Genomic DNA, 55,742 nt, shown 5'->3' on the forward strand with positions numbered 1-55,742 from the left:
GTAGTTTTTTCTTGGCCTGCGAACACATTTTTACTGGTTTTCCACCGCTTGGGCCTGAGCGACTATCCAATGCACAAGAATGTCCAACGGAGCATCTGAACGTGTTCGAGCTTGAGTATTGGCAACGCAAGGCCGCTTCCCTGCGGTTTCCCGACCAGGCCGTGATCGACGGCCAGCGCCGCGCGGCGCAATCGGGACAGACTTTCGCCGCGATCAACCCCGCCACCGGGCAATGCCTGGCCAACGTTGCCGCCTGCGGCGAGGAAGACGTGGACGCGGCGGTGCGCAATGCGCGGCAGGTCTTCGAGGCGGGCACCTGGGCTGCGCGTTCGCCGACCGAACGCAAGCAAGTGCTGTTGCGCCTGGCCGACTTGATCCTCGAAAACCGTGAAGAACTGGCGCTGCTCGACTCGCTGAACATGGGCAAGCCCGTCGCGGACGCCTACAACATCGATGTGCCGGGCGCCGCCGGGGTCTTTCGCTGGTACGCCGAGAGCCTCGACAAGCTCTACGACCAGGTCGCACCGAGTGCGCAGAACGTGCTGGCGACCATTACTCGAGAAGCCCTCGGCGTGGTGGCTGCCGTGGTGCCGTGGAATTTTCCGCTGGACATGGCCGCGTGGAAACTCGCCCCAGCCCTGGCCGCGGGTAACTCGGTGATCCTCAAACCGGCCGAGCAGTCGCCGTTTTCCGCTTTGCGCCTGGCTGAGCTGGCACTTGAGGCCGGCGTGCCGGCAGGTGTGTTGAACGTGTTGCCGGGCCTCGGCGAACAAACCGGCAAGGCCCTCGGCCTGCACCCGGACGTCGATTGCCTGGTGTTCACCGGCTCCACCGAAGTCGGCAAATATTTCATGCAGTACTCGGCCCGGTCGAACCTCAAGCAGGTGTGGCTGGAATGCGGCGGCAAGAGCGCCAACCTGGTGTTCGCCGATTGCCAGGACCTGGATCTGGCGGCGCAGAAAGCCGCATTCGGAATCTTCTTCAATCAGGGCGAAGTGTGCTCGGCCAACTCGCGGTTGCTGGTGCAGCGCTCGATCCATGACGAGTTCGTCGAACGTCTCAAGGCTCAGGCCGAGCGCTGGTTGCCGGGCGATCCGCTGGACCCGTCGAGCGCCGCCGGGGCCATCGTCGACAACCGTCAGACCGCGCGCATCATGAAGTTCATCCAGCAAGCCGAGCAGCAAGGCGCGACAAAAGTCTGTGGTGGTCGACAGTCGATCTTCAATGGCTCGGACAACTTCATCCAGCCGACGATTTTCACCGGCGTGACCCCGGACATGCCGCTGTTTCGCGATGAGGTCTTCGGCCCGGTGCTGGCCGTCACGGCGTTCGACGACGAGGCCCATGCCTTGCAATTGGCCAACGACAGCGTCTACGGTCTGGCGGCCTCGTTGTGGACCGACGACCTCAATCGCGCCCACCGTGTGGCGCGACAATTGCGGGCCGGTACGGTGTCGGTCAACAGCGTCGATGCGCTGGACGTGACCGTGCCTTTCGGTGGCGGCAAGCAGTCGGGTTTCGGCCGCGACCTGTCCCTGCACTCATTCGATAAATACACCCAGTTGAAGACCACCTGGTTTCAATTGCGCTGATAACAAAACGGAGAAACGGCGATGACCACACCACGTGAAACCCGCGACTACCAGGCCGCCGACGCTGCGCACCACATCCATGCGTTCGTCGATCAGAAAGCCCTCAACGACGAGGGGCCACGGGTGATGGTCCGTGGCGAGCGCCTGCACCTGTGGGACAACGATGGCCGGCGTTACCTCGACGGCATGTCCGGGTTGTGGTGCACCAACCTCGGCTACGGTCGCAAGGACCTGGCGGCCGCCGCGAGCCAGCAATTGGAACAGTTGCCGTACTACAACATGTTTTTCCACACCACCCACCCGCAGGTGATCGAACTGTCCGAGCTGCTGTTCAGCCTGCTGCCGGGGCACTACAGCCACGCGATCTACACCAACTCCGGCTCCGAAGCCAACGAGGTGTTGATCCGCACGGTACGTCGTTACTGGCAGGTGCTCGGCAGGCCCGAGAAGAAAATCATGATCGGCCGCTGGAACGGTTACCACGGTTCGACCCTGGCCGCGACGGCGCTCGGCGGCATGAAATTCATGCACGAAATGGGCGGCATGATTCCCGACATCGAACACATCGACGAGCCGTACTTCTTCGCTCACGAAGGCAACCTGACGCCAGCCGAATTCGGCCTGCGTGCAGCGCAACAGCTGGAAGCGAAAATTCTCGAACTGGGTGCGGACAAGGTTGCAGGTTTCATCGCCGAACCGTTCCAGGGCGCCGGCGGCATGATCTTCCCACCAGAAAGCTACTGGCCGGAAATCCAGCGCATCTGCCGCAAGTACGATGTACTGCTGTGCGCCGATGAAGTGATCGGTGGCTTTGGTCGAACCGGCGAATGGTTCGCCCATGAGTACTTCGGTTTCGAACCGGACACCCTGTCCATCGCCAAGGGCCTGACCTCGGGCTACATCCCCATGGGCGGCTTGATCCTGTCGAAAAAAATGGCCTCGGTGCTGGTGGAGCAGGGCGGTGTGTTTGCCCACGGCCTGACCTACTCCGGACACCCGGTGGCGGCGGCGGTGGCGATTGCCAACCTCAAGGCGCTGCGCGACGAAGGCGTGGTGACGCGGGTCAAGGATGATATCGGCCCGTACCTGCAACAGTGCCTGCGCGAAGTGTTCGGCAAGCACCCGCTGGTGGGTGATATCCAGGGCACCGGCATGGTCGCGGCGCTGCAACTGGCCGAAGACAAAACCAGTCGCAAGCGCTTTGCCAACGAGAACGACATTGCCTGGCGCTGCCGCACGATTGGTTTCGAGGAGGGCGTGATCATTCGTTCTACCCTTGGCCGGATGATCATGGCACCGGCGTTGATCGCCAGTCGAGAGGAGATTGACGAACTGATCGCCAAGACCTTGAAGGCGGTGGATCGTACGGCGCAGGAATACGGTCGGATCTGATTTTGCCGGAAGGTCCTGCGGACCTTGTTCGCGAGCAGGCTCGCTCCCACATTGGATATGTGCCGATCTCGGTAACGAGGTCGGCATAAACCCCCTGTGGGAGCGAGCCTGCTCGCGAATGCCATTGACCATTCAACACATTTTTCATGCCTTGCACTGACCTTGTGCATCCTTGCCATTGCCGCCTTTTAGCAGTGCGCGCTAACCAGTTTTTTCATCGTTCGCATCCACATATTTCCTCATTTTCCTAATCCCGCCCTTGGGCCAACATCGATTTCGCCAGCCCGCCGAATGCTGCCCGCCGAAGGGTCCTCGAGAGACCACAGGCTGCAGCCGATTCAGGGCTCGCCGTACTGCCCATGACAAAACTAAATCAACAGCTTTGGGAGTGCTCCATGATCAAGTCCTTGCTTACACGCGTTGCCCATCCACTGGCGGTCACCGCCATCGCCGCGACGGTCGCCACCAGCGCCCAGGCCGGCACCTTGTCCATCGGTCATACCACCTGGGTCGGCTACGGCACTCTGTACCTGGCCCAGGACCTTGGCTACTTCAAGGAAAACGGTTTGGCCGTCGAATTACCGGTGGTCGAAGAAGCGGCGATGTACATGGCCGCACAAGCTTCCGGCGAGTTGTCCGGCTCGGCGTCGACCATCGACGAGGTGCTCAAGTACCGTCCGCAATTCTGCTTCAAGGCCGTGGCCGCGTTGGACGATAGCCATGGTGGCGACGGCGTGCTGGTCGGCAAGGACGTCAAGAGCCTGCAAGAGCTCAAGGGCCAGGCCGTGGCGGTGAACGAAGGCTCGACCTCGCAGTTCTGGCTGTCGTATCTGCTGAGAAAGAACGGCATGAAAATGAGCGACATCACCGTGCAGAACATGACCGCTGATGACGCTGCTACCGCGTTCATCGCCGGTCGCGTACCGGCCGCCGTGACCTGGGAGCCGCACCTGTCGATGGTTCGCGACAAGAAGCAGGGCAAGGTGCTGATCGACAGCAGCAGCACACCGGGGGTGATCGTCGACGTGGTCGCACTGAACTGCACCGTCATCGAAAAACAGCCGGAAGACGTCAAGGCCCTGGTGGCCGGTTTGTACAAAGCCGTGCAGTACACCAAGGACCATCCACAGGAAGCCTACAAGATCATGGCCAAGGGTGTAGGCGGCTATCTGGCCGATCCCAAGGAGCTCGAAGCGGCCGCCCAGGGCGTGCGCTTCTACGATCAGGCCATGAGCGAAAAACTGCTGGGCGCGCCGGGCAAGCCGGGTGATAGCGCGCCGCTGATCAAGCTGGCCAACGAGACCGCCAGTGAGCTGCAAGGCAAGCCCTACAACGTCAGCAACGACGACCTTATCGACAACCGTTTCGTCACCCCGCTCTAGGAGGCTGCATGTTCAAGCGCAATTCATGGCTGAGCCGCTGCATCACGCCCAAGACCGGTTTGCCGGTCTCGGTGATCTGGAGCGCGAGCGGGTTGGCCTGGCTGTTGTTGGTCGGCCTGTGGGCCGGCCTGTCCTATGGCGGCCTGGTACCGGGCATGTTCCTGCCCACGCCGGGCGCGGTGGTCGAGGCCGCCGTGCGCCTGGGTCGGGACGGCACCCTCGGCCAGCATGTGTGGGCCAGCGTCGAAGTGGTGATGGTCGGTTTCATCGTGTCGTCCCTGGTGGCCGTGCCGCTGGGACTGTTGATGGGCAGCTTCCGCATCGTCCAGGCGTTCCTGGAGCCAATGGTCAACTTCATCCGCTATTTGCCGGTGACCTCGTTCGTACCCTTGTTCATCCTGTGGATCGGCATCGGTCTGGAGCAGCGGGTATCGGTGATCATCTTCGGCGTGTTTTTCCAGCAACTGGTGATGATCGCGGACGTGTCCAAAGGCATCTCCAAGGACCTGATCAACGCTTCCTATACCCTTGGTTCGAACCGCCGTGACGCGGTGTTGCATGTGATCGCCCCGGCGTCGCTGCCAGGCGTACTCGACACCCTGCGCGTGACCATGGGCTGGGCCTGGACTTACCTGGTGGTGGCTGAACTGGTCGCCGCTTCCAGTGGCCTGGGTTACCTCAGCCTCAAGGCCATGCGCGGCTTTCAGGTGGATGTGATTTTCCTCGCCATCGCGATCATCGGCCTGCTGGGCCTGGTCACCGATCAACTGTTCCGATTCCTACGCCTGAGGATTACCGCATGGGCTCAGTAACCGCTGCCACTCATCGTTTTGTCGCCCCTCAGACTGCCCCGGTGAACGCGCCGCGGCTGCAAGTGGACAAGGTCAGCCTGCGTTACAAGAAGCCCGATGGCGGTACCTTTACCGCGTTACAGGAGGTGTCGTTCGAGGTGCCTGACCAGCAGTTCGCCGTGCTGGTGGGGCCTTCGGGTTGCGGCAAGTCGAGCCTGTTGTACCTCACCGCCGGCCTGGCCGAACCGACGTCAGGGGAGATTTACGTCGGCGGCAAACAGGTGGAAGGCCCCGGTGCGGATCGCGGCATGGTGTTCCAGAGCTACACGCTGTTCCCCTGGCTGACCGTGCGGCAGAACGTCGAGTTTGGCCTCAAGCGGCGGGGCATGCCGGCGGCGCAGCGCAAGGACATCGTCGATTACTACGTCAACGAAGTGGGCCTGAGCAGCTTTGCCGACAACTACGCCAAGCAGTTGTCGGGTGGCATGATGCAACGTGTGGCCATTGCCCGCGCGCTGGCCAATGATCCACAGATCCTGTTGATGGACGAACCCTTCGGCGCCCTCGACAGCCAGACGCGCCTGCAAATGCAGCAGTTGTTGCTGCGGGTCTGGGGCAACAGCAAGAAGACCGTATTGTTCGTGACCCACGACATCGACGAAGCGATTCTGCTCGGCGACCGGGTCTATGTCATGGGCGCCAGGCCTGGGCGGATCAAGCAGATCCTCGATGTGCCAATCGAGCGCCCGCGCAACCTGGACATGGTCATGGAGCGCTCATTCATCGAGATGAAACGCGAGATCTTCGGGCTGCTGCATGATGATCTGGAAGAGGTGCATTAAGCGGGGCCTCTACAGGTTTATGTATCAGGGCGCAGCCGGCAACAGAAACCGGGCAATCACCGGCAGGTGATCGGAGATGCGCAACGTATCATCCTGCCGCACCATCGCCTCGACCCGTTTGATCCGCGGGCTGTAGAACAGGTAGTCAACGGTCCGGTCCGGGCCGTTCAGCCCGGGATCGTTCGGGTAGTGGGTCAGCCAGCGTTCGCGGTCGATACCACCAGCTTCGTTGTTGGTCGGGATCATCGGGTATTTGTCCCACAGGATGTGCAACGGGCTGTCGGCGGAGTAGGGCGTGCGTTGCACGTCGGGCAAGCGTCGATACTGGCCTAGCGGCAACAGGTTGAAATCTCCGCCGATCAACCACGGCGTGCCACGGCTTTCGAATTTATCGAGGGCCATGGCCACCGCGTTCACTTGGCTTTGCATGTCATCGTCGGCCTGGATGGCGCGACTCAAGTGGGTATTGAGCACCGCTATCTGTCCGCCATCGCTCAATGGCAAATAGCTCACCAGCAAGGCGTCTCTGGGGTTGAATTGGCGACTGACCGGATTGCCCGAAGCGACGGGCAGTTGCCAGCGTTCGGCATGTTCGATCTGGTAACGGCTCAGGGTTGCCAGTTGCCGGCCGACGCTGCCGAAGATGTGCGGGTTCGGTACGAAGTCGGCCTTCCAGTCGAAGGCGCTGGTGCCACAGGGATACAAGTCGGCGAGCCGTTCCTGCAGCAGTTTGAACTGGTGCTGGTAATCGCTGGCCTTGGCGCCGTCGTCCAGCTCCTGCAACAGCACGATGTCCGGTTGCTCGTCGCGAATCACCCGCGCCACTTCGTCGAGGCTGAAGGCCATGTCATCGGCAGTGGGGCGTTCGTCGACACCGGCGGCCAGGTCATTCCAGAACACGTAACGCTTGCCGGCCAGGTACTGGACGTTCCAGGTCATCACCTTCAGCGCCTGTCCGGGGACCAGGGTGGGGGCCTGGTCACTGCAACTGACGGATAAGACTTCTTTGTCGTCGGGGCGCCAGGTCAGGCTGTAGATCATCACGGCGATCAGGCCGATCGCGATCAGCAGGCCCAGCAAGGTGTGGCGCAGTAGGCGGGTCATGGCTCGGCTTATCAGCGTTACAAAATTGTTCCCGAGCATACCCGAGAGCGATGGTTGCGCCCAAGGTCAGAGCAAGTTGTCATTTCTCTCGGGTAGCGGGTTGATCAGCATGAACAAGCGGAACAGCACCACGCTGGTAAACAGCTGCAGGAAACTGTGCGCGCTGTCGATCAGCAGCGAGATCACCGGGTTTTGCGGTTCCGGATACACCGCCAGGGTCGCGCCCTTGAGCAGCCACAGCGGCCCCATCACACACAGAATGCACAGCAGGATGCGCAGGAAGTGACCTTTGGTCATGCGCAGGCTTTCCTTCATGGCTGCCAGCGGCGCCAGGCCGCGCAACACCAGCAGGTATTCGCCAAACGCCAGGGTCACCATCAGGTATATGCCTGGCAGGAAGTACAGCGACAGGCCCAGCAGAATCAGCACGGTATTGAGCGCGGTCAGCAGGGCGAAACGCGGCCACAGGCTCGCCGCCATCGCCAGCAGGTCGCGGTTGCGTGGCGACTCGCCCCGGCTGCGGGCGTCAAGAAACAGAATCAGCGCGGCGGTGTACAGCGGGTACACCAGCAGGCCGACAATCACGCTGATGCCGGGGAAACTGTCCGGCTCCGTGGAGTGGTCGACCACTTGTTGCAACAATGCCTCAAGCATTACCAGCGGCAGGCACAGCTGCACGATCTGGCCCAGATTGCGCTTGAAGAAATACAGCGAGTCACGCAGGACGTCTAACGGATTCATCAGTGGGTATCGCAGGTTGGAAGCAGTGGCTCACTTTAACCGATCAAGCGCCGGGGAACACAAACGTAAACGTTCGGTAAAGGCTATTGAAACATTATGTTTCAGCATCCATTAAGGTCGAGTCCCTTATCCTCAGTGGAAATGGGCAACGATTTCCCCCGGCAATCTATGAGGTCGCCATGAACAGCGAAGAACAAACCCTGATCGATGGACTGTTTTCCCGGCTGCAACAGGCCGAAACGGACTCAGCCCCGCGCGACGCCTTGGCCGAGGCGCGGATCAAGGAACACCTGGCGCGCCAGCCGGCGGCAGGTTATTTCATGACCCAGGCCATTCTGGTGCAGGAGGCGGCGATCAAGAGCCTCGATGAACAGAACCAGCAACTGTCCCGGCAAGTCCAGCAGTTGCAGGCCGAACTGCAACAGGCCAAGGCTCAGGCAAACCCGGCTCCTGCACCGACCAGCGGTGGCTTTTTGTCGAGTATCTTTGGCGGCGCTTCCCGAGATCCACAACCGCCATCCACCCAGAGCGCACCGCCTTCGAGCGGCGGCTGGCGTGAGCCGGGGCGCTCGTCGTTCGGTGCGCAAGCGCCACAGCAGAACTTCGGTACCCCGCAGCAGAGCTTTCCACAGCAGGGCTATGCACCGCAGCAGGCTCCGGCAGCGGCCGGCAGCAGTTTCCTCGGTGGCGCGCTGAAAACCGCCGCCGGCGTGGCAGGTGGCGTGATGCTGGCTCAAGGCATCAGCAGCCTGTTCCATCACAATCAGCAACCGGAAGTTGTCGAAGTCATCAAGGAAGAGCCGGCCCAGGTCAACGATCAAGGCAGCAATGGCTGGGGCGATGACCAGCGTTTTGCCGGTAACGACTCCTACAGCAACGATCAGGGCGGGTTCAGCGACGCTGACTACAGCGATGACTCGTTCTTCGGCGGCGACGACGATTCCTTCGTCTGACAGGCCATTCGTCCGGAGCGCAGCCGCGCTCCGGGCCGATTATTCGCGGAACGATCCTCCGGGCTGGCATACTGGGCGCCTTTTCGGGCCTGGGGCCTGATTCAGCCTTGAGGAAAACCGGTGAAAAAAATCGCAGTGTTCGCCGACGTCCAAAACCTCTATTACACCGTGCGTCAGGCTTATGGTTGCCACTTCAACTACGCCGCGCTATGGGCTGACATCAGTAAACAGGGCGAGATCGTCGAAGCCTATGCCTATGCCATCGATCGTGGCGACAGCAAACAGCAACAGTTCCAGCAGATCCTGCGCAACCTCGGTTTTACCGTGAAGCTCAAGCCATACATCCAGCGCAGCGATGGTTCGGCCAAGGGTGACTGGGACGTGGGCATCACCCTCGACATCATGGACGCCGCCGACCATGTCGATGAAATCGTCCTGGCCTCCGGTGATGGCGATTTCGACATGCTGCTCGAGCGCGTCATCAGCAAGCACGGCGTGCAGGCTGTGGCCTACGGCGTGCCGGGGCTCACGGCCAACTCGCTGATCCGCGCCGCCAGCCGCTACGTGCCGATCGAAGGCGCGTTGCTGCTCAAGTATTGATTTTTACGGAGTTCAACCAGGTTTGGAACGCATCGCAGTCATCGACTTTGAAACCACCGGGATCTCCCCGAGCAGCAGTTGCCGGGCCACGGAAATCGCCGTGGTGATTCTTGAACAGGGGCGCATCGTCGAGCGTTACCAGAGCCTGATGAACGCCGGTGTGCGCGTCCCTGCCTTCATCGAACAACTCACCGGCATCAGCAACGCCATGCTGCGCACCGCCCCGTCGGCGGAGCAGGTGATGAACGAGGTCAATGAATTCGTCGGTACCACGCCACTGCTGGCGCACAACGCCGCATTCGACCAGAAGTTCTGGGACTTCGAGCTGGGGCGAATCAAACGCACCCGTTTGCAGAACTTTGCCTGCTCGTTGCTCCTGGCCCGACGCCTGATGCCCGCCGCGCCGAACCACAAGCTCGGCACCCTCACCACGTTCGCCAACTTGCCCAACACCGGCAAGGCCCACCGGGCCATGGCCGATGCCGAGATGGCGGCCAACCTGACGGCGCACCTGATTGAAGAGTTGCGACAAAAGCACGGTTTGCGCGAGCTGTCCCACGACCTGCTGTGCAAATTGCAGAAAGTGCCGGCGGCGAAGGTGGGCGAGCATCTCAAACGCTATCGCTGACCCCGAAAACACCACAATTCCCCTGTAGGAGCGAGCAAGCTCGCGATGGTCGCCAACGATAACGCGGGAAACCTGACCCCCCGTGTTGTTCTCGGGTTCATCGTCGGAGCGCCGCCCGGAGCATGCCGCAAGCGGGCACCCGCTCCTACAGAAAGCTATTTGCCATTCCCTTCAATGTGCCCCAACGGCACCCGCTTCTCTATTGCACTCGACAACACAATCGACGTCTTGCTGAACCCGAACGTGGCAATCCGGTTGATCAGCTCTTCCAGCTCCGGCATCGAACCCACGGCGGCTTGCATGATCACGCAGGGATCGCCGGTCACCCGATGGCATTCGGTCAATTGCGGGATTTTGATCAGGTCGTCGTAGGCTTTCTGGTTGCCGTGCTGGTTCAGGCGCAGTTCGATCACGCACTGGATGGGCAAGCCGAGCTTGGCCATGTCGACCTTTGCCTGATAGCCGGTGATCACCCCGCTGGCTTCGAGCTTGGCCACGCGTTCGGCCACCGCCGGGGCGGACAGGTTGACCTTGCGCGCCAGGTCCGCGTAGGACGCGCGACCGTTTTCCAGCAGGGCGCTGAGCAGCATGCGGTCGTATTTGTCCATGGGGCGACTCCTGAAAATGACTGACTTTCGAAAACACGGTTTATCGCAAGAATCTCCGTGTTTTGAAAAGTGTACCGGTGCGATAAACAGGTTTTGTAACTTATTTTCTGTCGTTGGCCTTTCTAGAATAGCCGTTCACTTGTCTTGCCTGCGAGCTGCTCCCCATGTCTGGCCTCCGTCGTTTTCCCTTACCGTTGATCGCAGCCTTTTTCGCGTTGTACGTGATTTGGGGCTCGACCTACCTGGTGATCCGCATCGGCGTGGAGTCTTGGCCGCCGCTGCTGCTCGCCGGCATCCGCTTCGTCATTGCCGGGACCATGATGTACGCCTTCCTGCGCTGGCGCGGGGCGCCAGCGCCGACCTGGGCGCAATGGAAAGCCGCCGGGGTCATCGGCGTGTTGCTGCTCGCCTGTGGTAATGGCGCGGTCAGCGTCGCCGAACACACGGGGGTGGCTTCCGGTGTCGCCGCCTTGGCGGTGGCGACTGTGCCGCTGTTTACCTTGCTCTGTGGATATTTCTGGGGGGCGCGTAATACCCGTCTCGAATGGGCCGGGATTGTTCTCGGGCTGATCGGCATTGCCATGCTCAACCTTGGCTCCAACCTGCAATCGAGCCCATTGGGCGCGGCACTGCTGGTGTTCGCGGCGGCGACCTGGGCTTTCGGCTCGGTGTGGAGTAAACACCTGCCGTTGCCTCAGGGGGCAATGGCCAGTGCCGTGGAAATGCTGGTGGGTGGTGTGGTGCTGCTGATTGCCAGTGTGGTGAGCGGTGAACATCTGGAAAAGATACCGCCGATCGAGGGCTGGGCGGCTTTGGCATATCTGACCGTGTTCGGCTCGATCATCGCCTTCAACGCCTACATGTACTTGTTGAAGCATGTGCGCCCGGCCGCGGCCACCAGTTATGCCTACGTCAACCCGGCGGTGGCGGTGTTGCTGGGGATCGTTTTCGTGGGTGAAACCATTGGTCTCGAAGAAGCGCTGGCGATGGCTGTGATCATCAGTGCCGTGGTGCTGATTGGCCTGCCGCAATGGCGTCGCACGCCAGAGCGGCCGGTGGTGGCGAAGGGAGTAGCGACAGAATCCCGTGTGAATTAGGGTAAACTGCGCGCCATTGCACTCTTGTTTCGCACAACCGCGCTGAATTTTCCTACGGTACTCCCATGACTTTCGCCACCCTTGGCCTGATCGAACCCTTGCTGCGCTCCCTTGAGAAGCTCGGCTACCAGACTCCGACGCCGGTTCAGGCGCAAGCCATTCCGGCGGTGCTGGCCGGTCGCGACCTGATGGCCGCCGCCCAGACCGGCACCGGCAAGACCGCCGGTTTCGCTTTGCCGCTGTTGCAACTGCTGGCCATGGAAGGGCCGAAAGTCGCCGCCAACTCGGTGCGTGCGCTGATCCTGGTGCCGACCCGCGAGCTGGCCGAGCAGGTTCACGAAGCCGTGCGCCAGTACGCCGAAAACCTGCCATTGCGCACTTACGCGGTGTACGGCGGCGTCAGCATCAACCCGCAAATGATGAAGCTGCGCAGTGGCGTCGACTTGCTGGTAGCGACGCCGGGCCGCTTGCTCGACCTGTTCCGCCAGAACGCACTGAAGTTCAACCAGTTGCAAACCCTGGTGCTGGACGAAGCCGACCGCATGCTCGACCTGGGCTTTTCCGAAGAACTGGCGAACATTTACCGCGCGCTGCCGAAAAAACGTCAGACGCTGCTGTTCTCCGCGACCTTCTCCGATGACATCCGCCTGCTGGCCGGACAGATGCTCAACGACCCGCTGAGCATCGAAGTCAGCCCGCGCAACGTCGCTGCCAACACCGTCAAGCAGTGGATCGTGACGGTGGACAAGAAGCGCAAGCCGGAACTGTTCGTGCACCTGATGCGCAAGGGCAAGTGGAAGCAGGTGCTGGTATTCGCCAAGACCCGCAACGGTGTGGACGCATTGGTGGAAAAACTCCAGGGCCTGGGCGTCAATGCCGACGGTATCCATGGCGACAAACCCCAGGCGACTCGTCAGCGTGCACTGGACCGCTTCAAGGCGAGTGAAGTGCAGATTCTGGTCGCCACAGACGTGGCGGCCCGTGGCCTGGACATCGAAGACCTGCCGTTGGTGGTCAACTTCGACTTGCCGATCGTCGCCGAGGACTACATCCATCGTATCGGTCGTACCGGTCGCGCAGGTTCGACGGGCGAGGCGATTTCCCTGGTTTGCGCCGATGAAGTGAATCTGCTGTCGGCGATCGAAATGCTGACTCGTCAGACCCTGAAGCGGCAGAACGAGCCGGACTTCGAACCGGAGCACCGGGTGCCGGAGACCGATGCCAGTGGTCAGGTGATCAAGAAGCCGAAAAAACCGAAGAAGCCCAAGGCTTCCGGTGGTGGCGGCGGTAAACGCAATCTGGGTAAGTGGGTGGACAGCGGAGAGGTTGCACCGGCGGAGCCTTCGATCAAGCCGGTGCGCAAGGTGCCGGTGTTCAATACTGGGCCGCGTAAGCGCAAGCCTTAGTACTTGCGGCGTCTGTCAGGCCGCCTTCGCGAGCAGGCTCGCTCCCACACTGGGGTTGTGTCGTGCACAAATCCCCTGTGGGAGCGAGCCTGCTCGCGAAGAGAGCGCCGCGGTCTTCAACCCTTGCGCCGCAACCACTCCACCATCCCCAACCCCGCCGCCCGCCCACTGGCAAAACACGCGGTCAGCAGATAGCCACCGGTCGGCGCCTCCCAATCGAGCATTTCTCCGGCGCAAAACACGCCGGGCATTTGCTTGAGCATCAAGCGCTCATCCATTGCTTCGAACAGCACACCGCCAGCGCTGCTGATGGCCTCATCCAGTGGACGGGTTTTCACCAGTGTCAGTGGCAATGCCTTGATCGCGTGGGCCAGCAAGGCCATGTCGGTAAAGCAGTCGGCGCTGGTCAGTTCCCGCAATAGCGCCGCTTTTACTCCATCGATACCCAACTGGCTGTGCAGGTGCTTGGCCATGGAGCGTGATCCCCGGGGCTTGCTCAACGCCGCCTGAACTTTATCCACAGGCCGGCCGGGCAGCAGGTCCAGATGAATCGTTGCCGAACCGTGCTGGTTGATGGCTTCACGGATGGGCGCTGACAGGGCATAGATCAGACTGCCTTCGATCCCGGTGGCGGTGATCACACATTCGCCGAGTCGCGGAATGTCGTCGTTAAGGCCGATGGCGATGTTTTTCAGCGGCGTGCCAGAGAACTTGCTGACCATCAACTCGCTCCAGGCCTGCACCTCGAAGCCGCAATTACTCGGCTGCAACGGCGCCAGTCCTACGCCGTGTTGTTCCATGGGCTGCATCCACGCGCCGTCCGAGCCCAGGCGCGACCAACTGCCGCCGCCAAGGGCGAGCAGGGTGGCGTCGGCTTGAACGATCTTTTCCCCTTCCGGGCTGTCGATGCGCAAACCGCCGCGCTCGTCCCAGCCGAGCCAGCGATGGCGGGTGTGGATAACTACGCCGCTGTCACGCAGGCGCTTGAGCCAGGCGCGTAGCAGCGGCGCGGCTTTCATGTCGGTGGGGAACACCCGGCCGGAACTGCCGACGAAGGTGTCGATGCCCAGTTCGTGAATCCATTGGCACAGCGCTTCGGCGCCGAAGCCGCGCAGCAGCGGGGCGATCTGCGGGGCGCGCTCGGCGTAGCGCGAGAGAAACGCCGGGTAGGCTTCGGAGTGGGTGATGTTCATTCCGCCTACGCCGGCCAGGAGGAATTTTCGTCCGACCGACGGCATGCCGTCGTACAGGTCGACCTTGAACCCAGCCTGGCTCAACACTTCGGCCGCCATCAGACCGGCAGGGCCGCCGCCGATGATGGCGACGTGAGGGGAGAGGGCTGGCGAAGAATGAGTCATGGAATGCGCTGCGGTCTGGCGGGATAGGCCGGGCATTCTACCAGCCCCGCCCCCTGTAGGAGCGGGTGCCCGCTTGCGGCATGCTCGCGATAGCGGTCTGTCTGGTCCACACATGCTGAATGTACGGCCGTCATCGCGAGCCTGCTCGCTCCTACAGGGTCAGGAAGTGTTTTTTTGGCTGGTTAAAAAATAACCACAACTCTGTAGCCTATACGCGGCATGGTCTGTAGTCCCTTTCACTCAGGTTATCCACAGGCAACTCCACAGGCATTGTGGGTAAAGCATCCACAGCTCAGTGACAACCTGATGACTGCCAGACGCGCTGCGCACTGTGATGGAGGATGCCGTGACGGCGGGCCAGGGCCTGGCGGTCCTTGCTGTAGCCGCCGCCGATTACCCCGACCAGTGGAATGTCGCGGCCCAGGCAATGGCGCATCACGCTTTCATCGCGGGCGGCGACGCCTTCGTCTGTCAGCTTCAGATAACCCAGGGCGTCATCCTTATGCACATCGACCCCGGCGTCATACAGCACCAGGTCCGGTTGGTAGAGCGGTAGCAGGTAGTTGAGGGCATCGTCCACCACCTTCAGGTATTCGGCATCGCCCATGCCGTTTGGCAGCGGGATGTCCCAGTCGCTTTCGGCCTTGCGTGCGGGAAAATTCTTTTCACAGTGCAGGGAAACGGTCACTGCTTCCGGGGTGTTGTGCAGAATTCGAGCAGTCCCGTCGCCCTGATGCACGTCGCAATCGAAGATCAGCACCCGGTTCACCCGGCCGCTTTCCAGCAGGTAATGGCTGATCACCGCCAGGTCATTGAAGATGCAGAATCCGGCCGGATAGTCGTAGTGCGCATGGTGGGTACCGCCAGCCAGGTGACAGGCCAGGCCATGCTCCAGCGCCTGCTCGGCCGCGAGCAACGAGCCACCGACCGCCCGTACCGTACGTCGGGCCAGGGCTTCGCTCCAGGGCAGGCCGAGGCGGCGCTGGTCTTCGCGGGACAATTCGCCACTCATGTAGCGTTCGATATACGAAGGGTCATGGGCGAGGGCGAGAATGTCCGCGGGGCACAACTGCGGACGCAGCAAATCGGCGTCGCGGGTCAGGCCGCTGTCCACCAGGTGGTCACGCAACAGGCGGAACTTGTCCATCGGGAAGCGGTGATCCGCCGGAAAATCGGGACTGTAGTCTTCGTGATAGATCAGGGGCAGGGGCATGACTGATTTAACTGGAAAGCAAACGGGAATGAGAGACGGATCCTACCAGCGTTGTAGACTGACGACATCGGAATGAAGGGGCGGAGCACGATGGAGCCAATACTGGAGCTGGAAAGTGCACGACTGCTGTTGCGGCAATGGCGCGATGAAGACTTGCCGGGCTTTGCCGCGATGTGTGCCGATCCGCAGGTGATGCGCTACTTCCCGGCACCGTTGAGCCGGCTGGAAAGCGCATCATTGATCGGCCGAATCCGTGGTCATTTCGCCGAGCATGGTTATGGTCTCTGGGCCTTGCAGCGAAAAGACTCTGGCCAGTTCATCGGCTTCACCGGGCTTGGCGTGGTCGGATTCGATGCGCCTTTCACCCCCGCCACGGAAATCGGCTGGCGCCTGGCCCGCGAGCACTGGGGCCTCGGCTATGCCAGTGAAGCGGCGTGGACCGCTCTGCGCTGCGGGTTCGACCGCTTGCCGCTGAAAGAGGTCGTGGCTTTCACGGCGCAAACCAACCTGCCGTCAGAGAAAGTCATGCAGGCCATCGGCATGCACCATGATCCGGCGGATGACTTCGATCACCCGCGACTCGAAGCCGAACATCCGTTGCGTCGGCATGTCCTGTATCGCATCAGCCGCGAACAATGGCTGAAAACCGTGCATGGATAAGCTGGCACGGACGTTTACAATGGCCCCATGATGGCCCTGGCGTGAATCTGAATCGACCGTCGCAGCCAAGGCTGCACGGCAATGTGTTGTGTGAGGAGAGTCTGAATGAGCCAAGTGTTGGATGATCTGGTCGACCTGCTGACCCTGGAACCGATCGAAGAAAACCTGTTCCGTGGCCGCAGCCAGGACCTGGGCTTTCGTCAGCTGTTCGGTGGTCAGGTGCTCGGCCAGTCGCTGTCGGCGGCCAGTCAGACGGTTGAAGAGGCGCGTCATGTGCATTCCATGCACGGCTATTTCCTGCGTCCGGGCGATGCCGGGTTGCCGGTGGTGTATCAGGTTGACCGGGTACGTGACGGTGGCAGTTTCAGCACGCGCCGGGTCACCGCGATCCAGAAGGGTCACCCGATCTTCACGTGCAGTGCCTCGTTCCAGTACGACGAGGAGGGCTTTGAGCATCAGAGCGAAATGCCAGTAGTGGTCGGCCCGGAAAATCTGCCCTCGGAGCTGGAAATTACCCAGCAGCGCGCGCACCTGATTCCCGAGAAAATGCGCGAAAAGCTGCTGTGCCCGAAGCCGATCGAATTCCGTCCGATCACCGAGAAAGATCCCTACAATCCGCTGCCGTCCGACCCGGTCAAGTACGTCTGGTTCCGCGCCGACGGTGCCCTGGCTGACTCGCCGGCACTGCACAAGTATCTGTTGGCCTATGCCTCGGACTTCGGCCTGCTGGTCACCTCGATGCAGCCCCACGGCAAATCGGTCTGGCACAAGGACATGCAGGTCGCGAGCCTCGATCACGCCCTGTGGTTCCACCAGAATCTGCGTGCCGATGACTGGCTGCTCTACGCGATGGACAGTCCGTGGGCCGGCAACTCGCGCGGGTTCTCCCGGGGCAGCGTATTCAACCGGGCCGGGCAACTGGTGGCTTCGGTCACCCAGGAAGGCTTGATCCGTCACCGCAAGGATTGGGCGTGAGCCTGGCCGAGGTGCGTCACTGGGTGTTCGACATGGACGGCACCCTGACGGTGGCCGTGCATGACTTCGCGGCGATTCGCGTGGCGTTGGCGATCCCTGCCGAACACGACATCCTGACTCATCTTGCCGCACTGCCGGCCGATGAAGCCGCTGCCAAACATGCGTGGTTGCTGGAGCATGAGCGGGATCTGGCGCTCGGTTCGAAACCGGCGCCAGGCGCGGTGGAACTGGTACGCGAGCTGGCCGGGCGCGGTTATCGCCTGGGCATTCTGACGCGCAATGCCCGGGAGCTGGCGCATGTCACGCTGGAGGCCATTGGCCTGGCCGACTGCTTTGCATTGGAGGATGTATTGGGCCGCGATGACGCACCGCCCAAACCGCATCCGGGTGGATTGCTGAAACTGGCCGAGGCGTGGAAGGTGCCGGCGAGCGAGATGGTGATGGTTGGCGACTACCGTTTCGATCTCGATTGCGGGCGGGCAGCGGGGGCACGCACGGTGCTGGTGAATCTGCCGGATAATCCCTGGCCGGAATTGACCGATTGGCATGCGGTGGATTGTGTCCAGCTGCGGCAGATGCTTTTGGCTTGAAGAATTGGCTGTCTGATCTGACGAAGGCGTCAGATCAAGCACTGCAAATCTTACTGACCAAACAACGCCTTCTGCCCCTCCGGCGATGTAAACATCCCGTCGCCGTTATGCCCGACCCCGGGTACTTCAACCAGTTGCTGATTCAAGCCTTGGGGTTGCAGTCGTTTCAGATAAGCAAAGTAAAAACGCCCACGGGCCAATCGATACGGTCCCTGCGCCCTGGCCTCACAGCTCATGTCCAGCGCCGGATGGTTCGGGTCGATGTCCTGCTGTCCCAGTAGATAAACGATTTCACGCTTGAGGTAACTTTCCTGCAACTGCGCGGCGGTTTGCCCTTCGGCGTAGGCCGGTAAATCCGCCAGTCCGTACTTCCAGCGATTGAAATCCGGGCATCCGGCGTGGCTGAACGCCACGGGCCGGCGCTCATCGAAATAGGCATAGGAGGACGAGTTGGCGATCACGTAGCGCACCTGTATGCCAGCCGCATCGAGGCCTGACTGTGCGTGACCGAGCAGGGCATAGCGCTGAACCATCTGTGCGCCGCCGGAGTGCCCGGCGATGACGATCTGCCTCACCTGCGGAAACTGCTGGCGGTCACCCAGGCGGGCGATGATTTCGTCTAGCGCGGCGTAGGAACTCAGCCGAAACGGTGCTGTGGATTCGCCGCCGGTCATCCATTCATTGCCTTGCCAGCGTAAAACCGTGTCGGCCACCGGATGCTCCGCAACATCGGTTTCATTGAGAAACTGCGGGGCAATCACCAGTGTCGTCGCGCTCTGTCCGGCCAGTTCGGCGGCGTGTTCGCCGCTTTGCAGATAAGTTTGCGCATTGCGCAGGCGCCCATGGATGAGGATCAGTACCCGTTCGATTTTTTCCGGGGCGGGGCTGATGCCCACCGCTATTTCACCTGATTTCAACAGCAAGCGCCCGGAACTGAGCTCCTTGACCCCGTGTTCGGCGGCCTGGGACGTTGCGCAAGTAAACAGAACAACCAACAACCACTTCTTCATTTACAGATTTTTCGTCGCAAAGGTATCGCACTGGCTTACCTGGCCCTGGGCGAAACCGGTTTTGAACCAGCGCACCCGTTGCGCCGACGTACCGTGGGTGAAGGAGTCCGGGACCACGCGGCCCTGACCCTGTTGCTGCAAACGATCGTCGCCGATGGCGTTCGCGGCATTCAGTGCTTCTTCGATGTCGCCCGGTTCCAGCCAGTTCAGGCGCTTCTGCGCATTGTTGGCCCAGACGCCGGCCAGGCAATCGGCTTGCAGTTCCTGACGCACCAGCAAGCCGCCGTCGCCTTCCATCTGCCGGCCTTGTTGGCGCGCGGCCTGAATTTTCGCGGAAACCCCGAGCAGGGTCTGCACATGGTGTCCGACTTCGTGAGCGATCACGTAGGCCTGGGCGAAGTCGCCTGCGGCGGAAAAACGCTGGGCCATTTCCTGGAAGAACGCCATGTCCAGGTAGACCTTCTGGTCTGCCGGGCAATAGAACGGGCCGGTCGCCGAGGTGGCCAGGCCGCAGGCCGAATTCACACGGTTGCTGAACAGCACCAGGGTCGGGTCTTTGTATTGGCGGCCGGCCTGCTGGAAAATCGCGCCCCAGGTGTCTTCTGTGTCGCCGAGTATCGAGCGCACGAACTCTGCGCTCTCATCATTGGCCGGTGGTGCCCTGCGACTCTGGTTGGTCGCGGGCGCCGATTGCTGGCCCATTTGTCCGGCCAACTGCCCGAGGATTTGCAGTGGATCCTGCCCGGTGATCCAGCCGATGCCGACGATCAAAAGGATCGCCGTCAGGCTCAGGCCCTTGCCACCACCGAAGCGCATGCCACCACCGCCGACATCGTCACCACGGGCATCGACCACGTTGTCGCTGCGTCGGCCTTTCTTCCATAGCATGTGGGAACCCTCTGGTTGTCCGTGCGATGAGTGTTGCCGCCAAGTGGGAACGGCGCCAGTCCGGTCGTCAGACAGCCTTTAGCGGCAACGGTTCTATCCGTGCGGCCACATTGGCTGGCGGAACCATTGACGGTCGCAGTCACGGGTTTTTGGCGGCGAAGGTGTCGCATGCCTTCAACAGACCTGTATCGAATCCGGTCTTGAACCAGTCCACACGCTGCCTTGAGGTGCCGTGGCTGAATGTTTCGGGGCGAACAGGGACATTTCGGGAACGTTGCAAGTGGTCGTCACCGAACACCGCAGCGGCATTCAGGGCCGCTTCGATATCTCCGGGCTCCAGCCAATTCAGTCGCCTTTGCGCATGGTGCGCCCAGACTCCGGCCAGGCAATCGGCCTGCAGTTCCGCGCGCACTTCCAGGCCGCCATCACCGCTGACCGGTTGTTGATCGAGCAAGGCTTTCTCGAAGGGGGCGGACAGTCCCAGTGCAAGTTGCACGTGATGGCCGATCTCGTGAGCGATGATGTAGGCCCGCGCGAAGTCACCGATCACTGAGTGCTGTTCGATCTTTTTGAAGAATTCCAGATCGAGGTAGACCTGACGGTTGCTCGGGCAAAAGAACGGGCCACTGCCGGAGCCGGCGTAACCACATGCCGAGACCACGCCATCGTTGAACAGCGTCAGTACAGGTGGCGGGTAGTGCCGCCCCGTTTCGGCAAAAAGTTGTTTCCAGGTGTCTTCGGTATCGCCGAGCACAGACTGAACGAACTTCAGTTGCAGGTCTTCGGCGGACTCAATCGATTGGACGCTGGCGGGTGGGGGCGGGGTGTTGGTCGGAACTTCCGGTTTCGTACCCAGGGTTGAGTAAAGTCCTGCGCCTGCCAGCGCAACGGCAGCCAGTCCGGCACCCAGTGTTTTCCCTGTAGTGGTGCGGGCAACCTTGCCCTTGCGCGTGTCGTTTACGTTGTCGCTGCGTCTTGCCCTGTTCCATAACATGGTTGAAGCCTCTCATAGATGATGGGGCGTTAATCGCCGGGTCTATGAATAACCCCACTGGGAATGGTGCGCAGGAGAAATGTGTAAGGGGTGGTGAGGCCACCTGCGTCATGACCGATGTGCTGCATGGTCGATCTCCTTTTCATAAGCAGTCACACCTGCGATATGGCGCGCGGCGATGTAGCCGAAGGTCAGCGCCGGGCCAAGATTGATGCCGCCAGCGGGGTAGTGGCCGCCCATGATGCTGGCCATGTCGCCCCCCGCCGCGTACAGGCCTGCGATGGGTTGCGCCGCACCGTCCAGGACCTGGGCATGTTGGTTGACCTTGAGCCCGGCGAAGGTGCCGAAGCAGCCCGGCTGGACTTTCACGGCATAGAAGGGACCTTGTTCGATTGGCGCGACGCATGGGTTGGGTCGTTGCAGCGCGTCACCCTGCTTGCGGTTGTAGGGTGTGGAGCCTCGACCGAACTGTGGATCCTCGCCGTTGCGCGCGTGGTGGTTGTAGTTCGATAGGGTGGTGCGCAAGCCAACCGGGTCGATGCCGCAGGCTGCCGCCAATTCTTCAAGGGTATTGCCGGTTTTCAGATAGCCGCTGCGGATGAAGGATGACAGCGGCACCGGAAACGGCCGAGAGATGCCCAGGCCATATCGACGCTGAAAGCCATGGGTGCAGATCAGCCACGACGCGACTTCTTCACCCGGCGGAGCGGCGGCGACCATGGCCGTGACGTAGTCGTAGTAGCCGTTGGCTTCATTGACGAAGCGCTGACCGTTGCTCAGCACACCGATGATGCCTGGTTTGCCACGCTCGATGATGTGCGGGAAGTGTCCCGTGCTGCCGTCGCTGTGCGTCACCTGTGATACCGGCGCCCAGGCGACGGCGGACGCCATGTCGGTATTCACTCGGGCACCGGCGCTTTCGCCCAGGCGCAGACCGTCGCCGCAAACGCCGAGGGGCGGCAAGGCCAGATGCTCATGTCCGGTCGGAGTGCGAGGAAACAGTGCCTTGCGGCGTTCGACGTCATTGGCGAAACCACCCGCCGCGAGCACTACGGCCTTGCGTGCATGGATGCGCACCGAGCCTTTGGCTGTGTTGACCACGGCACCTCGTACTTGATCGTTCTCGCGCAGCAAGCGGGTCACAGGGGCCGATTCCCAGAGCAGCACGCCGAGGTCGTCGGCGGATTTTGCCAGGCGCGCCACCAGGGCCACGCCGTTGACCAGTTGCATTGCCCGGCCATGCACGGCGAGGTCGAACAAGTGACGACTGAAACGCCGCGTAACGTGCCAGGCCGCCGACAGCGAGCGGGTCAGGTTGAGGAATGCCGTGAGATCCGCCCCCGCCATGATCGGCATGCCCATGAACGAAGTTTCCCGCATGGTTTTGCGCAGACGCTTGAGTAGCTTGCCGACTTTTCGTGCGTCGTAAGGGGCGGCAATCACCGAGCGTCCACCGGTGCCTGCCCCGGGAGTGTCGCCATGAATGTCGGCAATGGCGTTGCCGTCGGCGAACTGCAGCGAGGTGTACTGTTCGAAGAACGACACCATCCGCGGGCCGGCCTCCAGGAAAGCGTCGATCATCGCCGGGTCAAAGCGTTCGCCCAGTTCGTGTTTCAAGTAAGTGCGCGGCAGTTCAACGTCTTCGACGATGCCCGCGCGCCGGGCCAACGGGTTGCACGGCACCCAGGCCCAGCCACCGGACCAGGCCGTGGCACCGCCGAGCACCGGGTCCTTTTCCACCACTATGACTTTCAATCCATGCCACGCGGCGGTCACGGCTGCCGACAGTCCCGCCGCACCGGAGCCAACGATCAGTACATCGCAGTCGATGTCGGGAAGAAAGTGCGCTTGGGCAGGCATTGTTTGAACTCCGGTCTTTTATTAATTTGGAATCAAGTTCCAAAAAATATAAGAGTCAAGTGAGGCCGAACAAGTCTTGGCAGTGGAAAGCGGGCGGTTATCGAACGCCCGGTTCCAGATTTCGCATTCGCCTTCTAGAATCGAGCAAATTTTGCGTGGAAGCGACCATGGCCGGCAGTCAGATCGAACGTGTTTTCAGTGTGCTCGAAAGCCTCACCAGCGATCCCCGTGGCCTGCCGATGCAGACACTGGCGGAGCAGCTGGATATCCCCAAGAGCGCGACCCATCGCCTGCTGGCCGAGCTGATCCGCCTCGGTTACGTGCGGCAGAATCCGGAGAATTTGCGCTATCACCTCTCGACCAAACTGGTGGCGATGGGCTTTCGCTACCTGTCGAGCAGCGGTGCCGATATCGTGCAGCCGGTGCTTGACCGCCTGGCTCAGGAAACCGGCGAGTTGGTACGCCTGGGCGTGATCGACGGCGAGCGTCAAACCTGGATCGCCAAGTCCCAGGGCGCGCGCTCCGGTCTGCGATACGACCCGGACATGGGTCGTGATGCGCCCTTGTTTTATACCGCCTCTGGGCATGCATGGCTGGCAAGCATAAGTGATGCCGAAGCCCTGTCGCTGGTGGAGCGCCAGGGGGTACAGGTGCCGGAACATGTGGGGCCGAACGCGCCGCGCTCGAACATCGAATTGCTCGAACGCCTGCGTCTGGCGCGGGAACAGGGTTACGCCTGGGTCGAGGAAAGTTCGGCGGTCGGCACTTCGGCCATTGCGGCGGTTGTGCGCCATCCTGCCGATGGGCGGGTGATCGGCGTACTCAGCATCGCCGGGCCGAGCGCGCGGATGCCAGGGACGAGGTTGCATGAGCTGGCGCCGTTGTTGTTGGCGTTTACCGAGGAGTTGTCGGCGGCGAGTCTGGCGTCGGAGTTGTTCAGCTAAGGCCGTCGAATTCCCTTGTGGGAGCGGGCAGTAGTTAACTTGCAAAGCTGTGCGCTGTTCGAACACTTTCAGGATGGGTTTGTGTAAGAATCTGGAACCAGGTTCTAAATTATTGGAATTCATCGCTCCAATAACATTCACAAGAGGACCGCATCTTGAATTCGCCCCTTCGCATCGCATTGATCGGTGCTGGCAATATGGGCCAGCAGCATGCCGCTGAAACCGGGCGTGCCTGCGCGCCATCCTTGATCGAGGATTGAGCATGAGCGAGCGTATCTTCTCCCTGGCCAGCCTGACCGTGCTGGAGTTGTCGCCGCCCGATATGGTCGAGGTCGCCGCGCGGGCCGGTTACAGTCATGTCGGCTTGCGTCTGGTACCGGCAACCCCTGAGGAGCACCATTTTGCCCTGGTAGCCGACCGCGAATTGCGGCGCCAGACCCTGGCGCGTTTGCGCGATACCGGTATTGGTGTGCTGGACGTCGAAATCCTGCGGCTCAAACCGGAAACCGTCGTCGCCGATTTCGAGAAAATCCTGGCGGTGGGTGCCGAGTTCGGCGCCAGTGAATTGCTGGTAGCCGGTAACGATCCTGACGAACAGCGGCTGACGGAGCGTTTTGCCGAGCTCTGTGACCTGGCGGCGGCCTTTGGGCTGCACCCGCATCTGGAGTTCATGTCCTGGACCGATGCGTGCAACCTTCAACAAGCCGCGCGTATCGTGGAGAACGCCGGGCGTGAAAACGGCGCCGTGCTGGTGGACGCCTTCCACTTCGATCGTTCGGGATCGCGCCTGGAAGATCTGGCCAAGGTTGCTCCTTCACGGTTACGGTATGCACAGTTGTGTGACGTCGCAGGACCACGGCCAACCGATATGGCCGAAATCTTGCGTCAGGCGCGTAACGAACGGCGTTTTCCCGGTGATGGTGATTGTGATCTGCCGGGACTGTTGCGCGGTTTGCCGGCTGACATTCCGTTGAGCCTGGAGATTCCCACCGTGCAGTTGCTGGAGCAGGGCGTGAGTGGATTGGATCGGGCGCAGATGGCTTTGAATAAAACCATGGCGTTGTTGGCGCGGTTGTAATCGGCGCTATGCACCTATCACCTGTAGGAGCGAGCATGCTCGCGATGGACGTGAGGGCGCCGTGTTTATCGAGGCAGCCATCATCATCGTTGACGACCATCGCGAGCGTGCTCGCTCCTACAGGCGAAGTTTTTGACTTCAAGTAAGGAAATCCAATGACCGTCAGCACCCCGCTTTCCGGCGTCAATCAGCCCTTCAAAGGGATTCTGCTGATCGTTGTCGCAACCTTCCTGTTTTCCACCCACGACGCTTTTTCCAAATACCTCTCCGGTTTCTATCCCATTGTCATGGTGGTCTGGGCGCGCTACGTGGTTCACACCTTGCTGATGGCCGGGATTTTCCTGCCGCAATCCGGGCTGGGGGTGCTGCGTACCAAACGGCCGTTGCTGCAGGTAATCCGGGCGTTGTGCCTGCTGGGCACCAGTCTGTTTTTCACCACGGGGTTGATGTACATCCCGTTGGCCGAGGCCACGTCGGTCAACTTCCTCGCGCCGGTTCTGGTCACCGCGCTGTCGGTGCCGCTGCTTGGCGAGCGCGTGACAAGGGGGCAATGGCTGGCGGTGATTTGCGGTTTTGTCGGGGTGCTGATCATTGTTCACCCAGGCGGTGATCTGTTTACTCCGGCGGTGTTGCTGCCATTCTGCTCGGCACTGTTTTTCTGCTTCTATCAACTGCTGACGCGCAAGCTCAGTGAGGTCGACAGCCCGACCACCAGCAACTTCTTCGCAGGCTTGTGCAATACGCTGGTGATGAGTGCGCTGGTGCCGTTCTTCTGGCAGACGCCGAATCTGCTGCATGGCTCGATGATGCTGGCGCTGGGGGCCTGCGGGATGACGGCTCACCTGTTCCTGACCCAGGCCTTCCGCCTCGCGGCACCGGCGCTGCTGGCACCGTTCAGCTATTGCCAGATTATCTTCGCCGGCCTGCTGGGTTGGCTGCTGTTTTCCCACACGCCGACACTGACCACCGTGGTCGGTATCGTCGTGATCTGTTGCAGCGGGTTGGCGGCAGCCTGGCAGCAAAGCCGTCGCTAGAAGCCCAAACAGAAACGACCTGTAGGAGCGAGCATGCTCGCGATAGTCGTTAACGATGACGCGGGTTGTCTGGATACCCGCGTCGCGCTCGGGTTTTTCGCGAGCATGCCGCAAGCGGGCACCCGCTCCTACAGGAGGTAATGCACCGAACTTCAGTCGGTGACAGTCGGAATCTTGCGCGGTGCCATGAAGTACATCCAGGTCAGCGCGATGAAGTACATCGCCGGAATCAGGGTGAACAGCACGGTGTAGTTGTTGTTGGTGACGGTCAGGATATGGCCGACCAACTGGGTCATGAACATCCCGCCAATCGCCGCGCACATGCCACCGAAGCCGAACACCGTACTCATCATGTGCTTGGGCGTGTAGTCCATTACCAGGCTCCAGATGTTCGCGGTCCAGGCCTGATGCGCGCCGATGGCCAGGGAAATGGCGAACACCGCGATCCACAGGTTGCTGGAACCGGCCGCCATGATCACGCCGATGATGCAGCAGGCGAACAGGAACATGGACAGCAGTCGCGCCTTGATCGGGTTGACTCCGCGACCGATCAGGAACGAGGAGAGGATGCCGCCGCCAACGCTGCCGAAGTCGGCCGTCATGTAGATGATGATCAGCGGGATACCCATCTGGGTGACGTTGATGCCCAGGTTGTATTGCTGGTTGAGGAACGGCGGCAGCCAGTACAGGTAGAACCAGAACACCGGCGCGGTCATCGAGTAGGCGAGGGCGAAGGCCCAGGTGCCGCGCATGCGCAGGATCTTCGAGAAGGGCACACGGGTTTGTTCCGGTTCGACTTCGTTCTGGATGTAGTCCAGTTCCGACTGTTTGACGCTTGGGTGGTCTTCCGGGTTGAAGTACTTCAGGCCCCAGAACAGCAGCCAGATCCCGCCCAGCGCCGACATGCACAGGAACGCGGCCTGCCAGCCCCAGGCGTGCAGGATCAGTGGCAGCAGCATCGGGGTGAACATCGCACCGACGTTGGTACCGGCGTTAAAGATACCGGTGGCTACCGCGCGCTCGCCGGCCGGAAACCACAGGCGCGTGGTTTTCACGCAAGCCGGGTAGTTGGCGGCTTCGGTCAGGCCGAGGATAAAGCGGCAGACCATGAAACCCGCCGCCGAAGTGGCCAGGCCATGGGCGCCGGTCGCCAGGCTCCAGAGCAGGACCGCGCAAAAGAACACACGTTTGACGCCGACTCGGTCGATCAACCGGCCCTGCAATACGAAACCGATGGCGTAGCCGACCTGGAACCAGAAGTTGATGTTGGCGTAGTCCATCGCCGTCCAGCTCATCTCCTTGGCCAGGATGGGTTGCATCACACCCAGGGCGGCGCGGTCGATGTAGTTGAGGGTGGTGGCAAAAAACACCAGCGCCAGCATGCCCCAACGGGTTTTGCCGACTGCCATGGCGCCGCGAATCTTGTCGCCGATGCCGCCAGCGGTAGCGTTCATGGCCGGAGCCATGCGTGAGCTTTGGGAAGGAATCATGTGTGCCATCCGTTCAATGACTGACAAGCGGGGCTCGTCGTGATTTCAAGGGCGCGTGATCAATCGGTCTGTCGCGGCATGTGCGAAAGGGCTGATCGGCTGTGTTCGTCGGCTGACGGGTTATTCAGCGAGCGGCACGGTTGTGCCAGCGGTGCGCGAGGTTCGGATGGACGCCAGGCCAGGCGTCATGACGGTGGAGCGAGCGAGCAGGGCGTTGAATGAGCGCATGAGCGTATACCCGTTTTTTGAAATTTTTATGTGGTGTTCTGGGTCTTCTTGACCGGGGCCGACGATTTCAAGACCGGTCCCGGTGTGGTGTTGATGTTGCGCAGTGAACAAAAAATCGTCAATTCGCCAACGGCCATTTTGTTCGATAATCGCACAGAAAACTAACTGGATAGTACACTTTAAATTGCTCAATGCATCGTCCGGCTCAATAATCCGCTCATTCTTTTAAAAGCGGCGCAAATTCCCTGTAGCCGAAGCCTCCACGGGAGCCGAAACATGCAGCGTTCCATTGCCACCGTATCCTTGAGCGGTACCCTGCCGGAAAAACTCGAAGCCATTGCCGCCGCCGGTTTCGACGGCGTCGAGATTTTCGAGAACGACCTTCTCTACTACGACGGCAGCCCACGGGAAATTAAACAGATGTGCGCCGATCTCGGGATCGCCATCACCCTGTTTCAACCGTTCCGTGACTTCGAAGGCTGTCGGCGTGATCGCCTTTCACGCAACCTGGAGCGCGCCGAGCGCAAGTTCGACCTGATGCAGGAGCTGGGTACTGACCTGGTGCTGGTGTGCAGCAACGCCTCGGCCGAGTCCATCGGTGATGAACGGATTCTGGTCGACGATCTGCGGCTGCTGGCTGAGCACGCCGGGGCACGCGGCCTGCGCATCGGTTATGAAGCGTTGGCCTGGGGCCGGCATGTGAACACGTATCAACAGGTATGGAACATCGTGCGTCAGGCCGATCACCCAAGCCTGGGCGTGCTGCTGGACAGCTTTCACACCTTGTCGCTCAAGGGCGACCCGAGCGCTATCGCCGAGATTCCCGGGGACAAGATCTTCTTCGTGCAAATGGCCGACGCGCCGATCCTGGCCATGGACGTGCTGGAGTGGAGCCGGCATTTTCGCTGCTTCCCTGGGCAGGGTGAATTCGATTTGCCCGGGTTCCTCGCGCCGATCATCAAGAGTGGCTACACCGGGCCATTGTCGCTGGAAATCTTCAACGACGGCTTCCGCGCCGCGCCGCCACGGGCCAACGCCGCCGACGGTTTGCGCTCGTTGTTGTACCTGGAAGAGAAAACCCGCGAGCGTCTGGCCCAGGAAACCAAGTCTGCGGCCAACCCCGAGATTCTGTTCGAAACGCCCAAGGCCAGCGAGTACAACGGCATCGAGTTTCTCGAATTCGCCGTCGACGAGAGCCTCGGCGCCAAGCTCTCCCACTGGCTGGAGCGGCTGGGCTTCGTCAAGGCCGGGCAGCATCGCTCCAAGAGCGTCAGCCTGCTGCGCCAGGGTGACATCAACCTGATCCTCAATTCAGAGCCTTACTCCTTCGGCCACAGCTTTTTCGAAGCCCACGGCCCTTCATTGTGCGCCACCGCCGTGCGGGTCAAGGACAGCGCGAGTGCCTTGGCCCGTGCCGTGGCCTACAAGGGCCAGCCCTATCGCGGATTGGTCGGCCCCAATGAGCTGGAACTGGCGGCGGTGCGTGCGCCGGATGGCAGCCTGATCTATCTGGTGGACCAGCACGCCGATGTCTATGGCACTGACTTCAATCTGTACCCGCAGGCACCGGTCAGCGACGGCCTCAAGCGTATCGACCACATGGCCATGGCGCTGCCGGCCGACAGCCTCGACAGCTGGGTGCTGTTCTATAAGAGCCTGCTGGATTTCGAGGCGGACGATGAAGTCGTGCTGCCGGATCCTTATGGTTTGGTGAAGAGCCGCGCCTTGCGCAGCCGCGACAGTTCGATCCGCCTGCCGCTGAACATTTCCGAGAATCGCAACACGGCGATCTCACATGCGCTGTCGAGTTATCGCGGCTCCGGTGTGCATCACATCGCGTTTGATTGCGATGACATCTTTGCCCAGGTCCGCCGTGCAAAAGAGGCGGGCGTGCCGCTGCTGGATATCCCGCTCAACTACTACGACGACCTGGCGGCGCGGTTCGACTTCAACGACGAGTTCCTCAGCGAACTGGCCTACTACAACGTGTTGTACGACCGCGACGCCCAGGGCGGTGAGCTGTTCCATGTGTATACCGAACCGTTCGAGGGGCGATTTTTCTTCGAGATCATCCAGCGTAAAAACGGCTATGCCGGCTACGGCGCGGCCAACGTCGCGGTGCGCCTGGCCGCCATGGCCAAATCCCGCAGTGGCGCATTGCGTCAGGCGAAGTTGTAGGAAATTCGTAAACGCGGGATTAAACGTGGGCCGCGCGGGTTCCCTCACCGTGTCGCGCGGCCCATAATCGCCAGCCTGTGCAGTGATGGCCGTGAGCCCGCAATGACAATGACCCCAGAACTCCCCGCAGCCTCCGTAGAACCCAGTGCCGAGCCGCGCAAGAGTCGCAAGAACAATCCGGAAAAGACCCGCGAGAACATCCTGCAGGAGGCGATTGTCGAATTCGTCCAGCAGGGGCTTTCCGGTGCTCGTGTCGATGCCATCGCCGAGCGCATCCACACCTCCAAGCGCATGATCTATTACTACTTCGGCAGTAAGGAACAGCTCTACGTCGAGGTGCTGGAAAAACTCTACGGCGATATCCGCAATACCGAAAATCGTCTGCACCTGGCAGAGCTGGCGCCGGTTGACGCCATTCGGCGGCTGGTGGAGTTCACCTTCGATCACCATGATCGCAACGTCGATTTCGTACGCATCGTCAGCATCGAGAACATTCACAACGCCGAGTACGTGAAGCGCTCCGATGCGATCAAGGCGATGAACAACACCATCCTCGATTCACTGGGCGAGATTCTGCGCCGCGGCGCCGAGCAGGGGCTGTTCCGTAGCGGGCTTGATCCGCTGGATGTGCATCTGTTGATCAGTTCGTTCTGCTTCTATCGCGTCTCGAACCGCCACACGTTTGGTGAGATTTTTCAGATCGACCTGCCGGACGAACGCATCAAGCAGCGTCATCGCGAGATGATTTGCGATTCGGTCCTGCGCTACCTGCAGGTTTGACCTGTGGCGAGGGGGCTTGCCCCCGTTGGGCTGCGAAGCAGACCTGGTGGTATTTGCGACTGCTACGCAGTCGAACGGGGGCAAGCCCCCTCGCCACATTTTTCCGCGAAGCTTTTCAGTCATTCATGCTCTGGAAATGCTCAAGCATCCGCCGGGCATCCGGCACCATGCCGCTGAACAATTCGAACGCCTTCACCGCCTGAAACACCGCCATGTTGCCGCCGTCCAGTGTCCGGCAACCGAGGGCGCGGGCGTTACGCAGCAATTCGGTTTCCAGCGGGAAGTAAACGATCTCCGCCACCCACAATTCGGCCCGCAGCAACTCGACCGGCACCGGCATGCCCGGCAGCTTTTTCATGCCCATCGGTGTGGTGTTCACCAGGCCGTCAGCCTGGACCATGGCGCTGGGCAGGTCATACCCGGCCACCGCGCGGCCGGCATCGAAATGCTGATTGAGGTTGTCGGCCAGGTCCTGGGCGCGGCGGATGTCTACATCGAAAATGCTCAACTGTTGTACGCCTTCGCTCAACAACGCGTGGGCCACCGCTGCACCTGCGCCGCCGGCGCCCATTTGTACGACACGTTCAACGGCAACGTCCTTCAAGCCTCGGCGAAAACCCTCGGCAAAGCCCAGGCAATCGGTGTTGTGGCCGATGCGCTTGCCATCCTTGAGCACCACCGTGTTGACCGCGCCGATACCGCGGGCCTCCGGTGAGAGTTCGTCGAGCAACGGGATGATCGCCTGCTTGCATGGAAACGTGATGTTCAGCCCGGTGAAGTTCATGCGTTCGGCAGCCATCAACAGGTCGGGCAGGGCGTTGCTGTCCAGTTTCAACTGATCAAGATCAATCAGGCGATACAGGTAACGTAATCCCTGGGCATCGCCTTCGTGCTCGTGCAGCGCCGGCGTGCGGGAAGCCTGGATGCCGGCGCCGATCAGCCCGGCCAGTACCACGTGGTTCTGAGTCACGGCGATCACCCCTTCAAACGTTGGCTGAAGTGTTCCAGTGCCAGACGATAGCCATGACTGCCGAAACCGGCCATCACCGCGGTCGCGATGGCGGAAACGAACGAATGGTGGCGGAAGGGCTCGCGGGCGTGGACGTTGGACAGGTGGACTTCGATCACCGGCAGTTCGCTGGCGACCAGGGCATCGCGAATGGCGACGGAGGTATGGGTCCACGCGGCGGGGTTGATCACGATCCCTGCACAGCGGCCGCGGGCGGCGTGAATCCAGTCGAGCAGTTCGCCTTCATGGTTGGTCTGGCGAAACTCCACGGCCAGGCCGAACTCTTCGGCGGCACGTGCGCACAGGGCCGAAATGTCAGCCAGGGTTTCGTGGCCGTAAGTCGCGGGTTCACGGGTGCCGAGCAGGTTCAGGTTCGGGCCGTTGAGCACCAGAACGATAGGGGGCATTGGAATCTCTCCACTTATTGTTTTTGGAATCGGCCGAGGTTTTCGGCCTGTGGAGATAAATTGTACTAACTGGTTAATTCGGTCAATTGAAGTACCGGCACACTGGCGGTTTGTGGGCGGTGATCGGACACTTTCGCTGTTCAGCGCGGTAAATGCTCCACCAGAAAGTCGATGAACGCCCGCAGGCGCAACGGCACGTGGCGACTTTGCGGGTATAGCAGCGTGAAGGGTCGCGAGCGCCCGCCATAGGGCTTGAGCACTTCCACCAGCGTGCCTGCGGCCAGTTCCTTTTCAACGATAAAACGATAAGTCTGAAACAGCCCCGCCCCGTGTTTGGCCAGCGTCACCCCGCCGAGCACATCGTCGGAACAACTGAGGTTGCCCTCGGCCAGAATCTCGCGGGCCACGCCTTCATCGTTGAACAACCAGGCAATGCGCCGGCCGCTGCTGGGCAGTTCGTACTGGATGCATTCGTGGTGTTCGAGGTCGTCGAGGGTCTGCGGAGTGCCCGCCCGCTTCAGGTAGTCAGGGCTGGCGATCATCACCAGAGCGGCATCTTCCAATGGTCGGGCGATCAGGCCGGAATCCGGGATGGCTCGCACCCGAATCGCCATGTCGTAGCCTTCGCCGACGAAATCGATGTTGCGATTACTGATGTGCGACTCGACCTTCACCGCCGGATAACGCGCTCGAAATTCGGGCAACAGCGGCAGGATTCGATGATGCGCGTAAGTGGTCGGAATACTGATGCGCAAAGTACCGGACGGCACTTGCTGCTGACCCATGACCTCGCGCTGGGCTTCGACCAGTTGCGCCAGGGCCTGGCGACATTCTTCATAGTAACGGCGGCCACTGTCAGTCAACTTCACACTGCGTGTGGTGCGTGCAAACAGACGCACGCCCAGGCGTTCTTCCATGCGCGACACCGAGCGGCTTACGGCTGCCGGTGTCACCCCGGCCACCAGTGCGGCAGCGGTGAAGCTGCCGGCCTCGGCGGCCAGGCAAAACAGTTCGATGCTGCCCAACTGAAGATCGTCGAATTGTCGCTGCATGATTGATTACACCGAGGATCAAATAAGGAAACTGAACCCGTATTTATCAGGTCCCGGCGCCTTGAAGAAAGGATTTCTTACCAATTCCCGTGGTGTTCCGCAGGGCCGGAAACCACCAGGACGCTAGCCTGAGGACGCAAGAAATGATTCGACGGCCAATGCCAGCGGTCGGATTTCCCAGAGAGTGTCGAATCCTTGGATTCATTAACCTAACTGATGGGTTAGCATGAAGGTATGCAATTACAAGGGACTGTCGGTGGTGATCATGTTGCGAGACGAGCATTGTCCGCCTCATGCGCATGTGGAGGCGGGTACCTGAATCGATCAGGACGTTGCTGTCCCTGATAGGTGGACAGGAGAGTGTGGAGATCGAGTTATGAAAACGATAAAAGCCAGGGTTCAGGCCGATAGTCCGGTAACGGAAAGTAGCCTGGACAAAGCCATTGAGCGTGGCGAATCACGTAGAAAAAACAGCCTGCAAGCGACAGCGGTTACCTTCCTGCCGCCCTGTCTGGCCGTCAGCTTCGAAGATGGCAGCGGCGTATTGTTGCCCGTGGCCAACTATCCGGAGTTCGGCGATTTTGAGGTCGAGGACTACGCCAGTCTGACTGTCGGCTACGCGGGCACTGCCCTGTGCCATGAAGGCAAGGACCTGCATGTATCCATCGCCGGGATGATTTCTGCGAGCAAGCCGCTGATGGCCATGGCGGCCTCGGTCGTCGCTTCGCGCAATGGTCGCCAGAGCAGCGCCGCAAAATCTGAAGCCGCGCGGGCCAATGGCAGAAAAGGCGGGCGCCCGCGCAAGGTTGATGTTGTCTTCCAAACGCCCACAAAAAAGCCGTCGTGAAGACGGCTTTCTTGTGCATGGCAAGCGTCATCAACGCCGGGTCAGCATCACCCCGGATTCCATGTGATGGGTCCACGGGAACTGGTCGAACATCGCGCATCGGGTAATGCGGTGGGTGTCGTGCAGTTGGGCGATGTTGGCTGCCAGGGTCTCCGGGTTGCAGGAGATGTACAGGATGTTGTCGAAGCGCCGGGTCAGCTCGCAGGTGTCCGGGTCCATGCCGGCGCGGGGCGGGTCGACGAACACGCTGCCGAACTCGTAGCTTTTGAGATCGATGCCGTGCAGGCGTCGGAACGGACGCACTTCGTTCAGGGCTTCGGTCAGTTCTTCGGCGGACAAACGCACCAGGGTGACGTTATCCACCGCGTTTTCGCTGAGATTGCTCAAGGCCGCGTTGACCGAGGTCTTGCTGATTTCGGTGGCCAGCACCTTGCGTACGCGGGTGGCGAGCGGCAGGGTGAAGTTGCCGTTGCCGCAATACAGCTCCAGCAAGTCGTCGCTGCGGTCGCCAAGCGCATCGAATGCCCAGTTGAGCATCTTCTGGTTCACCGTGCCGTTGGGCTGGGTGAACGCGCCTTCTGGCTGGCGATAGCTGAAGGTGCGGCCGCCGACTTCCAGCTTTTCGACCACATAATCGTGACCGATGACTTCGCGCTTGCCCTTGGAGCGACCGATGACGCTGACGTTCAGGTCCGCCGCCAGTTTCGACGCCGCTGCGTGCCAGTGCTCGTCCAGCGGGCGGTGATAGCACAGGGTAATCATCGCGTCGCCGGCCAGGGTGGTCAGGAACTCCACCTGGAACAGCTTGTGACTCAGGGGGGCGCTGGCTTGCCAGGCGGCCTTGAGTTGCGGCATCAATTGGTTGATGCGCAGGCTTGCGATCGGGAACTCTTCGATCAGGATTGGCGTGCGTTTGTCTTCCTGGGAAAACATCGCGTAGTGACGCTCACCGGCCTCGCGCCACAGGCGGAACTCGGCACGCAGGCGGAAGTTTTTCAGCGGCGAATCGAAAACGGCTGGCTCCGGTGCATCGAACGGGGCCAGCAGGTCACGCAAACGCGTGACCTTTTCTTCGAGCTGAACGGCATAGGCCTGGGAATCAAAAGTCATGCGTTGAACCAACCCAGCTTGATCACGAACAGAATCGACAGGATCACCAGCGCCGGATTCAGCTCACGGCCACGACCGGACATCAGCTTGATGGCGGTCCAGGAAATGAAACCGAAGGCGATGCCATTGGCGATGGAATAAGTGAACGGCATTGCCAGCGCGGTGATCACCACCGGCGCGGCCACGGTAATGTCGTCCCAGTCTATTTCGGCCAGGCCGGATGTCATCAGCACGGCGACGAACAGCAGCGCCGGTGCGGTGGCGAAGGCTGGAACGCTGGCGGCCAGTGGCGAGAAGAACAGCGCCAGCAGGAACAGGATCGCGACCACGATGGCGGTCAGGCCGGTGCGGCCACCGGCACTTACACCCGCGGCGGATTCGATGTAGCTGGTGGTGGTCGACGTGCCCAGCAGGGAACCGGCCATGGCCGCGGTACTGTCAGCGATCAGGGCGCGGCCCATTTTCGGCATGTGCCCGTCTTTACGCATCAAGCCCGCGCGCTTGGCGACACCGATCAGCGTGCCGGAGTTGTCGAACAGATCGACGAACAGGAAGGCGAAAATCACGCTGACCAGACCGATGTCCAGTGCGCCCTTGATGTCCAGCTGCAGGAAGGTCGGCGCCAGCGATGGCGGCATCGACATCACGCCGCCGAACGGGGTGAAACCCATGATGATCGAAACGATGGTCACCACAAGAATGCCGATCAGCACCGCACCGCGCACGGCCAGGGCTTCAAGCGCGACGATCAAGGCAAAGCCAAGGGTGGCAAGGATCGGGGCCGGTTGTTTCAGGTCGCCGAGGCCGACCATGGTTGCCGGGTTGCCGACCACGATACCGGCGTTGTGCAGGGCGATCAGCGCCAGGAACAGGCCGATGCCGGCGGCAATCGCCGAGCGCAGCGGCAGCGGGATGCTGTTGATGATCCATTCACGGATGCGGAAGATCGACAGCAGGAAGAAACACACCGCCGAGATGAATACTGCGCCCAGTGCCACTTGCCAGGTATGGCCCATGTGCAGGACCACGGTGTAGGTAAAGAAGGCGTTCAGGCCCATGCCCGGTGCGAGGGCGATCGGGTAGTTGGCGATCAGGCCCATGACCGTGGAGCCGATGGCGGCGGCCAGGCAGGTGGCGACAAACACTGCGCCCTTGTCCATGCCGGTCTCGCCGAGGATGCTCGGATTGACGAACAGAATGTAGGCCATGGCCAAAAAGGTCGTGACGCCCGCCAGAATCTCGGTCCGCACGTTGGTGTTGTGTGCCTTGAGTTGAAACAGCCTTTCCAGCATGTCTGCTCCCCGTGGCGCGCCGGGCGCCGTGAATGTATCGACCTCAACAGCAAAGCACAGGCAGCAGAATGCGCCTGGAAATTGCTGTGGGCCGGAAAAAGCCGCGCATCATACCAGTAGCTTGGGAATATGGCTGCTTATGGCAGTGATCGTCGTCGATGTTTTGCGACAAAGCCAAGTGCGCCATACTGCGCGCTGGTTTTTTGGGGGGATGAGTGCTGCATGAAAAGGCGTCTGTTTAGCGTGTTCGGCGTATTGATGGCGCTGCTGTTCGGGGCGCAAACGGCCATGGCGGCATCGGCTGCGGCGCTGACGCAATTGAAAGTACTCAAAGTGGCGTCGCCGTCCTGTGGTGTCGAAAACATCGAGGAAGGGCAAACCCAGACGCGCTGCGATCACAATGGCCCGAACATCACGGTGTACGTGCTGGAGGTAGGGTATGGACGCGAAGCCCATGTCGCCCTGGACGGTTTTGAAGTGAACGGCACCCGTACACCGGTCTGCGCGTTCAAGAACGGCAACCTGACCAGTTGCACCCCCGGGGGAAAAACCGTCGGCTATCTGTATGCCCTTGATCTGGCGGGCAAGCAGGAAGGCACGCTGACTTTCAGCAATACCTCGATCAACGCCCCCGGCAATACGCTGTCGACGCAGCTTTACATCAAGTAGGCGCAGGTCTCGAACAAGGGTCAGGAAAGCTGACTACGCTTAAAGGATCATTCTGTGGACAGTCCCCGATGACCTTTAGAGCCTTGATTGCCCTCGCCGAGGGCACTGACGACCTGCAAACCGTGACCCTGATCGACGTACTGCGCCGCGCCAAAATAGAAGTGGTAGTGGCCAGTATCGAAGGACGGCGCATGCTGACCTGCGCCCGCGGCACCCGGCTGACGTCCGATGCGATGCTGGTGGACTTGCTGGCGCAACCGTTCGACCTGATTGCCTTGCCCGGTGGTGCGGTGGGATCGCAGCACCTGGCAGCACATCAACCCCTGCAACAATTGATCAAGGATCAGGCGGCGGCCGGTCGCCTGTTCGCCGGCATTGCCGAAGCGCCTGCCGTGGCGTTGCAAGCCTTTGGCGTATTGCGTCAACGGCGCATGACCTGTCTGCCCTCGGCCAGCCATCAACTGTCGGGCTGCACCTTCGTCGATCAACCGGTGGTGGTCGACGGCAATTGCATCACCGCCCAGGGTTCGGCTGGCGCATTGGCGTTTGCCCTGACGCTGGTGGAGCAACTCTGCGGTAAGGCCACACGTACGACGGTAGCGGGGGAGTTGCTGGTTTAGCCTGCTTCAGGCTTTCGCTGCTTCCTTCTCTGCATCTTTAGCCACGTGCATGCGATCGCGGCTGGCCAGTGTCGGGAACAGTTTGACCCACACCCCGGTCACCACCAGCGTGCCGATCCCGCCCATGACCACGGCCGGCACGGTGCCGAACCAGTGGGCAGTCAGGCCCGATTCGAATTCGCCCAACTGGTTCGAAGCACCGATGAACAGACCGTTCACGGCGCTGACCCGGCCGCGCATTTCGTCCGGGGTTTCCAGTTGAACGAATGAGGCGCGGATCACCATGCTGATCATGTCTGCCGCGCCCAATACCACCAGTACCGCCAGGGAAAACCAGAACGAGGTCGACAGGCCGAAGGCGATGGTTGCCACACCGAAGACGCCCACGGCGGTGAACATCACCCGCCCGACGTTGCGCTCCACGGCAAACCGCGCCAGGAACAGCGACATCAGCAACGCACCCACTGCCGGTGCCGAGCGTAGCAGGCCCAACCCCCACGGCCCGGTCAGCAGGATGTCCTTGGCGAACACCGGCAGCAATGCCGTCGCACCGCCCAACAGGACCGCGAACAGATCGAGGGAGATCGCCCCGAGAATGTCCGGACGACTGCGGATAAAGCGAATGCCCGCCAGCAGTGAATCCAGCGTGGCCTTGCCCTTGTTCAGCGGGGTTTGCCGGGCTGGCAGGTTGAGCATCAGCGAACAGGCGATGACATACAGCAATACCGTCGGGCCATACACCCAGACGCTGCCGAAGGCGTAGAGCAAGCCGCCAAGGGCCGGGGCGACGATGGTGGCCGATTGCTGGGCCGATTGCGCGGCGGCCACTGCCCGTGGAAACAGCGCGCTGGGCACGATGCTGGGCAGCAGGGCCTGGGTGGTCGGCATTTCAAAGGAACGAGCGGCCCCGAGCAGGAAGGCCAGGATAAAGATCATTTCCCGGGTGACGTGGTCGGTCGCGCTGCCGATGGCCAGCGACAAAGCGATCAATGCCTGCAAGGACTGGCAGATCGCCGCGACCTTGCGCCGGTCATAGCGGTCGGCGACATGCCCTGTGTGCAGCATGAACAGCACGCGCGGGGCGAACTCGACCAGGCCGACCAGACCCAGGTCGAGCACGTTGCCGGTCAACTGATACAGGTTCCAGCCGATGGCCACGGTAAGCATCTGGAAGCCGCTGGCGGTAAAGATCCGGGCCAGCCAGAACGCAAGAAATGGGCGATGGTGACGTAACAGCAAGGGCTCTTGGCTGGGCATCTGCGGGAAATCTGGGAAGAGGGGAACGGCGAGATTATCACCAACCTGTAACAGAAAGTTGCCATGACAAAAAAATTAGTTAGCCAGACATCGATTTCCTTAACCCTCCCGCAGGAAATGTGTTGCTGCCTATGACCAAAGCCGTGAGGCAACTTGTCACGCGGCAAAAGACCACGCGGTTCATCGCCGAAATTGGGACTACTCTTTCAACGTTGATTGATCCAGATCAAAACCCACAAAAGGAATTGATCCGGTGGCCGCAAGGCCAGACTCCCTGCGTTGTGATGCGTGCAAAAAAAGAACAAACAGGATTCGCCACACTCCATATCCGTGGGGGCCGTGGGTGCAGGCTTCCAGCCAGCAGCCGTACTACCTGACAGAGGAAGACTTATGTTCGGTTTAGAGGCACTTGATCTCGCCCGAATTCAGTTCGCGTTCACCATCTCGTTCCACATCCTGTTTCCGGCCATCACCATCGGCCTGGCGAGCTACCTGGCGGTACTCGAAGGCCTGTGGCTCAAAACCCACAACGACACCTACCGCGACCTCTACCATTTCTGGTCGAAGATCTTTGCCGTCAACTTCGGCATGGGGGTGGTTTCCGGCCTGGTAATGGCCTATCAGTTCGGCACCAACTGGAGCCGCTTTTCGGACTTCGCCGGCTCGGTAACCGGGCCATTGCTGACTTATGAAGTGCTCACGGCATTCTTCCTCGAAGCCGGGTTCCTGGGCGTCATGCTGTTTGGCTGGAACAAGGTCGGGCGTGGCCTGCACTTCTTTGCCACGGTGATGGTCGCTATCGGTACGCTGATTTCAACGTTCTGGATTCTTGCTTCGAACAGCTGGATGCAGACCCCGCAGGGTTTCGAAATCGTCAACGGCCAGGTCATTCCTACGGATTGGCTGGCGATCATATTCAACCCGTCGTTCCCCTATCGCCTGATGCACATGGCCACGGCGGCGTTCGTTGCCACGGCCTTCTTTGTCGGTTCTTCCGCGGCCTGGCATTTGCTGCGCGGCAAGGACAACCCGGCGATTCGCAAAATGCTCTCGATGGCCATGTGGATGGCTTTGATCGTCGCGCCGATCCAGGCCGTCATTGGTGATTTCCACGGTCTGAACACGCTCGAGCACCAGCCGGCGAAAATCGCCGCGATCGAGGGCCACTGGGAAAACAAAGGGAACGAGGCGACGCCGTTGATCCTGTTCGGCTGGCCGGACATGAAAGAGGAGAAAACCAGATTCGCCGTCGAGATCCCGCACCTGGGCAGCCTGATTCTCACGCACTCCCTGGATAAACAGGTGCCCGCGCTCAAGGAGTTCCCGCCTGAAGACCGGCCGAATTCGACCATTGTGTTCTGGTCGTTCCGGATCATGGTGGGCCTGGGCTTGCTGATGATCTTCACCGGATTGTGGAGCCTGTGGCTGCGCAAGCGCGACACCCTCTACACCTCGCGGCCGTTCCTGTATCTGGCGTTGTGGATGGGGCCGTCCGGCCTGATCGCGATCCTCGCCGGCTGGTTCACCACGGAAATCGGCCGTCAGCCGTGGGTGGTCTACGGCCTGATGCGCACGGCAGATGCGTCATCCAACCATAGCGTCATGCAGATGAGCATCACCCTGATCCTGTTTGTCGTGGTCTATTTCGCGCTGTTTGGCGCCGGTCTTGGCTACATGATGCGCCTGGTGCGCAAGGGGCCGAAGATCGACGAAGGCAAGGAAACCAACGACGGTGGCCCCGGCCAGAAACGCACGCCAGCCCGTCCGCTGTCCGCCGCCGACGACGATCACGCCGATGCCGGCCACAGCCTGACCAAGGAGATTTGAATCATGGGTATTGATCTTCCGCTGATCTGGGCCGTGATCATCATCTTCGGCATCATGATGTACGTGGTCATGGACGGATTCGATCTGGGCATCGGCATTCTCTTCCCGTTCATTCCGGGCAAGACCGATCGCGATGTGATGATGAACACCGTCGCCCCGGTCTGGGACGGCAACGAGACCTGGCTGGTACTGGGGGGCGCAGCGTTGTTCGGCGCGTTTCCGCTGGCCTATTCGGTAGTGCTCTCGGCGTTGTACCTGCCGCTGATCCTGATGTTGATCGGGTTGATCTTCCGCGGCGTGGCCTTCGAGTTCCGCTTCAAGGCCAGGGACGACAAGCGTCACCTGTGGGACAAGGCGTTCATCGGTGGTTCGGTGACTGCGACGTTTTTCCAAGGGGTTGCGCTCGGCGCGTTCATCGATGGGCTGCCGGTGGTCAATCGGCAGTTCGCCGGTGGCTCACTGGACTGGCTGACACCTTTCACGATGTTCTGTGGTGCGGCGCTGGTGGTGGCGTATGCGTTGCTCGGCTGCACCTGGCTGATCATGAAGACCGAAGGCAAGTTGCAACAACAGATGCATGATCTGGCGCGGCCACTGGCCTTCGTGCTGCTGGCGGTGATCGGCATCGTCAGCATCTGGACCCCGCTGGCCCACGCAGAAATCGCCGCGCGCTGGTTCACCATGCCGAATCTGTTCTGGTTCATGCCGGTGCCGATCCTGGTGCTGGTGACGATGTACGGCCTGATTCGCGCTGTGGCCCGCAATGCGCATTACACGCCGTTCCTGCTGACCCTGGTGCTGATCTTCCTTGGCTACAGCGGTCTGGGCATCAGCCTGTGGCCGAACATCATCCCGCCGTCGATCTCGATCTGGGATGCCGCCGCGCCGCCGCAAAGCCAGGGCTTCATGCTGGTGGGCACGCTGTTCATCATCCCGTTCATCCTGGGCTACACCTTCTGGAGCTACTACGTGTTCCGCGGCAAGGTCACCCACGAGGACGGATATCATTAGCCCTGTAGGAGCGAGCTCGCTCCGGGCGGCGTTCCGACGATGGCGTCCACACGGATGCCATCCACCCTGAATGGAGCAATGAGCCATGCCTGGCAAACATTCCCTGCACGACATTGAAGAAGCCGAAAAAAAGCCGCTGTGGCAGCGGCTCGGCTGGTTGGCCCTGATCTGGGTCGGCAGCGTGGGCGCCCTGTTCATCGTCGCCAGCCTGATGCGCCTGTTCATGAACGCGGCCGGCCTGACCACGCACTGACATCTCTCCCGTCGCCTCAAGGCACGGATTTACAACCCTCCTGTCGGAGGGTTTTTTTTGCCTGTTATTTACGCGCCTTGAGGATCACGAATTTCGGATTGGCCGCCACTTGCTCGACGCCACGGAACAATCGCGCCAGCTTGCTGTGGTAACCCAGGTGACGATTGCCGACGATATACAGCGCGCCGCCCACGACCAGCGCTTCGCGCGCCTGCTGGAACATCCGCCAGGCCAGGAAATCGCCCACGACTTGTTGTTGGTGAAACGGAGGGTTGCACAGCACGACGTCAAGCGATTGCGCTGCCTGCCCGGCCAGGCCATCGCCGGCGCGCACGGTCACTTCCCGTCCACCCAACGTCGCGCGCCAGTTTTCGCTGGCCGATTGCACCGCCATGTACGACTCGTCTACAAGCGTGTAGTGGGCCTCGGGGTTTTGCAGGGCGCTGGCGATGGCCAGGACGCCGTTGCCACAACCGAGGTCGGCGACCCGCGCCGCGCCGAGATTTTTCGGCAGGTGTGGCAAAAACGCCCGTGTGCCGATGTCCAGCCCATCGCGGCAAAACACATTGGCGTGGTTGAGCAGTTCGATAGCCGGGTCGTCGAGTCTGTATCGCGTCGGGTAAGGCGATATGGCAGGCGTTTTGTCTTCGGCCGTGGCAATCAACAGCCGCGCCTTCTTCACGGCCAGTGAGGCTTGCACAGGGCCGATGTAACGCTCCAACAGGTCGCCCGCTGCCCGGGGCAGATGTTTGATCATGGCCGCGGCAACCACTTGGGTGCCGGGTGCCAGTTGACCATGCAGGCGGATCAGTTGTTCCTCCAGCAGCGCCAGGGTTTTCGGTACACGGATCAGCACCCGGTCGAACGGCCCGACAAGGGGGGCGCTGGCAGGTACGCTGGGCACCGCATCAAACGCCAGGCCGTTGCGCACCAGGTTCTTTTCCAGGCCCTGCATGGCCAGGAATGAATCACCACTGCTGACCACCCGCACCTTGCCGGCCAGGCTGGTCGCCAACGCGCCGAAACTGTCGTTGAGCACCAATACCCGTGTGTCGGCCGTGGGCTGCTGTTCGGCCAGATGATTGAGCAGGTATTCATCGGCGGCATCGAAAGCTTGCAGCGGTTCGTTCTGCTGTTCGGGCTGGCGGATCAGGTCGAGGCTGGCGAAGGGTGTTTCGAGCAAGGGCATGGGGCGGGGCTCTGGGTAATCAACGGATATCCCGCTGCCCTGAGGCGTTGGAGCGGGCGGAGCCGTCCGAGTGTACTGCGTCGTGAAGGTCTTCACGTCATCACTTCGGAGGGACCGCGAATGGTACGTTTTTTTTGACTGGATTACCCGCAGGTTTTCCCACAGCAGGGCGCTTTCAGATAGCTCCGGACCGGGCCGCGGCGATGACTGCCGCAATCTTGTTGTTGACGCCCAGCTTTTCAATAGCCTTGTGCACGTGAAAGTTGATCGTGCGCTCACTCAAACTGAGGATCCTGGACACTTCAAAGGCCGTTTTGCCATCGGCCGAGAGTTTCAGGACTTCGAGTTCCCGCCGCGACAAGGGGGGCGTCTTGGGACGAACCGGCTTTTTCGGTTGCATCCCTAGCGCCAGAGCGTGCAAATGGCGACTGATGAACACCGAGAAGCCAAGGTTTTCGTACAACTCGTAGGCTGAAATCGGGCAGTGGCTTCTGGCCAGGCTGAGAATGCTGTTAAGACCAGCTTCCTCATCGTGGATCGCCTGTGACCAGCCATGCTGCAAGCCGTGTTGCTGCAGCAACTGCCATAGCCATGGTGCCTTGGAAAAAAGCTCTTCACTCCAGACCACAGGCAACATTGACTGATTGCAGTACGCCACTATCGGATCTACTTCTTGGGCGTTGTTCTTTTCATATTGAATGTTCCATTCAGGCGGGAAATTGTTCAGGCTCACTGGGTTGGCCTCTGCCCCGACCGAGTTGGAAGTAATTGAAAACCCAAAGAATTTATATCCAAGGTTTCTGGCGAAGTTGAGCGCGATTCGATAAGCAGTATTAATCTCTTGTGCATGGGCCAATTGCTTAAGCTGTGATTCCTTCCAGATCTCCATGGTTATTCTCCATCGGCTTGTTCTTGTTCGTGCTTTTGGATCCAGGATCCGGCACGTCACGAAGTGTAGGACAGTTCCTACTGAGTTGGTGCGACAATTTTGCTCTTTTGACTGTTGAAAAAGTGTGCTTCAGGTTCTTAGACATATAGGCGTTATAAAATGCCATGTGTCATTTTACAATTATGATTGTGCGTGGCATTTAGTGATCGACCACTAGTGCATATTAATGCCACTACAAACTGTCTGTGTTTACGCTGCCGACTTTGCGGGACACTGGGGTATCTTTTGATTGGAGCCTTCCATGTCCGTCAGCGAAGAAAAATTTACGCGCCAGACCTTGCTCGAGGTCCATCCGTTGACCCCGAACCTGTTTACCCTGCGCGCCACGCGGGATGCAGGGTTTCGATTTCGGGCGGGGCAGTTTGCCCGGTTGGGCGTCACCAAGGCTGACGGCAGCACGGTATGGCGCGCCTATTCCATGGTGTCTTCGCCCTATGACGAGTTCCTCGAGTTCTTTTCCATTGTCGTACCGGGCGGTGAGTTCACCAGTGAGCTCAGCTGCCTGGGCGTCGGTGATGCATTGCTGGTCGACCGCCAGGCCTTCGGCTACCTGACGCCGGACCGTTTTGTCGATGGACGTGATTTGTGGTTGTTATCCACAGGCACGGGCATCGCGCCGTTCCTGTCGATACTCCAGGACTTCGAAGTCTGGGAGAGATTCGAGCGGATCATCCTGGTCTACAGTGTCCGCGAAGCCCGGGAACTGGCTTATCAGGAGCTGATCGCGGGCCTGGCGCAACTTGAGCATCTGGCGGAGTACGCACACAAACTGCAATTCATCGCCACTGTCACTCGTGAGCAGCATCCCGGTGCATTGAACGGGCGGATCACCACGCTGATTGAAAACGGCGAGCTGGAGCGCGCCGCGGGTGTTGCGCTGACGCCCGAGCATTCACGGGTCATGCTGTGCGGCAATCCGCAGATGATCGATGACACGCGCAAGCTGCTTAAACAGCGGGACATGCACCTTAGCCTCAGCCGGCGACCTGGCCAGGTGGCGGTGGAAAACTTCTGGTAAGAAAAACGGCGCCTCAAAGGCGCCGTTTTTTTTGCTAATGCAGTCAAGGCCGGTTGTTTTGCGCCTTGAGCAAGTCGCGGATCTCGCCCAGCAGCTCTTCTTCTTTGGTTGGAGCCGGCGGCAAGCTGGGGGCCACGGCCTCTTCGCGCTTCAGGCGGTTGATAGCCTTGACGCCCATGAAGATCGCGAAGGCGATGATGACGAAGTCGATGATGGTCTGAATGAATTTGCCATAGGCCAGTACCACCGCTGGAGTGGCACCCTCCGCTGCCTTGAGTGTTATGGCCAGATCGCTGAAGTCCACGCCACCGATCAGCAGCCCGATTGGCGGCATGATCAGGTCTCCGACAAACGACGTCACGATCTTGCCGAAAGCCGCACCGATGATGATGCCGACGGCCATGTCGACCACGTTGCCTTTGACCGCGAAGGCCTTGAACTCGTTTAGCACGCCCATAGGTTATTTCCTTGTTACAGATGAGGTTGATGAAGGCAGTGTAAATCAGCTAATCGCATCCTGCTCGAATCGACGTCCTGCCGTGCTTGCCAGCCATCGACCCTGGTGGCGTCGAAAAACTCACTGATTGAACTCATCCGAGGAGCGGTCAAGTCTTCTGCGGAGTTTGCATGCGACATTTTCTTTCAGTGAAATGGCGTCGTTTGTGTGAGAGAGCCACGTTGAAAGATCATTCATGAATCGGAATGTTAAAAATTGTCGACTTATTAGTGGTCGGGGTTTTCTACGGGAATTAGTTGTTGTTGCAGTGGTGGTTAGATTAACCGTTTAGTTTGTTTTTTTTGTGTCTGGAAAGTTGTGTGTATTCCTGAGTCAATACAGCGTTTGTGTGAGTGTTTTAGAAGTTGTACAGCAATATTGAAATGAATAAAGTTTGTACAGGTTTTCAAGGCTTCTATAGGGCAGCTGCATTTGAATATACCTGTATTTAATAGGGTTATTTGAAGTTGTCAAAGAGGTTGCGAACTATCTGGCCGCACTCGCGCGCCTTGGCTGAGCTATCATCGCATTTTTTTTCCGGGAGTTCCGATGGCCAAGGCCAAGCGCATGTACGGCTGCACCGAGTGCGGCTCAACCTTCCCCAAATGGGCCGGCCAGTGCAGCGAGTGCGGGGCCTGGAACACGCTCACTGAAACCATGGTGGAAAGCGGCGGGGCGGCCGCTCCCAGTGGTCGTACCGGTTGGGCCGGCCAGCAGGCGCAGATCAAGACCCTGGCCGAAGTCAGTGTCGAAGAAGTTCCACGCTTCTCCACCGCTTCCAGCGAGCTCGACCGGGTTCTGGGTGGTGGTCTGGTGGATGGCTCGGTGGTGCTGATCGGTGGCGACCCAGGCATCGGCAAGTCGACCATTCTGTTGCAAACCTTGTGCAACCTCGCCAAGGGCATGCCGGCGCTCTACGTCACCGGTGAAGAGTCCCAGCAGCAAGTGGCCATGCGTGCGCGACGCCTGGGACTGCCCCAGGATCAATTGCGGGTCATGACCGAAACCTGCATCGAAAGCATCATTGCCACGGCCCGCCAGGAAAAACCCAGGGTGATGGTGATCGACTCCATCCAGACGATTTTTACCGAGCAATTGCAATCGGCACCGGGGGGCGTATCCCAGGTGCGTGAAAGCGCGGCGTTGCTGGTGCGTTATGCCAAACAGAGCGGTACGGCGATCTTCCTGGTGGGCCACGTTACCAAGGAAGGCGCGCTGGCCGGCCCACGGGTGCTGGAACACATGGTCGATACGGTGTTGTATTTCGAGGGTGAGTCCGACGGGCGCCTGCGTCTGCTGAGGGCGGTAAAGAACCGCTTCGGTGCCGTCAATGAACTGGGTGTGTTTGGCATGACCGACAAGGGCCTGAAAGAAGTCTCCAATCCCTCGGCGATTTTTCTGACCCGCGCTCAGGAAGAAGTCCCGGGCAGTGTGGTGATGGCTACGTGGGAAGGTACGCGGCCGATGTTGGTGGAGGTGCAGGCGCTGGTGGACGACAGTCATCTGGCCAACCCGCGCCGGGTCACGCTGGGCCTGGATCAAAACCGGCTGGCGATGTTGCTGGCGGTGCTGCACCGTCACGGTGGTATTCCGACCCACGATCAGGACGTGTTTCTCAACGTGGTCGGCGGGGTCAAGGTACTGGAAACGGCGTCCGACCTGGCGTTGATGGCGGCAGTGATGTCCAGCTTGCGCAACCGGCCGTTGCCCCACGATCTGCTGGTGTTCGGTGAAGTCGGGCTTTCCGGTGAGGTGCGTCCGGTGCCGAGCGGTCAGGAGCGTTTGAAGGAAGCTGCCAAGCACGGCTTCAAGCGGGCCATCGTGCCCAAGGGCAATGCGCCGAAAGAGGCGCCGGCAGGGTTGCAGATCATTGCCGTGACTCGGCTGGAACAGGCGCTGGACGCTTTGTTCGAATAGTTGCTGGCGAAATACGGAGCTTGTGGGAGCGAGCCTGCTCGCGAAGACGGCATGACAGACAACATCAATGTTGAATGTGATGTCCTCTTCGCGAGCAGGCTCGCTCCCACACAGGACGGTTGTCAGACCGTCAGATTTCGATCAGCGCACCCAACTCTCGCTCCAGCTCCTGCGGATCAGCCAGGTTGAGCTCGATCAATCGCCGCAGCCGTTCGATAGACTCCAGGCTGATGTGCAGGCAGGTAAAACCGAGCTGGCCATGGTTGTCGTGGGCCAATTGCACATCCATGGTGATATCGGCCTCTTCGCTCAGATGAATGTCGACCAGAAAGTCCTGCCACGGATTGCCCAGCCATGGGACGGGTCGCTCGATCAGTAACCCCTTGAGCGACAGATCGATCAACTTCACTGGCCAGGTGTGCTTACCCTGACTCAGCTCGGTTCGGGCATCGAACGCAATTCGTTTGAAACGGCGACGTTCGGCAGGGTGCTCGCTCATGGCGCGATCCTCGTAGATGTACGCTGACTATAGACTTGCATTCTTCAAGGCTGCCAGCGCAGGCAGCCGTCTAGACCAATGTCGGGGTATGGTCTTTGCCGTCAGGAGCGCTAAACTCGGGGTGGCTGTCTTTCTTGTCCACTCTGGCTGGAATAATAAAATGAAAAATAATAATAGCCCGCTACGCCATTTGCCTTGGCTGCTGCTGGCAATCGCAGGTGCGTGCGCCCTGGGTGTCGTGGCATTGCGCCGAGGCGAGGCAATCAACGCCTTGTGGATTGTGGTCGCTGCCGTGGCCATCTATCTGGTTGCATACCGCTACTACAGTCTGTTCATCGCCAACAATGTCATGCAACTCGATGCGCGACGGGCCACTCCCGCCGTGCTTAACAATGACGGTCTGGACTACGTGCCGACCAACAAACACATTCTCTTCGGGCACCACTTCGCGGCCATCGCCGGCGCGGGGCCGCTGGTCGGTCCGGTGCTGGCGGCGCAAATGGGCTACTTGCCTGGTACGCTGTGGCTGATCGCGGGCGTGGTGCTGGCCGGTGCGGTGCAGGACTTCATGGTCCTGTTCATGTCGACCCGCCGCAACGGCCGCTCCCTGGGCGACATGGTCCGCGAGGAAATGGGCCGCATCCCCGGCACCATCGCGCTGTTCGGTTGCTTCCTGATCATGATCATCATCCTCGCGGTGCTGGCGCTGATCGTGGTCAAGGCCCTGGCCGAAAGCCCGTGGGGTATTTTCACGGTGATGGCGACCATTCCTATCGCGATGTTCATGGGCGTGTACATGCGCTACATCCGTCCGGGCCGCATCGGCGAAATCTCCATCATCGGCGTGCTGTTGCTGCTCGGTTCGATCTGGCTCGGCGGGCAGGTTGCCGCGGATCCGGTGTGGGCCAAGGCGTTCAGCTTCACAGGCGTACAAATCACCTGGATGTTGATCGGTTACGGCTTTGTCGCGGCCGTGTTGCCGGTGTGGCTGATCCTGGCACCCCGTGACTACCTCTCCACCTTCCTGAAAATCGGCACCATCGTGGCCCTGGCCATCGGCATTCTGATCACCATGCCCGAGCTGAAAATGCCGGCACTGACCCAGTTCATCGATGGCACCGGCCCGGTATGGAAGGGCGGTCTGTTCCCGTTCCTGTTCATCACCATCGCCTGTGGCGCGGTCTCGGGTTTCCATGCGCTGATCTCTTCAGGGACCACGCCGAAACTGCTGGATAACGAAACCAACGCCCGCTACATCGGTTACGGCGGCATGTTGATGGAATCCTTCGTGGCGATCATGGCGATGGTCGCCGCCTCGGTGATCGAGCCGGGCGTGTACTTCGCCATGAACAGTCCGGCGGCAGTCGTCGGGGGTGATGTGGTGGCGGTAGCGACGGCGGTCAGCAACTGGGGCTTTGCCATCACTCCGGACGCGTTGCAGGCCGTGGCCCATGACATCGGTGAAACCACCATCCTGGCCCGTGCCGGTGGCGCGCCGACCCTGGCGGTGGGGATCGCGCAGATCCTGCACAGTGTTCTGCCGGGCGAGAACACCATGGCGTTCTGGTACCACTTCGCGATCCTGTTCGAAGCGCTGTTCATCCTGACGGCCGTGGATGCCGGTACCCGTGCCGGTCGCTTCATGCTGCAGGACTTGCTCGGTTCGTTCGTGCCGGCCTTGCGCCGCACCGAATCCTGGACCGCCAACCTGATCGCCACCGCCGGTTGCGTGGCCATGTGGGGTTATCTGCTGTACCAGGGCGTGATCGACCCGCTGGGCGGCATCAACACCTTGTGGCCGCTGTTCGGTATCTCCAACCAGATGCTGGCGGGCATCGCGCTGATGCTCGGCACCGTGGTGCTGATCAAGATGAAACGCCAACGCTACATCTGGGTGACCCTGGTGCCGGCCGTATGGTTGTTGGTCTGCACCACTACGGCAGGCTTCATCAAGCTGTTCGATGCCAACCCGGCGATCGGCTTCCTGTCGCTGGCCAAAAAATACAGCGATGCCCTGGCCAATGGTCAGATCCTCGCCCCGGCCAAGGACATCACCCAGATGCAGCACGTGATCTTCAACGCCTATACCAACGCAACGCTGACCGCGCTGTTCCTGTTCGTGGTGTTCAGCATTCTGTTCTATGCGCTCAAGATCGGTATTTCCGCCTGGGGCAGCAAGGAGCGTACGGATAAGGAATCGCCTTTCCATGCGCTGCCGGAAGCGTGATCGAGGATTTGCACCATGTTCAATGACCTGAGTCGCCTCGGTAAATACCTCGGTCAGGCCGCGCGCCTGATGGTCGGCATGCCCGACTACGACAACTACGTCGAGCATATGCAGACCAAACACCCGGACAAACCGGTGATGAGCTACGAGGCGTTCTTCCGCGAACGCCAGGAAGCCCGTTACGGTGGCAAGGGTGGGCCGAAGTGCTGTTGATCCGGTTATCGGATTGACAGCAAAACCTGTGGGAGCGAGCCTGCTCGCGAAAGCGGTGTATCAGTCAGCATAATTGTTGAAGCTGACGACCCCTTCGCGAGCAGGCTCGCTCCCACATTTGTTTTGTGTTGTTTATCAGTTTTGTGAAACAGGAGATCAATTTTGTCCTCTCCCATCCCGGTCACGATCCTCAGCGGTTTCCTCGGTGCCGGCAAGACCACCCTGTTGCGCCACCTGCTCAAAACCGAGCACGGCCTGAAAATCGCCGTGATCGAGAACGAATTCAGCGATGCCGGCATCGATACCCAGTTGTTGGGCGACGAGCCGGTGCAAGTGATGACGCTGTCAAACGGCTGCGTTTGCTGCACCATTCATACGGACCTGACCAAGGCGCTTTACTTGTTGCTGGAGCGCCTGGACCAGGGCGATATCGCCTTCGACCGTCTGGTGATCGAATGCACCGGCCTGGCCGACCCGGCTCCCGTGGCGCAGACTTTTTTCATCGATGAAGAGTTGCGCGAGCGCTATATCCTGGACGGCATCATTACCCTGGTGGACGCGGCCCATGCCGATCTGCACCTGGCCCAGACCATTGCCCAGGCACAGGTCGGTTTTGCCGACCGCCTGCTGGTGAGCAAGCGCGATCTGGTGGACGAGCCGACCTTCACCGCGTTGAGCGAGCGCCTGACCCGCATCAACCGTCGCGCCCCGATCCGCGTGGTCGACCACGGCAGGATCGACCTGGCCGAATTGCTCGACGTGCGTGGTTTCAATCTCAATGCCGATCTTGGTGGCGGGGTAAGTTTGCGCCCGGTGAGCAAAGCGCCGTCCATCGACCGCATTTCCAGCCTGGTGCTGCGCACTGAAAAACCGCTGGATATCGATAAGCTCAGCGAGTTCATGAACGAACTGCTGGAGGAGCATGGCAGGCAGTTGCTGCGCTACAAAGGCGTGCTCAACATCCTTGGCGAACCGCGGCGCATGGTGTTCCAGGGGGTGCTGAAGCTTTATGGTTTCGACTGGGATACCGAGTGGGCTGAAGACGAAGTGCGCGAGAGCGTGATCGTGTTCATTGCCGATGATTTGCCGGAGGAAAAGATTCGCGAGGGTTTTGCGCGGGTGGCGGCGGATTAAAGTCAGAAGTTGCTGCGAGTTTTAAGCTGCCATCGCGAGCAGGCTCGCCCCACATTTAAAGTGCAGTTACCTGTGGGAACGAGCCTGCCCGCGAAAGCGGATTAACCAGCGGCACAGTTTTGACCCAGTGCCGATGCAGGGCTCAGCAACACATCTTCCAGATAGTCCAGATGTCGGTTGAGCGCGGCCTGGGCCGTCGCGGCGTCTCCTTGCTCCAGCGCATCCAGGATCTCCATGTGCACTTGCTCCACGCAATAATCTTTCTGCTGCAGATCAAACTGCGCAACCGCGAGTGAAGTCAGCGGTACCAGACTCTCAAGAAAATGCGCCAACGGTGCATTCCCCGCCATTTGTGCCAACTGCAAATGAAACTCTCCCGACAAACGAATCGCCCGGCCACGTTCGGTGCATTGGCGCTCGTTTTCGACCAGTGCTCGCAGGCGCTTCAAGTCTTGCACGCAGGGACGCTGACAGGCCAGCCGCACCAGCATGATCTCGGCCAGACGCCGGGCATGCAGGGTCTGTCGGGTCTGCTCGACATTAAGTTCGGCGACGCGGGGCCGATGATTGACGCGTAGGATGATGATCTGTTGATGGGACAGTCGCGTCAGCACATCACGCATGTCATTGCGCCTTGCACCGAACATCTGCGCCAGGCTTTCTTCGGTAAAGCGACTGGCCGAATGGATGCGTTGTTCCAAAATGGCATCCAGGACTCGCGAATACAGATCATCCACCGAAGGACGGACGGGCAGGGTAGCGAGTGTTTGTGGCGAGGCGAAGCTGTTCATGGCCAATCTCCAGTTCGAAGAGGTTTCAACTGCCGAGGTTGTCTTCCGGAATGTTCAGTTCGATGCCCATGCGCTGCCCTTCGCGCAAAATATGCCGACGCATCTCGGCGCTGGCCTGGGCGCTGTTCTTGCTGCGGATCGCCCGCACCACGGCTTCGTTTTCTTCAAGGCGTTCAGCCAGATGCTCCGGGGAGTTGCGCAACACTTCGGTGCTTTGCTTGAGGGCATTGCTGGTTTGCTGGACCACGCTCTGGAAGATCGGGTTCGACGTCAGCGTGAACAGTTCTTCGTGGAACGCGATGTAGGCGCTTGCGCCGGCTTCACTGTCATTGGCCTCCAGGGCTTCGCGCATGTCCATCAGGGTCAGGCGCAGTTGCCCGACTTCCTTGCTGCTGATGGATTGCGCGACCAGGCCAACGATGAACGGCTCGAGGGTGTAGCGCAGTTGCAATACGTCTTCCAGGCTCGCCGCGGCCACAGCGCTTTCATGGGGCTGACTGTCGGCGAGACTGGCGTCGAGCACCACCACGCCTTTGCCCGGCATCGAGCGCACCAGGCCGAGGGTTTCCAACACGATCACTGCCTCACGCAGGCTCGGGCGGCTGATACCCAGTTGTTCGGCCAGTTCACGTTGCCCCGGCAGCATTTCGCCGGAGCGCCACTGACCTCGGGCCAAAGCGGCCCGAAGTTTTTCCACGACTGAGTTGACGACGGTTGAAGTGCTGATCACGGTTTACTCCATGGGTAAAGGCAGGGGAGCCCGCTCTCTGGCGAGCTCCCAGTTGATTCAAAATTCTTGCTGATGCGCCGGCGCGACTGGTTTTCTCGGCTGGAAGCTATAACCCACCTGGCCGGAAAGCACCTTGTTCGCCCGCTGGACATCAATGTCCTTTTCCCAGCGGGCGATGGCCACAGTGGCGACACAATTGCCGATCAGGTTGGTCAGCGCCCGGCCAATGCCCATGAACCAGTCCACGGCCAGTACCAGCACCAGACCTACCACTGGAATCGCCGGGATGGCCGTCAGGGTGGCCGCCAGAATCACCAGCGCCGAGCCCGGAATACCATGCGCACCCTTGGAGGTGATCAGCGACACCAACAGAATCGTCAACAGATCGGTCATGGCCAATGGCGTTCCGGTGGCATTGGCGATGAACACGATGGCCAGGGTCAGGTAGATCGAAAAACCGTCGAGGTTGAACGAGTAACCGGTAGGAATCACCAGCCCGACCGTCGAACTGCCGATGCCCAGATGTTCAAGCTTGCGCATGATTTGAGGCAGCACGGCATCGGACGACGCGGTACCCATGACGATCAGCAATTCCTCGCGCAGATACTTGAGCAACGGCCACATTTTCAAGCCGGACAGGCGCATCACCAAGCCGAGAACAAGGGCCACGAAGGCCACGCAGGTCAGGTAGAACAGGCCGACCAAGCTGCCCAGGTGCTGCAGCGAATCCAGGCCATATTTGCTGGTGGTGAAAGCGATTGCGCCGAACACGCCGATAGGCGCCAGACGCACGATCATGCCCATGATGCGGAAGATCACGTGGCTCAGCTCATTGATCAATCGCGAAATGCCCGACGCTGCTTCGCCCACCAGATTCAGCGCGCTGCCAAACAGCACCGAAAAAAGCAGGACCTGCAGGATGTTGTTGTCGGCAAACGCGCCAATGACCGACGTCGGGATAAGGTCCATCAGGAACTGCGTGGTGGTGTGCATGTGCTGACCGCGCTGGGCAATATCGCCCATGTCGGCGGTAGAGAGCTGGTCCAGATGAATGTTCGCACCGCTGCCGATCCCGGTGCTGAAGGCGAATACCAGACCGATCACCAGCGCAATGGTGGTAAGGATTTCAAAGTAGATCACCGATTTCAGGCCGATGCGCCCGACCTTTTTCAGGTCGCCGGCACCGCTGATGCCGCTGACCACTACGCAAAACACAATCAAGCCAATGAGCATCTTGATCAGCTTGATAAAACCGTCACCGAGCGGTTTGAGCTGAGCGGAGTATTCGGGAAGGGTCAGCCCGCAGACGATGCCGAGCACCAGTCCGAGAACCACTTGGAGGAAGATTGAACGCGAGCACCATCTGAGCATGGGAGGAATCCTGGTCGGTGTCCTGGCTGCCGTATGCGGAGCTTCAGGACTTAATTATTGTGGTCTTACCGGTATGTCCAGTGCAGGTGGAGTCTAGGCGCTGTTTTTGGGTATTCGCAAGTAAAAATTAGAAAATTGGCATGACCGGTCTTACCAGCTGGTAAGAGAGCCCGGTTCAGAGACTTTCCCCCGGCTGAATAAAAAACGGGCAAAAAAAAACCGGCCATCTCTGGCCGGTTTTTTCAGTGCGGTTTAGCGGAGCTTATCAAGCACCGTACACCGGCAGCTTCTTGCAGATGGCCTTGACCTTCTCACGAACGGCATCGATCACCGCTTCGTTGTTCAGGTCAGCCAGGATGTCGCAGATCCAGCCGGCCAGTTCCTTGCACTCTGCTTCCTTGAAGCCGCGAGTGGTCACAGCCGGGGTGCCGAAGCGCAGGCCGGAAGTGACGAACGGGGAGCGTGGGTCGTTTGGTACGGAGTTCTTGTTCACGGTGATGAACGCTTTGCCCAGAGCGGCATCGGCGTCTTTACCGGAGATTTCCTGCTTGATCAGCGACAGCAGGAACAGGTGGTTCTGAGTACCGCCCGACACCACGTCGAAGCCGCGCTCGATGAACACGCCGGCCATGGCCTGGGCGTTTTTCACCACTTGTTGCTGGTAAGCCTTGAACTCAGGCTGCAGTGCTTCCTTGAAGCAGATCGCTTTAGCGGCGATCACGTGCTCCAGCGGGCCGCCCTGGGCGCCAGGGAATACGGCGGAGTTCAGCTTCTTCTCGATGTCGGCGTTGGCGCGAGCCAGGATCAGGCCGCCACGTGGACCGCGCAGGGTCTTGTGGGTGGTGGTGGTCACGACGTCAGCGAATGGAACCGGGTTCGGGTAGACGCCAGCGGCAACCAGGCCGGCCACGTGGGCCATGTCGACGAACAGGTAGGCACCGACTTTGTCAGCGATTTCACGGAAGCGCGGGAAGTCGAGGACCTGCGAGTAGGCAGAGAAACCGGCCACGATCATTTTTGGCTTGTGCTCGACAGCCAGGCGCTCGACTTCGTTGTAGTCGATCAGGCCGTTGGAGTCGATGCCGTACTGGATGGCGTTGTACAGCTTGCCCGAAGACGAAACGCTGGCGCCGTGGGTCAGGTGACCGCCGTGTGCCAGGCTCATGCCCAGGATGGTGTCGCCAGCCGACAGCAGGGCCAGGTAAACGGCGCTGTTGGCTTGCGAACCGGCGTGTGGCTGAACGTTGGCGTAGTCGGCACCGAACAGCTCCTTGGCGCGATCGATAGCCAACTGCTCGACGACGTCTACGTACTCGCAACCACCGTAGTAGCGCTTGCCCGGGTAGCCTTCGGCGTACTTGTTGGTCAGTACCGAGCCTTGAGCTTCCATCACCGCAGGGCTGGTGTAGTTTTCCGAAGCGATCAGCTCAATGTGCTC

Annotated in this window: 54 protein-coding genes and 1 pseudogene (1 of these 55 only partly in view); 30 read left to right on the forward strand and 25 right to left on the reverse strand. The window is 60.4% G+C overall.

Annotated features, from left to right (window positions below):
* The first annotated feature begins 101 nt into the window (after positions 1-101).
* From CAG47_RS17265 to CAG47_RS17285, 5 genes are all read left to right on the forward strand, one after another.
* Positions 102-1,592: an aldehyde dehydrogenase gene (locus CAG47_RS17265; protein ID WP_085726061.1), complete on the forward strand. Its 1,491-nt coding sequence runs from the start codon at positions 102-104 to the stop codon at positions 1,590-1,592.
* Between the two features lie 21 nt (positions 1,593-1,613).
* A complete protein-coding gene (locus tag CAG47_RS17270) occupies positions 1,614-2,984 on the forward strand; it encodes an aspartate aminotransferase family protein (protein WP_085726062.1) in 1,371 nt (456 codons plus the stop codon).
* A 395-nt stretch (positions 2,985-3,379) separates the two neighbouring features.
* Positions 3,380-4,366 (forward strand): ABC transporter substrate-binding protein, encoded by a 987-nt coding sequence (locus CAG47_RS17275; RefSeq protein ID WP_085726063.1) that lies wholly within the window; start codon positions 3,380-3,382, stop codon positions 4,364-4,366.
* Between the two features lie 8 nt (positions 4,367-4,374).
* Complete coding sequence (locus CAG47_RS17280) at positions 4,375-5,178, forward strand: ABC transporter permease (RefSeq protein WP_085726064.1); 804 nt, start codon at positions 4,375-4,377, stop codon at positions 5,176-5,178.
* Positions 5,166-5,999: an ABC transporter ATP-binding protein gene (locus CAG47_RS17285; RefSeq protein ID WP_085726065.1), complete on the forward strand. Its 834-nt coding sequence runs from the start codon at positions 5,166-5,168 to the stop codon at positions 5,997-5,999. The genes CAG47_RS17280 and CAG47_RS17285 overlap by 13 nt, the downstream gene beginning before the upstream one ends.
* 24 nt (positions 6,000-6,023) lie before the next feature.
* On the opposite strand, the gene CAG47_RS17290 is transcribed toward CAG47_RS17285, so the two are convergent.
* Both CAG47_RS17290 and CAG47_RS17295 read right to left on the reverse strand, forming a co-directional pair.
* Positions 6,024-7,103: an endonuclease/exonuclease/phosphatase family protein gene (locus CAG47_RS17290; RefSeq protein WP_085726066.1), complete on the reverse strand. Its 1,080-nt coding sequence runs from the start codon at positions 7,101-7,103 to the stop codon at positions 6,024-6,026.
* A gap of 66 nt (positions 7,104-7,169) precedes the next feature.
* Positions 7,170-7,844, reverse strand: a complete 675-nt coding sequence (locus CAG47_RS17295) for a YciC family protein (RefSeq protein ID WP_085726067.1) — start codon at positions 7,842-7,844, stop codon at positions 7,170-7,172.
* A 179-nt stretch (positions 7,845-8,023) separates the two neighbouring features.
* On the opposite strand from CAG47_RS17295, the gene CAG47_RS17300 reads away from it, so the two are divergent.
* From CAG47_RS17300 to CAG47_RS17310, 3 genes are all read left to right on the forward strand, one after another.
* Entirely contained in the window at positions 8,024-8,797 is a 774-nt protein-coding gene (locus CAG47_RS17300) for a DUF2076 domain-containing protein (protein ID WP_085726068.1), read from the forward strand.
* A gap of 120 nt (positions 8,798-8,917) precedes the next feature.
* Positions 8,918-9,397, forward strand: a complete 480-nt coding sequence (locus CAG47_RS17305) for an NYN domain-containing protein (protein ID WP_085726069.1) — start codon at positions 8,918-8,920, stop codon at positions 9,395-9,397.
* 22 nt (positions 9,398-9,419) lie between these two features.
* Positions 9,420-10,025: a PolC-type DNA polymerase III gene (locus CAG47_RS17310; protein WP_085726070.1), complete on the forward strand. Its 606-nt coding sequence runs from the start codon at positions 9,420-9,422 to the stop codon at positions 10,023-10,025.
* A gap of 155 nt (positions 10,026-10,180) precedes the next feature.
* Here CAG47_RS17310 and CAG47_RS17315 read toward each other — a convergent pair whose 3' ends face one another.
* Positions 10,181-10,633 carry an Lrp/AsnC family transcriptional regulator gene (locus CAG47_RS17315; RefSeq protein ID WP_007990688.1) on the reverse strand — a complete coding sequence of 151 codons (453 nt, stop codon included), beginning with the start codon at positions 10,631-10,633 and terminating at the stop codon, positions 10,181-10,183.
* 164 nt (positions 10,634-10,797) lie between these two features.
* Between CAG47_RS17315 and yedA the strand changes: the two genes are divergently transcribed.
* Both yedA and CAG47_RS17325 read left to right on the forward strand, forming a co-directional pair.
* Positions 10,798-11,730, forward strand: a complete 933-nt coding sequence (gene yedA, locus CAG47_RS17320) for a drug/metabolite exporter YedA (protein WP_085726071.1) — start codon at positions 10,798-10,800, stop codon at positions 11,728-11,730.
* Between the two features lie 65 nt (positions 11,731-11,795).
* Positions 11,796-13,136: a DEAD/DEAH box helicase gene (locus tag CAG47_RS17325; protein ID WP_085726072.1), complete on the forward strand. Its 1,341-nt coding sequence runs from the start codon at positions 11,796-11,798 to the stop codon at positions 13,134-13,136.
* A gap of 116 nt (positions 13,137-13,252) precedes the next feature.
* Here CAG47_RS17325 and CAG47_RS17335 read toward each other — a convergent pair whose 3' ends face one another.
* Together CAG47_RS17335 and CAG47_RS17340 are read right to left on the reverse strand one after the other, a co-directional pair.
* Positions 13,253-14,494, reverse strand: coding sequence for a TIGR03862 family flavoprotein (locus tag CAG47_RS17335; RefSeq protein WP_177409021.1), 1,242 nt, complete (start codon positions 14,492-14,494; stop codon positions 13,253-13,255).
* A 292-nt stretch (positions 14,495-14,786) separates the two neighbouring features.
* On the reverse strand, positions 14,787-15,707 hold the full coding sequence (locus CAG47_RS17340; protein ID WP_085726075.1) for a histone deacetylase: 921 nt from the start codon (positions 15,705-15,707) through the stop codon (positions 14,787-14,789).
* Between the two features lie 90 nt (positions 15,708-15,797).
* On the opposite strand from CAG47_RS17340, the gene CAG47_RS17345 reads away from it, so the two are divergent.
* From CAG47_RS17345 to CAG47_RS17355, 3 genes are all read left to right on the forward strand, one after another.
* Positions 15,798-16,367 (forward strand): GNAT family N-acetyltransferase, encoded by a 570-nt coding sequence (locus CAG47_RS17345; protein WP_085726076.1) that lies wholly within the window; start codon positions 15,798-15,800, stop codon positions 16,365-16,367.
* Positions 16,368-16,472: 105 nt separating this feature from the next.
* The gene (gene tesB / locus CAG47_RS17350) at positions 16,473-17,342 is read left to right on the forward strand and encodes an acyl-CoA thioesterase II (protein WP_085726077.1); all 870 of its coding nucleotides are present in this window, start codon (positions 16,473-16,475) and stop codon (positions 17,340-17,342) included.
* Positions 17,339-17,932, forward strand: coding sequence for an HAD family hydrolase (locus tag CAG47_RS17355; protein ID WP_085726078.1), 594 nt, complete (start codon positions 17,339-17,341; stop codon positions 17,930-17,932). Before tesB ends, CAG47_RS17355 begins: the two co-directional genes overlap by 4 nt.
* 50 nt (positions 17,933-17,982) lie before the next feature.
* Here CAG47_RS17355 and CAG47_RS17360 read toward each other — a convergent pair whose 3' ends face one another.
* From CAG47_RS17360 to CAG47_RS17375, 4 genes are all read right to left on the reverse strand, one after another.
* A complete protein-coding gene (locus CAG47_RS17360) occupies positions 17,983-18,942 on the reverse strand; it encodes an alpha/beta hydrolase (protein ID WP_085726079.1) in 960 nt (319 codons plus the stop codon).
* On the reverse strand, positions 18,943-19,830 hold the full coding sequence (locus CAG47_RS17365; protein WP_085726080.1) for a neutral zinc metallopeptidase: 888 nt from the start codon (positions 19,828-19,830) through the stop codon (positions 18,943-18,945).
* 139 nt (positions 19,831-19,969) lie between these two features.
* The gene (locus tag CAG47_RS17370; protein WP_085726081.1) at positions 19,970-20,824 is read right to left on the reverse strand and encodes a neutral zinc metallopeptidase; all 855 of its coding nucleotides are present in this window, start codon (positions 20,822-20,824) and stop codon (positions 19,970-19,972) included.
* A gap of 108 nt (positions 20,825-20,932) precedes the next feature.
* Positions 20,933-22,684, reverse strand: a complete 1,752-nt coding sequence (locus tag CAG47_RS17375; protein ID WP_085726082.1) for an FAD-dependent oxidoreductase — start codon at positions 22,682-22,684, stop codon at positions 20,933-20,935.
* Between the two features lie 167 nt (positions 22,685-22,851).
* Between CAG47_RS17375 and CAG47_RS17380 the strand changes: the two genes are divergently transcribed.
* From CAG47_RS17380 to CAG47_RS17390, 3 genes are all read left to right on the forward strand, one after another.
* Positions 22,852-23,628: an IclR family transcriptional regulator gene (locus CAG47_RS17380; protein ID WP_085726083.1), complete on the forward strand. Its 777-nt coding sequence runs from the start codon at positions 22,852-22,854 to the stop codon at positions 23,626-23,628.
* A 262-nt stretch (positions 23,629-23,890) separates the two neighbouring features.
* Positions 23,891-24,706, forward strand: coding sequence for a sugar phosphate isomerase/epimerase (locus tag CAG47_RS17385; protein WP_085726084.1), 816 nt, complete (start codon positions 23,891-23,893; stop codon positions 24,704-24,706).
* 155 nt (positions 24,707-24,861) lie between these two features.
* Positions 24,862-25,740 (forward strand): DMT family transporter, encoded by an 879-nt coding sequence (locus tag CAG47_RS17390; protein ID WP_085726085.1) that lies wholly within the window; start codon positions 24,862-24,864, stop codon positions 25,738-25,740.
* 152 nt (positions 25,741-25,892) lie between these two features.
* On the opposite strand, the gene CAG47_RS17395 is transcribed toward CAG47_RS17390, so the two are convergent.
* Both CAG47_RS17395 and CAG47_RS28160 read right to left on the reverse strand, forming a co-directional pair.
* Complete coding sequence (locus CAG47_RS17395; protein WP_085726086.1) at positions 25,893-27,230, reverse strand: MFS transporter; 1,338 nt, start codon at positions 27,228-27,230, stop codon at positions 25,893-25,895.
* Between the two features lie 120 nt (positions 27,231-27,350).
* Positions 27,351-27,650 (reverse strand): hypothetical protein, encoded by a 300-nt coding sequence (locus CAG47_RS28160; protein WP_143515876.1) that lies wholly within the window; start codon positions 27,648-27,650, stop codon positions 27,351-27,353.
* A gap of 84 nt (positions 27,651-27,734) precedes the next feature.
* Here CAG47_RS28160 and quiC point away from each other — a divergent pair, with 84 nt between their 5' ends.
* Together quiC and CAG47_RS17405 are read left to right on the forward strand one after the other, a co-directional pair.
* Entirely contained in the window at positions 27,735-29,636 is a 1,902-nt protein-coding gene (gene quiC, locus CAG47_RS17400) for a 3-dehydroshikimate dehydratase QuiC (protein ID WP_085726087.1), read from the forward strand.
* Positions 29,637-29,738: 102 nt separating this feature from the next.
* Positions 29,739-30,416: a TetR/AcrR family transcriptional regulator gene (locus CAG47_RS17405; RefSeq protein WP_085726088.1), complete on the forward strand. Its 678-nt coding sequence runs from the start codon at positions 29,739-29,741 to the stop codon at positions 30,414-30,416.
* A 115-nt stretch (positions 30,417-30,531) separates the two neighbouring features.
* Here CAG47_RS17405 and CAG47_RS17410 read toward each other — a convergent pair whose 3' ends face one another.
* The 3 genes from CAG47_RS17410 to CAG47_RS17420 all read right to left on the reverse strand — a co-directional run bounded on the left by CAG47_RS17410 (position 30,532) and on the right by CAG47_RS17420 (position 32,884).
* Positions 30,532-31,386, reverse strand: a complete 855-nt coding sequence (locus CAG47_RS17410; RefSeq protein ID WP_085726195.1) for a shikimate dehydrogenase — start codon at positions 31,384-31,386, stop codon at positions 30,532-30,534.
* Between the two features lie 5 nt (positions 31,387-31,391).
* On the reverse strand, positions 31,392-31,832 hold the full coding sequence (aroQ, locus tag CAG47_RS17415; RefSeq protein WP_085726089.1) for a type II 3-dehydroquinate dehydratase: 441 nt from the start codon (positions 31,830-31,832) through the stop codon (positions 31,392-31,394).
* Positions 31,833-31,972: 140 nt separating this feature from the next.
* Positions 31,973-32,884, reverse strand: coding sequence for a LysR family transcriptional regulator (locus CAG47_RS17420; RefSeq protein WP_085726090.1), 912 nt, complete (start codon positions 32,882-32,884; stop codon positions 31,973-31,975).
* 226 nt (positions 32,885-33,110) lie between these two features.
* Between CAG47_RS17420 and CAG47_RS29025 the strand changes: the two are divergent.
* A pseudogene (locus tag CAG47_RS29025) lies at positions 33,111-33,200 on the forward strand (DUF4160 domain-containing protein); the annotation flags it as partial.
* Between the two features lie 60 nt (positions 33,201-33,260).
* The gene (locus CAG47_RS17430; RefSeq protein ID WP_085726091.1) at positions 33,261-33,731 is read left to right on the forward strand and encodes a DUF2442 domain-containing protein; all 471 of its coding nucleotides are present in this window, start codon (positions 33,261-33,263) and stop codon (positions 33,729-33,731) included.
* Positions 33,732-33,761: 30 nt separating this feature from the next.
* Here the strand turns inward: CAG47_RS17430 and trmA are convergent, their stop codons facing one another.
* Positions 33,762-34,841: a tRNA (uridine(54)-C5)-methyltransferase TrmA gene (gene trmA, locus CAG47_RS17435; protein WP_085726092.1), complete on the reverse strand. Its 1,080-nt coding sequence runs from the start codon at positions 34,839-34,841 to the stop codon at positions 33,762-33,764.
* A complete protein-coding gene (locus tag CAG47_RS17440) occupies positions 34,838-36,133 on the reverse strand; it encodes an NCS2 family permease (protein WP_085726093.1) in 1,296 nt (431 codons plus the stop codon). Before CAG47_RS17440 ends, trmA begins: the two co-directional genes overlap by 4 nt.
* Positions 36,134-36,355: 222 nt before the next feature.
* Here CAG47_RS17440 and CAG47_RS17445 point away from each other — a divergent pair, with 222 nt between their 5' ends.
* Positions 36,356-36,802: a DUF4879 domain-containing protein gene (locus tag CAG47_RS17445; RefSeq protein ID WP_085726094.1), complete on the forward strand. Its 447-nt coding sequence runs from the start codon at positions 36,356-36,358 to the stop codon at positions 36,800-36,802.
* Between the two features lie 68 nt (positions 36,803-36,870).
* Entirely contained in the window at positions 36,871-37,422 is a 552-nt protein-coding gene (locus CAG47_RS17450) for a DJ-1 family glyoxalase III (protein WP_085726095.1), read from the forward strand.
* 6 nt (positions 37,423-37,428) lie between these two features.
* On the opposite strand, the gene CAG47_RS17455 is transcribed toward CAG47_RS17450, so the two are convergent.
* Complete coding sequence (locus CAG47_RS17455; protein WP_085726096.1) at positions 37,429-38,679, reverse strand: MFS transporter; 1,251 nt, start codon at positions 38,677-38,679, stop codon at positions 37,429-37,431.
* Between the two features lie 390 nt (positions 38,680-39,069).
* On the opposite strand from CAG47_RS17455, the gene CAG47_RS17460 reads away from it, so the two are divergent.
* The 3 genes from CAG47_RS17460 (at position 39,070) to CAG47_RS17470 (ending at position 41,770) form a co-directional block, all read left to right on the forward strand.
* Positions 39,070-40,506 (forward strand): cytochrome ubiquinol oxidase subunit I, encoded by a 1,437-nt coding sequence (locus CAG47_RS17460; RefSeq protein WP_085726097.1) that lies wholly within the window; start codon positions 39,070-39,072, stop codon positions 40,504-40,506.
* A gap of 3 nt (positions 40,507-40,509) precedes the next feature.
* On the forward strand, positions 40,510-41,517 hold the full coding sequence (gene cydB / locus CAG47_RS17465; RefSeq protein WP_085726098.1) for a cytochrome d ubiquinol oxidase subunit II: 1,008 nt from the start codon (positions 40,510-40,512) through the stop codon (positions 41,515-41,517).
* Positions 41,518-41,602: 85 nt separating this feature from the next.
* Positions 41,603-41,770 carry a DUF2474 domain-containing protein gene (locus CAG47_RS17470; RefSeq protein ID WP_085726099.1) on the forward strand — a complete coding sequence of 56 codons (168 nt, stop codon included), beginning with the start codon at positions 41,603-41,605 and terminating at the stop codon, positions 41,768-41,770.
* A gap of 64 nt (positions 41,771-41,834) precedes the next feature.
* Here CAG47_RS17470 and CAG47_RS17475 read toward each other — a convergent pair whose 3' ends face one another.
* Together CAG47_RS17475 and CAG47_RS17480 are read right to left on the reverse strand one after the other, a co-directional pair.
* Positions 41,835-42,959: a class I SAM-dependent methyltransferase gene (locus tag CAG47_RS17475; protein ID WP_085726100.1), complete on the reverse strand. Its 1,125-nt coding sequence runs from the start codon at positions 42,957-42,959 to the stop codon at positions 41,835-41,837.
* Between the two features lie 175 nt (positions 42,960-43,134).
* Positions 43,135-43,848 carry an autoinducer binding domain-containing protein gene (locus CAG47_RS17480; protein WP_085726101.1) on the reverse strand — a complete coding sequence of 238 codons (714 nt, stop codon included), beginning with the start codon at positions 43,846-43,848 and terminating at the stop codon, positions 43,135-43,137.
* A gap of 301 nt (positions 43,849-44,149) precedes the next feature.
* On the opposite strand from CAG47_RS17480, the gene CAG47_RS17485 reads away from it, so the two are divergent.
* On the forward strand, positions 44,150-44,926 hold the full coding sequence (locus CAG47_RS17485; RefSeq protein WP_085726102.1) for a ferredoxin--NADP reductase: 777 nt from the start codon (positions 44,150-44,152) through the stop codon (positions 44,924-44,926).
* A 43-nt stretch (positions 44,927-44,969) separates the two neighbouring features.
* Here CAG47_RS17485 and mscL read toward each other — a convergent pair whose 3' ends face one another.
* Positions 44,970-45,383, reverse strand: coding sequence for a large-conductance mechanosensitive channel protein MscL (gene mscL / locus CAG47_RS17490; protein WP_085726103.1), 414 nt, complete (start codon positions 45,381-45,383; stop codon positions 44,970-44,972).
* Between the two features lie 588 nt (positions 45,384-45,971).
* Between mscL and radA the strand changes: the two genes are divergently transcribed.
* Complete coding sequence (gene radA, locus CAG47_RS17495; protein ID WP_085726104.1) at positions 45,972-47,339, forward strand: DNA repair protein RadA; 1,368 nt, start codon at positions 45,972-45,974, stop codon at positions 47,337-47,339.
* A gap of 130 nt (positions 47,340-47,469) precedes the next feature.
* Here radA and CAG47_RS17500 read toward each other — a convergent pair whose 3' ends face one another.
* Positions 47,470-47,838 carry a PilZ domain-containing protein gene (locus tag CAG47_RS17500; protein WP_085726105.1) on the reverse strand — a complete coding sequence of 123 codons (369 nt, stop codon included), beginning with the start codon at positions 47,836-47,838 and terminating at the stop codon, positions 47,470-47,472.
* A 160-nt stretch (positions 47,839-47,998) separates the two neighbouring features.
* Between CAG47_RS17500 and CAG47_RS17505 the strand changes: the two genes are divergently transcribed.
* From CAG47_RS17505 to yjiA, 3 genes are all read left to right on the forward strand, one after another.
* Positions 47,999-50,065, forward strand: a complete 2,067-nt coding sequence (locus CAG47_RS17505) for a carbon starvation CstA family protein (protein ID WP_085726106.1) — start codon at positions 47,999-48,001, stop codon at positions 50,063-50,065.
* Positions 50,066-50,080: 15 nt separating this feature from the next.
* Positions 50,081-50,278 (forward strand): YbdD/YjiX family protein, encoded by a 198-nt coding sequence (locus CAG47_RS17510; RefSeq protein ID WP_007937254.1) that lies wholly within the window; start codon positions 50,081-50,083, stop codon positions 50,276-50,278.
* 162 nt (positions 50,279-50,440) lie between these two features.
* A complete protein-coding gene (yjiA, locus tag CAG47_RS17515; RefSeq protein WP_085726107.1) occupies positions 50,441-51,412 on the forward strand; it encodes a GTPase in 972 nt (323 codons plus the stop codon).
* Between the two features lie 101 nt (positions 51,413-51,513).
* On the opposite strand, the gene CAG47_RS17520 is transcribed toward yjiA, so the two are convergent.
* The 4 genes from CAG47_RS17520 to glyA form a co-directional block, all read right to left on the reverse strand.
* Complete coding sequence (locus CAG47_RS17520; protein WP_085726108.1) at positions 51,514-52,203, reverse strand: GntR family transcriptional regulator; 690 nt, start codon at positions 52,201-52,203, stop codon at positions 51,514-51,516.
* Positions 52,204-52,228: 25 nt separating this feature from the next.
* Complete coding sequence (locus CAG47_RS17525; RefSeq protein WP_085726109.1) at positions 52,229-52,933, reverse strand: FadR/GntR family transcriptional regulator; 705 nt, start codon at positions 52,931-52,933, stop codon at positions 52,229-52,231.
* 57 nt (positions 52,934-52,990) lie between these two features.
* The gene (locus CAG47_RS17530) at positions 52,991-54,304 is read right to left on the reverse strand and encodes a C4-dicarboxylate transporter DctA (protein WP_085726110.1); all 1,314 of its coding nucleotides are present in this window, start codon (positions 54,302-54,304) and stop codon (positions 52,991-52,993) included.
* A gap of 265 nt (positions 54,305-54,569) precedes the next feature.
* Positions 54,570-55,742, reverse strand: the 3' portion of a protein-coding gene (gene glyA, locus CAG47_RS17535; RefSeq protein WP_085726111.1) for a serine hydroxymethyltransferase. 81 nt of this gene lie beyond the right edge of the window; 1,173 of the gene's 1,254 nt are visible here — the last part of the coding sequence; the start codon falls outside the window, past its right edge; its stop codon occupies positions 54,570-54,572.

Origin of the sequence: Pseudomonas sp. R37(2017) (assembly GCF_002113375.1) — a bacterium.
In the GTDB taxonomy this organism is placed as follows: domain Bacteria; phylum Pseudomonadota; class Gammaproteobacteria; order Pseudomonadales; family Pseudomonadaceae; genus Aquipseudomonas.

Excerpts from the sequence above, each read along its gene's own strand:
- CAG47_RS17270 (WP_085726062.1), top strand. The coding sequence starts at position 1,614 with ATGACCACACCACGTGAAACCCGCGACTACCAGGCCGCCGACGCTGCG.
- CAG47_RS17275 (WP_085726063.1), top strand. The coding sequence starts at position 3,380 with ATGATCAAGTCCTTGCTTACACGCGTTGCCCATCCACTGGCGGTCACC.
- CAG47_RS17280 (WP_085726064.1), top strand. The coding sequence starts at position 4,375 with ATGTTCAAGCGCAATTCATGGCTGAGCCGCTGCATCACGCCCAAGACC.
- CAG47_RS17285 (WP_085726065.1), top strand. The coding sequence starts at position 5,166 with ATGGGCTCAGTAACCGCTGCCACTCATCGTTTTGTCGCCCCTCAGACT.
- CAG47_RS17290 (WP_085726066.1), bottom strand. The coding sequence starts at position 7,103 with ATGACCCGCCTACTGCGCCACACCTTGCTGGGCCTGCTGATCGCGATC.
- CAG47_RS17295 (WP_085726067.1), bottom strand. The coding sequence starts at position 7,844 with ATGAATCCGTTAGACGTCCTGCGTGACTCGCTGTATTTCTTCAAGCGC.
- CAG47_RS17300 (WP_085726068.1), top strand. The coding sequence starts at position 8,024 with ATGAACAGCGAAGAACAAACCCTGATCGATGGACTGTTTTCCCGGCTG.
- CAG47_RS17315 (WP_007990688.1), bottom strand. The coding sequence starts at position 10,633 with ATGGACAAATACGACCGCATGCTGCTCAGCGCCCTGCTGGAAAACGGT.
- yedA (WP_085726071.1), top strand. The coding sequence starts at position 10,798 with ATGTCTGGCCTCCGTCGTTTTCCCTTACCGTTGATCGCAGCCTTTTTC.
- CAG47_RS17325 (WP_085726072.1), top strand. The coding sequence starts at position 11,796 with ATGACTTTCGCCACCCTTGGCCTGATCGAACCCTTGCTGCGCTCCCTT.
- CAG47_RS17335 (WP_177409021.1), bottom strand. The coding sequence starts at position 14,494 with ATGACTCATTCTTCGCCAGCCCTCTCCCCTCACGTCGCCATCATCGGC.
- CAG47_RS17340 (WP_085726075.1), bottom strand. The coding sequence starts at position 15,707 with ATGCCCCTGCCCCTGATCTATCACGAAGACTACAGTCCCGATTTTCCG.
- CAG47_RS17345 (WP_085726076.1), top strand. The coding sequence starts at position 15,798 with ATGGAGCCAATACTGGAGCTGGAAAGTGCACGACTGCTGTTGCGGCAA.
- tesB (WP_085726077.1), top strand. The coding sequence starts at position 16,473 with ATGAGCCAAGTGTTGGATGATCTGGTCGACCTGCTGACCCTGGAACCG.
- CAG47_RS17360 (WP_085726079.1), bottom strand. The coding sequence starts at position 18,942 with ATGAAGAAGTGGTTGTTGGTTGTTCTGTTTACTTGCGCAACGTCCCAG.
- CAG47_RS17365 (WP_085726080.1), bottom strand. The coding sequence starts at position 19,830 with ATGCTATGGAAGAAAGGCCGACGCAGCGACAACGTGGTCGATGCCCGT.
- CAG47_RS17370 (WP_085726081.1), bottom strand. The coding sequence starts at position 20,824 with ATGTTATGGAACAGGGCAAGACGCAGCGACAACGTAAACGACACGCGC.
- CAG47_RS17375 (WP_085726082.1), bottom strand. The coding sequence starts at position 22,684 with ATGCCTGCCCAAGCGCACTTTCTTCCCGACATCGACTGCGATGTACTG.
- CAG47_RS17380 (WP_085726083.1), top strand. The coding sequence starts at position 22,852 with ATGGCCGGCAGTCAGATCGAACGTGTTTTCAGTGTGCTCGAAAGCCTC.
- CAG47_RS17385 (WP_085726084.1), top strand. The coding sequence starts at position 23,891 with ATGAGCGAGCGTATCTTCTCCCTGGCCAGCCTGACCGTGCTGGAGTTG.
- CAG47_RS17390 (WP_085726085.1), top strand. The coding sequence starts at position 24,862 with ATGACCGTCAGCACCCCGCTTTCCGGCGTCAATCAGCCCTTCAAAGGG.
- CAG47_RS17395 (WP_085726086.1), bottom strand. The coding sequence starts at position 27,230 with ATGATTCCTTCCCAAAGCTCACGCATGGCTCCGGCCATGAACGCTACC.
- quiC (WP_085726087.1), top strand. The coding sequence starts at position 27,735 with ATGCAGCGTTCCATTGCCACCGTATCCTTGAGCGGTACCCTGCCGGAA.
- CAG47_RS17405 (WP_085726088.1), top strand. The coding sequence starts at position 29,739 with ATGACAATGACCCCAGAACTCCCCGCAGCCTCCGTAGAACCCAGTGCC.
- aroQ (WP_085726089.1), bottom strand. The coding sequence starts at position 31,832 with ATGCCCCCTATCGTTCTGGTGCTCAACGGCCCGAACCTGAACCTGCTC.
- CAG47_RS17420 (WP_085726090.1), bottom strand. The coding sequence starts at position 32,884 with ATGCAGCGACAATTCGACGATCTTCAGTTGGGCAGCATCGAACTGTTT.
- CAG47_RS17430 (WP_085726091.1), top strand. The coding sequence starts at position 33,261 with ATGAAAACGATAAAAGCCAGGGTTCAGGCCGATAGTCCGGTAACGGAA.
- trmA (WP_085726092.1), bottom strand. The coding sequence starts at position 34,841 with ATGACTTTTGATTCCCAGGCCTATGCCGTTCAGCTCGAAGAAAAGGTC.
- CAG47_RS17440 (WP_085726093.1), bottom strand. The coding sequence starts at position 36,133 with ATGCTGGAAAGGCTGTTTCAACTCAAGGCACACAACACCAACGTGCGG.
- CAG47_RS17445 (WP_085726094.1), top strand. The coding sequence starts at position 36,356 with ATGAAAAGGCGTCTGTTTAGCGTGTTCGGCGTATTGATGGCGCTGCTG.
- CAG47_RS17450 (WP_085726095.1), top strand. The coding sequence starts at position 36,871 with ATGACCTTTAGAGCCTTGATTGCCCTCGCCGAGGGCACTGACGACCTG.
- CAG47_RS17455 (WP_085726096.1), bottom strand. The coding sequence starts at position 38,679 with ATGCCCAGCCAAGAGCCCTTGCTGTTACGTCACCATCGCCCATTTCTT.
- CAG47_RS17460 (WP_085726097.1), top strand. The coding sequence starts at position 39,070 with ATGTTCGGTTTAGAGGCACTTGATCTCGCCCGAATTCAGTTCGCGTTC.
- cydB (WP_085726098.1), top strand. The coding sequence starts at position 40,510 with ATGGGTATTGATCTTCCGCTGATCTGGGCCGTGATCATCATCTTCGGC.
- CAG47_RS17470 (WP_085726099.1), top strand. The coding sequence starts at position 41,603 with ATGCCTGGCAAACATTCCCTGCACGACATTGAAGAAGCCGAAAAAAAG.
- CAG47_RS17475 (WP_085726100.1), bottom strand. The coding sequence starts at position 42,959 with ATGCCCTTGCTCGAAACACCCTTCGCCAGCCTCGACCTGATCCGCCAG.
- CAG47_RS17480 (WP_085726101.1), bottom strand. The coding sequence starts at position 43,848 with ATGGAGATCTGGAAGGAATCACAGCTTAAGCAATTGGCCCATGCACAA.
- CAG47_RS17485 (WP_085726102.1), top strand. The coding sequence starts at position 44,150 with ATGTCCGTCAGCGAAGAAAAATTTACGCGCCAGACCTTGCTCGAGGTC.
- mscL (WP_085726103.1), bottom strand. The coding sequence starts at position 45,383 with ATGGGCGTGCTAAACGAGTTCAAGGCCTTCGCGGTCAAAGGCAACGTG.
- radA (WP_085726104.1), top strand. The coding sequence starts at position 45,972 with ATGGCCAAGGCCAAGCGCATGTACGGCTGCACCGAGTGCGGCTCAACC.
- CAG47_RS17500 (WP_085726105.1), bottom strand. The coding sequence starts at position 47,838 with ATGAGCGAGCACCCTGCCGAACGTCGCCGTTTCAAACGAATTGCGTTC.
- CAG47_RS17505 (WP_085726106.1), top strand. The coding sequence starts at position 47,999 with ATGAAAAATAATAATAGCCCGCTACGCCATTTGCCTTGGCTGCTGCTG.
- CAG47_RS17510 (WP_007937254.1), top strand. The coding sequence starts at position 50,081 with ATGTTCAATGACCTGAGTCGCCTCGGTAAATACCTCGGTCAGGCCGCG.
- CAG47_RS17520 (WP_085726108.1), bottom strand. The coding sequence starts at position 52,203 with ATGAACAGCTTCGCCTCGCCACAAACACTCGCTACCCTGCCCGTCCGT.
- CAG47_RS17530 (WP_085726110.1), bottom strand. The coding sequence starts at position 54,304 with ATGCTCAGATGGTGCTCGCGTTCAATCTTCCTCCAAGTGGTTCTCGGA.